Here is a 57,671-nt window from a genome sequence, read left to right on the forward strand (position 1 = left end):
ACAAAGAATCACAGGTATCGTAACTGTTGTTTTTATCGTTTGGCATGTATGGCAAACGAGGGTGCAGGTCGCATTGGGTGATACAGCAAATGCGGATATGATGGTTGAAATTTTTTCTAATCCATTTATGATTGCGTTCTATATGGTAGGTGTACTTTCAGCAATATTTCACTTTGCAAACGGGCTATGGTCATTTGCGTTAAGATGGGGACTTATCGTAACACCAAAATCCCAAAGAATATTTACATATATCACTCTTGGAGTTTTTGTATTCTTAGCTTTTATGGCTATTCGTACACTGCTGGCATTTATCAACATGGCTTAAACAATTGCAATAGCTTAGCAGGTGAGTCTGCTAGTTTAATAAGGAGAGGGTCGGTTTATGAGTAAAGGTAATATAATCGTAGTCGGCGGCGGTCTTGCTGGTTTAATGGCTACCATCAAAATCGCTGAAGTAGGACATAAAGTAGAACTTTTTTCAGTCGTACCCGTTAAAAGATCCCATTCTGTTTGTGCCCAAGGGGGAATTAATGGAGCGGTAAATACAAAGGGTGAAGGTGATTCTCCTTGGGAGCACTTTGATGATACCGTTTATGGCGGTGACTTCCTGGCTAACCAGCCACAGGTAAAAGCAATGTGTGATGCGGCTCCTTCGATCATTCATATGTTTGATCGTATGGGCGTTATGTTTAACCGTACGCCTGAGGGATTGCTCGATTTCAGACGTTTCGGCGGTACACAATATCATAGAACAGCTTTTGCAGGCGCAACTACTGGCCAGCAATTGCTCTATGCATTGGATGAACAGGTTCGTCGTTATGAAGTGGCGGGTCTTGTTCAGAAATATGAGGGCTGGGAATTCCTTGGAGCAGTGCTGGATGATGAGCAGATATGCCGCGGAATTGTAGCACAAAATTTAACCTCAATGGAAATTAAATCATTCCGTGCGGATGCTGTTATTATGGCAACCGGAGGACCTGGAATTATTTTTGGTAAATCTACGAATTCCATCATTAACACTGGCTCAGCAGCTGCGATTGTCTATCAGCAGGGTGCTACCTATGCAAATGGTGAATTTATTCAAATACATCCAACGGCAATCCCTGGAGATGATAAGCTTCGATTAATGAGTGAGTCTGCGCGTGGAGAAGGCGGACGTATTTGGACTTATAAAGACGGCAAGCCTTGGTACTTCCTTGAAGAAAAATATCCTGCTTATGGAAATCTTGTGCCTCGTGATATCGCAACACGTGAAATTTTCGATGTGTGCGTGAATCAAAAGCTGGGAATCAACGGTGAGAACATGGTCTACTTGGATCTATCTCATAAAGATCCTAAAGAGCTTGATATTAAATTGGGCGGTATAATCGAAATCTATGAAAAATTCACTGGTGAAGATCCGCGCAAATTGCCTATGAAAATCTTCCCGGCTGTCCACTATTCTATGGGTGGATTATGGATTGATAACGACCAAATGACTAAAATACCTGGATTATTTGCTGCCGGCGAATGTGATTTTTCCCAGCATGGAGCTAACCGTTTAGGAGCTAACTCCCTGCTATCCGCCATTTATGGAGGAAGTGTTGCAGGACCAAATGCGGTACGCTATGTAAATGGACTTGCTAGAAACGCTGATTCCCTACCAGATTCTTTATATGAACAGCATGAGAAGGCTGAAATGGAAAAATGGAATCGCATTATGTCCATGAACGGAACAGAAAATGCTTATTCCATCCATAAAGAATTGGGTGAATGGATGACCGATAACGTAACGGTAGTTCGTTATAATGACAAGCTTCAAAAAACAGATGAAAAGATTCAGGAACTGCTTGAAAGATGGGAAAACATCAATATTAACGATACAGCAAAATGGAGCAACCAGGGAGCATCATTCACACGTCAGCTATACAATATGCTTCAACTGGCACGCGTTATCACATTGGGTGCCCTGCAGCGTGACGAAAGCCGCGGTGCTCACTACAAACCGGATTTCCCAGAACGAAATGATGAAGAGTTCATGAAAACGACAATGGCTGATTTTGTTGATGGAAAGTCTGCACCAAATATTTATTATGAAGAGATTGATGTCTCACTTATTAAGCCGCGTAAACGTGACTACTCTAAGAGCAAGGGGGCAAATTAATTATGGCTACAGAAAGTAAAGTACTGTTTAAGATCCAACGCCAGGATAACCCGAACTCTGAGCCTTATTTTGAAGAATTTGAGTTGTCCTATCGACCAAATATGAATGTCATCTCTGCACTAATGGAAATTCGCCGTAATCCAGTTACAAAAGAAGGCAAGAAAACAAGTCCGGTTACGTGGGATATGAACTGTCTCGAAGAAGTTTGCGGTGCCTGTTCCATGGTCATTAATGGAAAGCCTCGTCAATCCTGTACGGCACTGGTGGATCAATATGAACAGCCAATCGTACTGGAACCAATGCGAACTTTCCCGGTTATCCGTGACCTTCAGGTAGACCGTAGCAGAATGTTCGATTCACTTAAAAAAGTTAAAGCATGGATTCCTATCGATGGTACGTACGATTTAGGTCCAGGACCTCGTATGGCTGAGAAAAAACGCCAATGGGCATATGAATTATCTAAATGTATGACTTGTGGTGTTTGCCTGGAGGCCTGCCCGAATGTAAATGATAAGTCCAACTTTATTGGACCTGCTCCTGTGTCACAGGTTCGTCTATTTAACGCTCATCCAACAGGTGAAATGCAAAAAGCAGAACGTCTGAATGCGTTAATGGGTGACGGAGGAATTCAGGATTGCGGTAACTCCCAAAACTGTGTTCAAGTTTGTCCGAAAGGTATTCCTTTGACAACATCGATTGCCGCATTAAATCGGGACACGAATGTTCAGGCTTTCAAAAATTTCTTTGGAAGTGACAAAATCTAAGTCTTTTCATTTTGATAGTCTTAGATGGCTGCAAATAACGGGAAATGAATATAGTTAGTATAAAGGCCGTCTGTAATAGTCAGACGGTCTTTTTCGTTTAGTGGATGTGATAGGTTTGTAGACATATTAATGAAAAGACCAGTTACTAAACTGGTTATTATAGAAAAATATCTAATGAGCCTATTTATCTTTATTCACTCGTGTTAAGAATTGCTCTAGTATTTTCGAATATAATTCCGGTTGTTCAGTGTGGACTAAGTGAGAGGCAAAAGGAATAATACAAACGTGAACATCCGCTTTTAAAGAAGGATACAGTGTTGCCCCTTTGGTTTCAGCAGGATTCCCCTCACCAACCATATATAAAACAGGAGAAGTTATACCATTCAGATTTTTTGTTTCTTCAAAAGGATACCAATTTTCGTCCTTAGCAAAATCAAGGAATTGTCTCCAATTTGTTTGGTGTACACTTTCATAGTAATTGACCATACCTTCATTTAATAATAGTTCAGCCTGTGATTTAACATCTTCCTTATGTAAATCCGTCCAGTTGGTGGGTTTTTCAGCCAGGATGCCTGATACCGTCAAACTCTTCACTTTATGGGGAAATCGCTTTGCGAAAAAAAAGCCAACCAAGGCACCTAATGAACATCCCGCAACATGTGCAGCATCAATATTTAAATGATTTAGAGTTTCCATTAAATCTATGGCTGAGTCTTCAAAGAAATGGCTAAAATCATTTTCTAATGAATGACCATGTCCTCGTAAATCTGGAAGAATGATCTTATATGTATCTTTAAAATATTCTCTCTGATACACAAAGTCATTCAAACCGGTTTCTAATCCTGTATGAAGAAATACAATAGGTTCTCCATCCCCAAAAACTTCAGTATGTAATATCAAATTTATTTCCTCCTTTATTTTAGAATGTATTAGTTGAAAGGATGATTCTCAAGATATGTATAATCTGTGTAGGATATTTTTACGGAGTAAATTAAATATCTTTTGTTGTAAAGCAGTGGGAGGAATCAACTTTATATCGTAAGTTTAACATTACAGTGCTAATGTTTTACATTTAATTTCCATTTTAAATTAAAAAAATGGAATAAGAAATTAAAAAACTATTTGAGTACCTTCAAAATGTGTAATTCCAAAAAACACCTATCCACCAGTAAAATAATTACAATTTCGTCGATTTTTCTGTATAATGAATGAATAGTCATTCATATTTATGGAGAGGTGTGTTCCCAATGGGTAAAATTGCATATATTAAAGACATGGAAGAGTGGAAAGAAGAATTTACTTTTTCTTATTCTATTAAAGTTAGATTTTCAGAGACAGATATGTTTGGGCATTTAAACAATACAGTGCCTTTTACGTATTTTGAACAGGCACGGATTGAATATTTTAAAAGTCTTGGCATGATGCAGGATTGGGTGGATACCAAACATGAAACGATTCCTGTAGTAGCTGATCTTCAATGTGATTTTCTCCATCAGGTTTTTTTCGATGAGAAACTCAATATTAAAGTTAAGGCAAATAAAATAGGCAATTCATCGGTTGATATCCATTATCTTGGTCTACGGGAGGATGGGGTTCCCTGCTTCACCGGTCGAGGAACAGTTGTCCAAATTTCCAGATTAAGCGGTAAGCCGGTAGCTTGGACAGAAGAGATGAAGGAATTGTTTAATGACGGATTGAAGAAGCAACCTCAATCATAAAAACACGTTCATTCTTATCTAAATATAGTCACTCCTTATAGACCAGTCACATACACTATCGTGACTAAATATATACCCAATCCTAAGGTTATGGCTGGTAGCAAGGAGGGTTACAATAGTTGAAGGAGAACGATTTCACTCATAAACCTTTACTCACAAAAAGAGAAAGAGAAGTATTTGAGTTATTGGTACAGGACAAAACAACAAAAGATATCGCTAAGGACCTCTTTATTAGTGAGAAAACTGTGAGAAATCACATATCTAATGCGATGCAAAAATTGGGCGTAAAGGGCCGTTCCCAAGCGGTCGTAGAACTACTTCGAATGGGTGAATTGGAATTATAAGATCATTCAATGATCTTTTTAGAAGCTCGCCTAGCAATTGATCTATTTATCATTGTTCTTGACAATTCCTTTATGAGTCCATAAATTAGGAAGAGTAGCGAATATCAAATCACTATACACGTCATTGTAAAATGTAAAGTATGTGGTTTGAATCACTACTCTATTTTTATGCCCAAGTGATGGATTGGAAAAGAAATAAACTAATGATAAAGTGATATACAGTCCGGTTTAAATAATAGAGCAAAATGCTGCAAGCAAAAGATAGATAGAGGCGATCTGATTTGGATAGAGAAAACCCAATAGGACTTATTGATTCGGGAGTTGGCGGATTAACGGTTTTTAAAGAATTTATCAGGCAGCTTCCAAATGAAAATTTAATATATCTTGGTGATACAGCCAGATGTCCATATGGGCCCAGACCAATGGAGGAAGTTCGAAAGTTTACATGGGAAATGGCTCATTTCCTTTTGAAGAAGAATATTAAAATGTTAATTATAGCTTGTAATACCGCGACGGCTGCCGTACTTGAGGAAATGAGGGCAAGCCTGCCAATTCCGGTTTTAGGTGTTATTCAGCCGGGGGCCAGGGCGGCGATTGATGTATCAAAGTCAAGAAACATCGGTATTATTGGTACAGAAGGAACAGTGCGCAGTAAAGCATATAATAAGGCGTTATTGAGCATTCATCCAAAGGTACACATAGAAAGCTTGGCATGTCCCAAATTTGTTCCTCTGGTAGAAAGCGGTGAATGGAACAGTGCAATTGCTAAAAAAATTGTGGCTGAAACATTAAAGCCCTTGAAAAATAGGAGCATGGATACATTGATTTTGGGATGTACACATTACCCATTGCTAACAGAACCTATTTCAAATTATATGGGATCCTATGTGACGGTTATATCATCAGGGGAAGAAACGGCCAGAGAGGCAAGTGTATTATTGGAGCATGCTGGCATGCTAAATAGGGAAACACCTCAGCCAACCTACAATTTCTATACTACCGGCTCCAGAAGAATGTTTAAATCTATTGCTTACGCCTGGCTTGGTGAAGCAGTAGAAACAGTTGAACATGCTACGCTTAATCAGATGGTAGATGGAGAATAGAAAAGCAACTTATAAAAAAACCTTGCACAATTTTAAGTATGAAAATACTTCGCTAAGATTGTGCAAGGTTTTTTTGAATACATAATTTTTTCTGCCTTTAAAGGTATAAAATGAGCCAAGCCCCGTATATATGTAGTACAAACAGTCTTAGGAGGAATGGTGTATGCCTTTACGAAAGAAATCAACATTGGTTGCTTCGGTACTTATATCATCTGTTTTAGTGTCAGGCTGCGGCTTGTTCGATTTACCAAAAAAAGAAGAAATTGATCCGCCTCAGGATGTTACGTATTTGAAGGAGCAGGCAGAGGGTGAAGAAGAAGTTGTCAGCCAGGAGGGTGTTAACACCAATGAAGAGGCAGGAAAGAATGAAGAGGCATTAAAGGTTCAAACGGAATTATACTTAATGGATGCAAATGGATATATTGTGCCACAAACCATTCCATTGCCTAATACAGAAAGTGTAGCCAAGCAGGCGGTGGAATATTTAGTGACGAACGGCCCGGTATCACAAATGCTTCCGAATGGATTCAAAGCAGTTTTACCGGCAGATACTGCTGTTAAAAGTGTAGACATTAAGGATGGAGTAGCCACCGTAGATTTTTCTAAAGAGTTTAAGGAATATAAAAAAGAGGATGAAACGAAAATCCTGGAGTCAGTGACTTGGACGTTAACGCAATTTGATAAAGTGGATAAAGTAAAATTACAAATTGAAGGGCAAGCATTAAAGGAGATGCCTGTTAATAAAACAGCCATACAAAACGGAACATCAAGATTAATGGGAATCAATAACGATCATACAGACACGACCGATATTATGAATACACGCCCTGTAACGGTTTACTATATGTCCGGTGAAACAGATAACTATTATTATGTACCAGTGACAAAAAGAATCAGTAATCAAGAAAAAGATCATGTAGAAGCCGTAGTCAGCAGCCTGATTAAAGGTCCGGGTTATTCCTCACCGCTTGTTACGGAGTTCAGACCTGATGTTGCATTAGTCGAGGAACCTAAAATAGAGGATGGCGTGGTTACGCTTAATTTTAATGAATCTATTTATTCAAGCTTTGATGGGGAGGAGAAAATAGTATCCGGCCATTTATTAAATGAACTGGTGCTTTCTCTGACTGAGCAAAAAGATATAAAGAAAGTGGCGATTCAGGTAAATGGCGAGGGTGAGCTTCTGAAGGAAGATGGCAAGAAGCTATCGGAACCGGTAACACGACCGGAAACCGTTAATACAGGTAAATACTAATAGTGAAAAAGATGGGCAAGTTCCGTATAGGAGCTTGCTTGTTTTAATTTGGACATAAATGGCAATATTGTTTGGACAGGGTGCTTTTTTATTGAATTAGGGTATGCTAAACTAAGCATGATGTATACATTTAGGAGGTACCTATGAGATTTGATGGTCGGAAGAAGAATGAATTAAGACCCGTACATATAGAAACAAATTATATTAAACACCCGGAAGGTTCGGTGTTAATCAGTGTCGGTGATACAAAGGTGATTTGTACAGCCAGTGTAGATGACCGTGTACCGCCATTTATGCGCGGAGAAGGCAAAGGGTGGATTACGGCAGAATATTCAATGCTGCCTCGTGCAACAGAGCAAAGGACGATGCGAGAATCAACTAAAGGGAAAGTTACTGGACGTACGATGGAAATCCAGCGTTTAATTGGGCGCGCATTACGTGCAGTAGTCGATTTGGAAGCGCTTGGAGAAAAAACAATCTGGATTGATTGTGATGTGATTCAGGCAGATGGAGGAACAAGAACAGCTTCGATTACAGGTGCATTTGTTGCAATGGCGATTGCGCTCGATAAGCTTCAGGAGGCAGGAAAAATTAGCTCCTATCCGATTAAAAACTATCTGGCTGCCACGTCCGTTGGGATGGTTGAGGAGCTTGGAGCGGTTCTTGATTTGAATTATCATGAAGACTCTAAGGCTTTGGTTGATATGAATGTCATTATGACAGGCGCAGAAGAATTTGTGGAGCTTCAGGGAACCGGTGAAGAAGCTACTTTCTCCAGACATCAATTAAATGAATTACTTGACCTTGCAAGTGAAGGTTTACAGCAATTATTTACTGTACAGCAAGAGGCATTGGGAGATATAGCAGCTAAAATTCAGTAAAGCGTACCAATTTATACGATTTTTCTCTTGGGAGGAGAAGGTGAATATGAATACCGTTTTAATTGCAACCAAAAATAAAGGTAAAGCAAAAGAATTTGAAGCATTATTTTCCCCGAAAGGGATTAAGGTCATTACCCTATTGGATATTGAGAATGCGATTGATGTTGAAGAGACAGGAAGTACATTTGAAGAAAATGCCCTTTTGAAGGCTAACGCTATTTCCGCGCTTATGAATATGCCTGTTTTGTCTGATGATTCTGGCTTGGTCATTGATGCATTGGATGGACGTCCGGGTATTTTTTCTGCAAGGTATGCAGGTTCCGAAAAAGATGATAGAGCTAATTATGAGAAGGTTCTTAATGAGCTGAAGGGTGTCCCGCAAGAAAAACGAACTGCCCGTTTTTATTGTGCAATAGCACTTGTCGGTCCAAAGATGGATCCTATCACAGTTTCCGGAACATGTGAGGGAATCATCGCTGACGCGCCGGATGGTGAAAATGGCTTCGGATATGATCCTATTTTCTTTGTGCCGGAAAAACAAACAACGATGGCGAACCTCGAAGCAGAGGAGAAAAACAGAATCAGCCATCGAGCGAATGCTTTAAAAGAATTAGAGAAAGTACTAAATGAAAAAGTAGTGGAATACCTATGAAATGTTTAATTGTCAGTGATAGCCATGGCTTACTGGAAGAATTGGACGTTTTGCATGAAAGACATAAAGAAGAGGTCGATCTGTTTATACATTGCGGGGATTCAGAATTATCTCGTGATGATCAAGTAATTCAGTATTATCAAACTGTACGCGGTAATTGTGATTTCGGAGAGGACTTTCCGGAGGATTTAATTGCACATCTTGAAGACTGGTCAATACTTGTGACACATGGGCATTTATACAATATCAAATCTACGTTGATGAATATTAGCTTGAAGGGGAAAGAGGTTGGTGCGAATGTTATCTGTTTTGGCCACTCTCATATAGCAGGTGCAGAAAAAATTGATGACTGCCTGTATATTAATCCCGGCAGTATTCGTCTGCCAAGAGGAAGTCAGTATAAAACCTATGTGATTCTCGAAAAACAAGGTCAGAATGCAATCGTTGATTTTTACACAATGTCGGGGGAAAAATTACCAGGCTGGCAATTGAAAACAACACTTTCCTAAATCGAAAAAAAGTTGTATAGTAAGTGAAGGGAATATACAGATCAGGATTTGTGAGTTCCCTTCCCTTCACTTTTAAAAAGATAAAAAACTTTTTCAAAAAAGTTATTGACTTATAAATAAAGTGATTATATAATAATAAATGTCGTTAAGGACAACTTGAAAAAATAAAAACATGTCCCAGTAGCTCAGCTGGATAGAGCAACGGCCTTCTAAGCCGTCGGTCGGGAGTTCGAATCTCTCCTGGGACGCTATTAAAAAAACCTCTTATTTTCATAAGAGGTTTTTTTGTGCTTTCTAAATCTAATAAATAGGAAGCTAGAATTATAAAACAAATTCGCTTCTAAGCCCGTTAATTAAAGAAAGAGGCAAAACCTTTTAAAGACGTTTTTTTCCTATTTTACATTGAATATTGTATTGTAATCACAAAGATAACCTATTTGGATTACCTTTCCCTCCGTTTCTGACTATATAAGTTAAAGGCTGGATGGGAACCTTTTGTGATGATATCCGTGATGATTTTAGACAAGATAGTGCTATAGACAAGTCCGTTATCTCCATAGGCAAATTGAAAATGGCAGTGTGGAAATTCGTCATATTGACCGATAAGAGGAAGTCCATCATGTGTCCCGCCATAGAAGGCTCCAAGATAATATTCTGGTTCAGCTTTTATATCGGGAAAGAGCTTATTAAATTCTTCAATAAGCTTCGTCTTTTTATGAATAATTTTTGAATCACGATTCTCAGGATAGATTGTGTTTTCGTCAAGTCCTCCAATGATAATCCGATTATCTGCAGTTGTGCGCATATAGATATATGGGCGTGCTGTTTCCCAAATTAATGTTTGTTTATACCATTCAGATTGCTGAAGATTTTCAACCGGTTTAGTGATAACAGCATATGAACTGGTCAGAAGACAATCCTTATCTTTTTTAAATTCGAGCCCTTCATATCCGGCTGCAATGATGACATGCTTCGCTGTGATGGAATGATTGCGATCCGTATAAAATGTAGCAAAATCCTTATTAAATTTTTTGCCAGTTATTTTTGTGTCTTCAAATATGTGTACACCCTCTTGATGGGCTGCTTGAATCAGACCGTGATTATATTTAAATGGATTGATTTCGCCATCACTATGGATGTACAAGGCTGATTGCTTAGAAAATGGGTAACGCTCTTTAATTTGGCTTTCGTTAAGCAGATCGACAGGGAAGTCGTGCTTTATCAAATAATCATATTCATTTTGTAACTTAGTTTCTCCTTGTGGGTCACTGGCATAATAGAGGCTATCCCTTCGTGTAAACTCGGAATCAATATTTAGTTTTTTCGAGGTTTCTTCAATTTCAGAAATGGCTTGCTCGCATAATTTTGTATGGTAAATGGCTGATTCTTCCCCAAAGGAATTGACCAACTCGAACAACATCTTATCTCCTAAGTATTGAAGGAGGGCGGTGTTAGTCATTGTGCTGCCGGTACCAATTCTTCGTTTATCAACTACTGCTACTTTAAGTCCTTTGTCCCTTAAGAGATAAGCACACTGCGCCCCTGAACTTCCTCCGCCAACAATAAGAACGTCACAAAGTATATCTTCCTCCAACGATGGATATACAGGAGGATTTGGATAGGTTGTTTGCCAATAATATTTGCCACTCTGCAGGTTCATAATCCGTGCTCCTTTTATAGAGATGTTTCGCATAGAATTCCCGGTGGAAATGAAAATATTCCCGTATTAACGCGTGGGTTATTATATAGAGTGAAGTGTAAGTAATTGTATTGTGGTCACTTTATAACCTGAATACAAAAAAGAAACAACCCCCTGATAGATAAACATAAGAGGGTTGTTTCTATAATTAGTCAATGTAAACAGATCTCACCAAGGTGCGAATAGATTCTTCGCCGTTAGGGTGCTTAGTTTTGATATCAATCGTCATATTATAGACGCCGGGCTTAGGAACCTTTGGCAGTGTAGCAGAAATATCGGCTCCGTTGGTGGTCTTCGGCAGGATGTTTTGTGTTAGCTCAACCCCATCTTTATCTATGAATTTAATGGTCATGCTGCTTGTATTTGCATTTTTAGGAGTGTGAATGGTGAATCCGGTTTGCTCTGCTTTGCCAGTTCCGGCCATATCGAGCTTATATACATCCTTTTCGTTAAAGGTAGAGGCTAATAGATACGCATCATCTGCTTCCTTTGCCTTCATTTGTACAGTCCATGTACCAGGGGTGAATTCTTTAATGTTAAAGGTATATAAGCTGGCACCGGAAAAAATCATCTGGTCGGCTGTTGGCTTTAAGAAGGCGGGAATAATGGTTCCATCCGGTGAAACTAGTTCAATAACAGTGGATGGGCTCGCCGTATAGATTGAGATTGTACCGGTAGTTTTTTCAGGAATATAGATCTCTTTTTTTATAAGTTGATTTTGGGCTAAGGCATCCCCATGAATATAGTGGGACGATGTGTTTTGGATAGCTGATTCATATTGATTGGGAAGATCGGTTGTGGTTTTAGTTTGTGCGACAGTGGCACTACGCAAGTAAGGTTCAATTCGTGAAAATACCTTAGAGCCCATGCGAATATTATCATGGTCAATTGAGCTGTCCGTAAACAGATGTGTACCATAGGATAGTTTGGAGCTTGATTCAGTGACCAATCCATCATTATCCCCGTAGGAAGATAAATAGGCGCCTCCCAGGGATAGAGCGGAGAAAGCAGGTCCATGATCCGTTCCTGCCACGGTATAGTACTTATTCTTGTTTCTGTTCGTATGGCCGTCTGTGACAGAACGGAATCTCGCCATTTCTCCAACCTGCAGAGAGTAAGTTCCGGCATCATTTTGACCTAACAAATCCCCAAGCCATCCTGCATACCAACTATTTGATAAGTCTGCCAGCTCCGAGCCACGATGGGGTGACCCTAATGTGATGACCCTGCCGACATAGGGGTGGGCCCCATAATGGATGAGCGCTGCCTGAGTATCTGGTCCGCCCTTGCTATGAGCGATGATGTTTACTTTCTGACCGTTGAAGTGACGCGAGATATCGGCCAGCATCGATGCAAGTAATTCTCCGTTCGTATACTGATTTTCCGACCCATTTCCGGCTGCATCATACAGCTGGACAAAGGCAGTTTGGTATCCGGCTTCATATGCCTTTGTATACATATCATTTACGCCATGATACTCCGTTTCACCGTACCAACTGGTTGAACTGCCATTTTTCCCTTGGACAAAAACAATCGGAGGTTTCTTGGGGTCTAAATTCGCTGGTTTATCACCGAGGAACCATTGGCCAGGTGTGAAGGTTTCGCCGGGTGGTTTCAGTTTGCCTGCTGAGGTTTTTTCGGGCAGGTTAAATGACAAGATAAGAAGTGTGGCTGATATAACAACTCCAATTTGTTTCTTGAGACTGTTCTTCATAATTTCCTCCATTCAAATCAATTTTTTATAAAAACTTAATTCAAAGAGGTTGTGTATTTTGAAGCTAATGGCTCAAGTGAAATTGCTAATGTTATGAGTGTGCTGAGTTCTAGGATTTATGAGGGAAGAGTTGTTGTGCATGTCTGTTGGCAGAGATGGATTCCTTGGGTGGATAGTTCATTTAAATGGTTTTAGTTGAGGTTTAATCTTTTTTTAAATATACATTAATTTTGTATTTCTTTACAAACATAAGTTTATCTTTTGAAAATTTTGGGTTAAATTAACTATAATTGACATTTTATTGTAGGTTAATAGTTTGATTCTTTGTCAAATCTATTGATTAACTGGGAAATTTGTCAGAAAATTTTATATCATACAGTAGTGAATATGAACGACCATTTCTCTGATTGATGTAAGGGATGTGATAAAAGATGGAACAGTCTGACTTGCTCAGGCAAAGATCAGAAGCGCAAAGCCGTCTATCTGATAGTAGAAGAAAAATACTGATGTACGAGGATGAGTTAGAGAGATTACAAATAGCTAAAAACAATATGATTGAGGTTATTCAGGAATCGAGTACGTATAAAAGAAACCTCATACAGTTGGATATCAATCCGCGCCTTTGGAAGGGAACAACCCAAAATAAGTACGAAGACCAAATACATACAATCGATCGTTCTCTTCAATCTTATTTACAGGATATAAGAGATATAGAAACAGCGATAGAAATGGAAATTCGAAGAGTCATGAACAAAATTGAAAACTGTCGCAGTGATATTTCTCACTATCAATCACGTATTTCTAATTTATCACATTCTATTTTATCGCTGAGAGAAGGGTGACGGGTCAATGGGCCAAGTATCGATAAATGAACAGGTGTTTGAATCAACAGTTAATCAGGTGATCATGGCTAAGTCTAATTTGTCGGCCTTTAAGCCAATGAGATTTTCCACTGGCCATACAGATCTTAAAAGTATGAAGGAACAGCTTGAGGTGATACAGGAATTATACGAGACCTTACAAGTATACTGTGAGTTATTAGATCATGATTTAATCAAGCTTCAGGCTACTGGCCGGGAAATGGTACAACAAGATAAAAAGATCAGTCAATCCATGAAGATGAATATGCCTTAAGGAGGGTAAGCGAAAGTGAAGGTTGCTAAGGAAGAACTGACGGATCTAAAATCCGAGTTTAATAGCAACATGAAAGACACCCTGAGAAAATTGGAACAAGTGCAAAACAAAATAAATCATATCCAGAAAATGAACTCTTTCCAAGGTAAAACGGCTGATACAGCTAAGGAGTATTTTCGGTCTGTGCATGGAAAAATAGTAACAGAATTACAAAGCACAATTGGTCTTTTGCAAACTAACCTCAATGATATCCACTCAGAATTCACTCAAAATGTAGACCAATCCCAAACAGCGATCCTAACAGAGGATCATTTAAATGAAACTGACAAAAAGGTGCTTAGTATTGAAAAGAATCTGATAACCACACATGATAAGGGAGAGCAAACAGTAAGAGAAGTATCGGATTTGGTATCGGTATATATGCCCTCCATAGCATCTATTGAAACGACCATAAGAAATTCCAGTAAATATATTAAGAACGTAAACGAAGATCTCTACAACTATGACAGGAATGCACTTAAGAAGGTCAATGAAAGTAGAGAAAAAGTAAAAAAGTTAAATACTAAACTGAATAATTACGTAAAAATAAGCCATAAACAAAACAGCATGAAAGATTTAGATTTGAATGATTATGAAGTGAAAGGAACATCGAAACAGCCAAAGAATGGGAATTTCTTCGTGGCGCTAAATGCTGGTTATGGTGTCTATAAAAAATTCTCTAAATACCTTAATAAGGCGAACGATACAACTGAACTTTTAGCTAAATTTTATATCTCTGCTAAGGTAAATCCAAGCGATTATAGTAGGCTGGTTCTTCAAGGAGCAAATGCATTAACGAAAGGACAGCTAATAAAATTTAATAATATTCTTGCTCAAAGTACTATTTATAAATTCAATTACAAAACATTTTTTAATCATGTGAAACGGTATAAATTCTCTTCTTTTACAGGTAATCACTTTAATGAACTTAAGTCAGCCATGCAGGTTTTTACACAAGAGCGTGGTAAGCTGGCAATGTTAAGGGAATTTGAAGATAATATGGGATTTGTAAAGTATAGAGAATTACGAAATCAGATTAAAACAAATCCAATTAAAGTGGTGGCAACTACGTTCAACGATGAATTTATAGGAAAGAAATATACATCAGTAAAAAAAGTTATCACAGATATACCAACCTGGCAGCATCCAAGTCAGGCATATAGAAATATGGTTGATACATTTAATGAGAGTACTAAAGGAATGAATAACCTTGGCAAAGGAATGAAGATTTTAGGGAAGGGACTGGGACCTTTAAGTTTTGGGGTTATGCTCAATGATAACTATAAAAAATATAAAGGAGACACTCAGAAGGTTGTTGTAGGGACAGCTGTTGATACAGCGTTTAGCGCAGGAGCTACGACTGCAGGAGCATTAGCAGGATCTGCATTTTTACCTCCGCTTGGTACTGTATTAGGGGCAGGTGTGGGCTTTGGAGCAAGTTTAATTGTTAATAAAAAGTATGGAAAACCACCAAAAAGTGTGACAGAACACACAAAAGATTTTGTAAATAAGGGCGTTGATTCCATTTCCCAAACAACTAAAGAGATTGGAAAGAGTTTAACTAAGTGGTTTAAATAAACTATCTGGAGTGTTGATATAGTATGGCTGGACTTACTGAAACTAATTTAACGAACATAAAGTATGAGGTGAAAGACGGTAGATTAACATTTGATAATGTTAGAAGGTATCTATTTGGTATCCTTATTTACTCAGTATTTGTTGTAGGTGTAGCTTATTTTGTTGCAAATGAAGAAAGCACTGTTGGATGGGATACCTTATCTCCTGCTATTCATTATATTTTTTACTTAGAAGCAGCTTTATTTATTTTTCACCTATTTCTCCTGTTATTTTGCAGAAAGAAAAATCTTTTTAATCAGAAGGTATTGATGGTCGGCATGGTAATTTTAACTTATAAAGTCGCTGTTGAGCCTTATCTTACTGTGTATTTGTTCTATAAAGATAAAGGGTATGATGATGTTGAATTGATATTTATTCCCTTTTTGATTATTGTTGGGTTGATTATTCATATTATTAGTTTCTTTTATTTTGTAAAAAGAGCGAAATTAATTAAGAGTGGGGATACGGAACCACCTAAGCGTGTATCAGTAACATTGGGACTGCCAGTTCTTTTTGTTCTGATATCATTTTTTACTGTACTTGTACGAAATGGTTTTTTAGGGAACTTTGAACTTACATTCTATGTAATACTTTTTTCTGTATTGTTTATTGGTATGCTAATTGGTGTATGTGAATTTATCCTTGCCGCTTATGGGGTATTTAGATTTCCCTCCTTTTCGGTTTCTCCACCGCGTAAATCAAGAAAATCAAATAAGAAAGTTTATAGATAATATCTAAACATGATAAGGGGTTGGGGGCATGATTGTAAGAGAAGAATCCATGGTGATTCGGAATGTGATAAGTGTGGAGGAAACAATTCCGCATGAGGAATGGTTTGTTCCTGCGTTAAGCCTGAGAAATAATTTGGTTAAAAGTGATATTTATTATACGAGTCCGGTTATTTTTAAGACGGAAGAAGTAGAGAATGAACCTGCGTTTGGGAAATACACGTATTATATTGGTTTGAATGAGATGGTAGAGGTGGAAGAAGGCGCCCCTTTCAAACAAATAGATTTTTTAGAGCTTACTCCAGCTATCTATGTGCGTTGTGCAGAAATAGAAGAGCTTGAGGAAGCATATGGACTTTTGAAGGCATATGCAGAACAAAATGAACTGGAATTAGAAGATTCTTTTTATCATGTGTGCTTTGATGCGTTTGATAGCGTAATGATGGATATATATGCCATAGTGAAAGAAGGGTAAGCATGGTTATCGAAAATGAGACAATTATGCACAAGAATGTGGTTTGGCATACATATGAAATCCATTACAGTCAGCTTAATCAAGCGTTAGAGGACTTTAATGAAAGATTAGTGAATGCCGGTTTGACCGTTAAAGGACCGCTTTTTTATGCTCTATACAATATCCCGTTTGATGAAAGGATTTTGATAGACATTTATATGCCTGTCGAACAATCCTATGTGTCTGCTGAAAAAACAGATTTAATGTTTCAAAGTTATTTCTTTATTGATGATATGTTAATGACCCGAGTGAATAACAATTTTGAAATCAATACAGAACATGCGTTGGATGAGCTCTTACGTTATGCTATTCAGCAGGAATATCAGATTATCTCTCCCATCTTTCATATATTTAGGGGGGATGATGTAAGTAATTGGGTTGAACTAAAGGCAAAAGTGTATAGGGAAGTGGAGAAGGAAGACGCGTTTGATGATTCAGAGTTAAGTGATTCTATTTTAAGTTTATTTGATAAATAATGCTTTTATTTTGTTTCAATCCATCATATATATTTTGTCTTTGAACAAAAAAAGGTTGTCCCTTGTGCTTTAAGCATCTGGACAACCTTTTTCTGTAAATTAATGAGAATGTTTCATGTTCTTTTCAAGTACACTTGCGACCTTTTGGAATTCTTCGTCGCTTTCAATTTCGTGAAGCTCACCGTCTTCGTCAACACGGAAAAAGAATATTTCCATATCATCTTCTGTTTCGAGTTTGATTTCTTCCACGAGTGCGGTAACAGCGTATTCTGCTCCGTCTACATCCAATGTACCTAGTACTTCAATTTCTTCTTCCTGTCCATTTTCGCCTTCTAATACAAGGATTTCTCCCACTTCAATTTTCGCCATTTGATTACTCCTTTAACGATTTACTTGTCCGCTTAGTATATCCATTATTGATAGGAAAAACAACTATTAATACCCAGGTGCGAAGCTTAGAAAAAGGATTGTTCAAGCAAGAATGTTTGTTTATTGTCATTTAATTGTTACTATTAAATGGAAACTTTATGATGGAGGATTTAAACTATATGACAAATAATAATATTAATATAAATATACCTGTTTCTGTACTAAATTTAGCTCCTATTCGCAAAGGCCAGGATGCAAAGGGAGCAATCGACTCAATGGTTGAGCTTGCACAGGCTACGGAGAAGATGGGGTATAAGCGATATTGGGTTGCTGAGCATCACAATACACCTACAATGGTCAGCTCTGCCACTTCTATTTTAATTAAACATATATTGGAGCATACAGATCAAATAGAGGTCGGATCCGGTGGTATCATGCTGCCTAACCACTCTCCATTAGTTGTGGCGGAGCAGTTTGGAACAATGGCAACCATCTATCCAAATCGGTTGAATTTAGGCTTGGGAAGAGCGCCTGGAACAGATATGATGACGGCGAGTGCATTAAGACGTTCACAGAAGGATTCCGTTTACACATTTCCTTCAGACGTACAATCCTTGTTAACCTATTTGGGACCGGAAGAGACGCAGGGCTATGTAAGGTCGTACCCTGGTGTAGACACAAATATACCTATCTATATTTTAGGTTCTTCTACGGAATCAGCTGTTCTTGCTGCTAAATTGGGTCTGCCATATGTATTTGCAGCTCATTTTGCTCCAACTTATTTGGAAGAAGCCATCAATATTTATCGAAGTCGCTTCCAGCCATCTGAATACCTAAGTGCTCCTTATATGATGGTCTGCCTGAATGTTATTGCAGCCGAGAGTGATGAAGAAGCAGAATTGGAATCTACAACAATGCAACAATTTTTCTTAAATGTTGTGCGCGGGACAAAAAATCCATTAAGTCCTCCAGTTGAAAATATGGATGAGTTATGGAGAGGACCTGAAAAGCAAATGGCTCAATCGATGTCTAGTGTCACTTTACTAGGATCGAAGGCTTCCATCCGTGAACAGCTAATCCAATTCCAGGAAAAATATAATGTGGACGAAATCATGGCTGTATCCTATATCTTTGATGAGGACAAACAAAAGCGTTCCTACGAAATATTAAAAGAAGTGGTTGAAGGTCAATAATGTAAGAAAACATCGTATCCGCCGGTTTATTCTCAACCGTGTGGATACGATGTTTTTTTATAGCAAATAGAGCTCTAGCTACCATATTTGTCCGGTAAGAGCTCGGTTGTAATTAGAAACCATTAAATAGTTGAATTAAAAAATCAGCAGTAAGTAAGTGCAGGAAGACTCTTTATTAAGCAAGACAATAAATAGAATGATAGCCCAATTAAATGGGTAATTATGTTAAAATATTTGAAATCATACTGAAATTAGCTCGTTTTCTTTTTCGCAGACTAGATTATCGATTGAATTTGACTGGGCTCATATATCTGGCTATAAGATGTATAATCGGCTGCTTTCATTATATTTTTGTGAGGGAGTGAAGGAAGTGATTAAGCGTTTAACCAAAGAAGATCATGCTGTTTGTTCGACTTTTATTAATAAGCGACCTGCAGAGAATCTATTTTTAATCGGTGATATTGAAGCATATGGGTACGAGGAAGATTTCCAAAAGGTTTGGGGAGAGTTTGATACGGAAGGGAATCTGGTTGCCATTCTTTTAAAATACAAAGAAAACTATATCGCATATGCTGAGAATGATGTATTTGATGCTAAGGGATTTGCTGATATTATGCTTGATGACCCTGATTTCTCCATGATGTCTGGCTTAAAGGAAGTTACTGCGAATATGGAGCCCTATTTACAAGAAAGAGTTCTAAATAAAAGGCAAACATTTTATGCGAAATGCCAAGCTTTAAACTCTGAAGCCAGCTATGTAGATACGGCAAAAGTCCAATATGCTGCACCTGAGGATGCAGAACGAATTGTTGAGTTACTGCAAAGTATTCCGGAATTTAAAAATTCAAGCACACCAGTAGAAGAAAAACGAAAAAGTTTAAAGGATGGGTTCTCGCGTTGTGTTTATATTTCTGACGATGGGAAAATTGTTTCATCCGCTTCAACTACGGCAGAAAATTCCCGTTCAGCTATGGTAGTTGCTGTCGCTACTTTAGAAGATTATAAGAAAAAGGGCTATGCAACGAAATGCATGGTTAAGTTGTGCAGACAGCTTCTAAGTGAGGGTAAGGAAATATGTTTGTTTTATGACAATCCTAATGCGGGTGCTATATATAAACGAATTGGGTTTGCTGATATTGGATATTGGATGATGTATAGATTTAAGAAAGATAGATAGTTAGACTGTAAGTGCGGGGAGAGCATAGATATCCATAAAGAGCACCCTGAAATTTAGGATTAAAACCTACCGTTCAGGGTGCTAAAGAATATTATTGTATTATGATTTATTTTTGTTTTGCTAGATTTGCTACCGTACCACCATCAACACGTAAGTCGATGCCTGTAATATAAGAAGCTGCATCACTTAGTAAAAATTCTACAGCAGTAGCAATCTCTTTGGCTTCTCCTTCACGACGTAAAGGTGTAATCTCAAGCAACTTTTTCATTTCTGCTTGTTTAGCTGCTTCTTGGCGGCCCATTGGGGTATTGATTGTACCAGGAGATAGAGATGTTATACGTGCTCCTTTTTCTCCCCATGTCCATGCCTGTTCTTCCACAATTAATTGTACACCTAATTTAGATAAGCTGTAAGCAGCGCCTGGGTTCCCTTGAGCAAATTGCTCCATTGTTTCCACCACATTTTCAGCTAATGGATGTTTTAGTACATCAATATAAGGACCTTGGCGTGGAGGCATATAACCACTCATGGATGAAATACATACAACAGCCGTTCCTTCTGTAGCGTAAGGTAGGAAAGCTTCTAAAACAATGCCTGTACCTACTAGGTTAACTTCCGTAATACGTCTGGAATCTGCCATTGTAGGAGATAAACCAGCTGTATGTACCAACCCTTTTAATGTCCCAAGTTCAGCAGCTTTTTCTGCTAAAGCTTCAACGTTTTCCCTGGAAGTAATATCAACAGTTTGGATATGTACATCTGTAATTCCTTTTGTTGCTAATTCTTCTTTTGTTTGAATTAAACGTTCATTCGAAACATCTGCCAGAAGGACAATCCCTTTCTTGCCGACTAATTCAGCAGTAGCTTTACCCATTCCACCTGATCCACCTGTGATGACATAAACTTGTTTTTCCATGATTCTAAAACCCCCTGTTTGTTATTTAATTTTATTATAACGGTTTTAGAAGTACGGAGATAATTTAAGTGAAGGAATTTTGCGATTATTGAAAGCGTTATTTTATCATTTCGCCCAAGTCTTATTTAAGACTGTTAACTATTGATTGATCAGCTAATCGGTCGTCGACTGTATAAAATATGTATGATAATCCATAATTTTGGTAGGAGTATGCAACAAAAAGGGACGCATACAGGATAGCAATCTTTTTCTGCTAATTAATATAGTGAGAAAACAAGTAATAGTCATAGAGGGAGAAGAATGATTTGTAATAATTTTTATATTATAGAATAATTTAGGTATTCATCTAATGAATAAAAGAATTTTTGCTATATTAATATCATCAATTCGCCAATATCCTCTTGAATAACTTCTCTCTTTCAGATAACATTTTGAATATGTGAAATGAGGAACTTAATTTGAGAGGATTAATTAAGCCATGTCAAAACATCAAAAGAAAAACATCTATGCAGCGGGAGCTGTTTTAAAGAAAGAGATTGGTTTGAAAGAAGCCTTAACCATTGTAGTTGGGGTTGTAATTGGATCAGGTATATTTTTTAAAGCTACTCCAGTATTGGAAAGCGCCGGTTCTCCAGTGGCGGCTATTATAGCTTGGTTACTTGGGGGATTAATTACTCTTGCAGCTGCTCTGACGTTGGCTGAGATTGGCTCAGCTATACCGGAGACAGGTGGGGTATTCGCTTATTTGAAGGAGCTTTATGGAGAAAAAGTTGCTTTCCTCTTTGGATGGGTACAAGCGTTGATCTATATACCAGGCATTTTAGCGGCGCTATCCATCGTTTTTGCCACACAAGCAACGTATTTTATGCCTATGACAGACCTCCAACAAAAATTCTTAGCTATTGGTATTTTAGTATTTGTGGCCGCACTAAATATCATCTCAACTAAACTAGGAGGCAGGATTCAGTTTATTTCTACGATAGCTAAAATGATTCCGATTATTGCCATTATCGTGTTTGGAATTATTCATGGAATGGGGAAAGAAACAGCATCACTATTCTCGGGAGAATCTGTTCATAGCTTTACCCTAACCAGCTTCGGTGCTGCAATCCTAGGAACTTTGTTTGCCTATGAAGGCTGGGTGAGTGTTGGAAATATGGCTGGAGAAATGAAAAATCCTCAGCGCGACTTACCACGCTCTATTTTGTTTGGAATGACGATTATTATTGCAGCTTATGTCCTAATAAACGTAGCCTTTTTCTCTGTTATGTCTGTTCAGGAGATAGTTTCAACAGAAAAAGTAGCAACGGATGCTGCTCTCATTCTCTTTGGAAGCGGCGGCTCAGCGATTATCTCGATAGGGATTCTAATCTCTATATTCGGTACATTGAACGGATATTTGATGACAGGTGTCCGGGTGCCATTTGCGATGGCGCAAAACAAGATCTTCCCGTTCCATCATGTTATGGGACGCGTTGAAAGCCGTACTAGCACACCGATTAATGTCTTTATTTTTGAAGTGGTCTTATCGATAATTTATATTCTATCTGGATCATTTAATACATTGTCTACTCTGGCCTTATTCGCCACATGGATTTTCTTTGTAATGGCCATTTACGGGGTTTTCATCCTTCGTAAAAAGCGTAAGGACCTAGTTCCGACTTATCGGGTGCCTTTCTATCCAGTTGTTCCGCTTGTCGGAATCATCGGTGGAGTATATATATTGGTATGTACAGTCTTTACTGATACCTTATATTCTCTAATTGGTTTAGCGATTACGGCATTGGGTTATCCGGTATATCTTTATCTTAAGAAATCAAATATGTAAGTAAGAAAACACACGGGATTCCGATTGGAAATTCCGTGTGTTTTTTTATCTATACGTATAAAAAAGCTCCTAAACTATTTTTAAACGAAAAGGTAAATTGGGCTTTTTACTTGTATGATTGAAAAGGTTTTAGCAAAATAAGGATGTAGTCATATGTCGGTAACGAAAAAAGGTGAAGGTATGGGGTATTTACGAAAATATATTAAGAAATATGGAGTTTTATTTACGATTGCGATTTTATTTTTAATGGTGGAAGCTATTTGTGATTTGCTTCTGCCCACGATATTAGCAACGATGATTGATAAAGGTGTAGCAAATAAGGACCTTTCATTTGTATTGGAAATGGGAGGAGTAATGCTAGTTGTTACGGCAATAGGTGCGTTGGGTGCAATAAGCAGGAATATAATCTCCAGTAATATTTCGCAAAAAATGGGAGCCGAACTTCGCTCCGATTTATATAAAAAAATTCAATCTCTAAAACTCGTGCAAATGAACCGGTTTGAAGCGGCAACTCTTGTCACAAGGCTTACAAATGATATAACACAGGTGCAAGTTTTTGTGAACGGCTTGATGAGAATTATGGTGAAGGCACCATTGATTTGTATAGGAAGCATTATCATGGCAGTCCGTTTAAATGCTTCTATATCATGGATTCTATTAATTATCATTCCGATTGTAGCGTGTATCATTATGCTGAATCTGAAACTTAGCTTTCCTTTCTTTATCCGCGTTCAAAAAGTGACAGATCGCTTGAACGGGGTAATGAGAGAATATTTATCCGGCATACGGGTGATCAGGGCATTCAATCGTTCTAAGTTTGAGAAGGAGCGTTTTGAAGAACGGAATGATGATTTGGCAGAAACCTCTATTAAAGCTATGCGAGTAATGTCTGTATTTAGCCCTGGAATCATGCTAACCGTGAATTTTGGAATTGTGCTCGTCCTTTTAGTGGGCGGTTGGAATATAAATGATGGACAGATGCAGGTTGGACAAATTGTTGCCTATGTGAACTATATGACTCAAATCTTAGTATCATTATCGATGATTTCAATGATATTTAATTTCTTTGTCCGGGCAAGGGTATCTGCCGGAAGGATTGGAGAAGTATTTAATACCGAGGATCCTCCTTCAACACTTGATACATCTGCAAAAGCTACTGAAAAAGAAGGTATCTTTTTTAATCAAGTCAGCTTTTCATACTTTGGAACGGAGGATTTTGTAGTAAAAGATGCTACCTTTCATGTAAATATGGGAGAAACGGTTGGAATAATCGGTTCAACCGGATCAGGAAAGAGCAGTCTGGTTAACTTGATTCCTAGATTGTATGAACCTTCTAAAGGGGCCATTTATATGAATGGGGTTAATATTCAAATGATGGATCCAGCACTGTTAAGAGAGTCTGTGGCATATGTACCTCAGAAATCTGTGTTATTTACGGGAACGATTAAAGAAAATATACGTTGGGGAAATGGGAATGCCAGTATGGAAGAGGTGGTACAGGCAGCCAAGGCAGCCTGTGCCCATACATTCATAGAGGCTTTGCCCAATGGATATGATACTCATCTTGGTCAGGGCGGAATCAATCTTTCCGGTGGCCAAAAGCAAAGATTATCGATTGCCAGAGCTCTGTTGAAAAAATCATCTGTTTTAATTCTTGATGATTCAACCAGTGCACTTGATGCGGTCACGGAGAAGCAACTAAAGGAATCATTGGGGGAAAGAACGAAAGGGTCGATTATTTTTTTGATTGCTCAACGAATAACCTCTGTTATGGATGCTGATAAAATTATCATTATGGATAACGGGAAAATAGTAGGCATTGGAAATCATGAAGAGTTAAAAACTCATAATCCGGTTTATCAGGAAATTATACGTTCGCAAATAGGTGAGGAGATGGTTAGCCATGGCAAATAAATCGGAGAATGGAAGCAAGCCCTCACAGCCGCAAATGCCGAAACCAGGTGGAAGAGGCCATGGCCATGGTGCGGGTCGATTTGCTCCTGTAGAAAAACCTAAGGATTTTACGGGAACTCTTAAACGGATTTGGGGATTTTTTGGGTCTGAAAAGAGAAGTCTGTGGATTATTTTTGTTTTTGTAGTTATTAGTTCAGCCATCAGCTTATTTGTTCCCTATTGGATTGGAAGAACAGTCGATACAATTGCGAAGGAATCAGTTGACCTGAATTTATTGCATATGATGATTCTTATTTTGGCTGTGGTTTATGTGACGGATGGAATATCCAGTTTGCTCCAGGGCTGGATGATGGCCCGAGTTTCTCAGCGGGTTGTTCAATCCTTAAGAAGCAAGCTATTTCAAAAGCTGCTTAAATTACCAATCGGTTATTTTGATTCACATGCTCATGGCGATATGATGAGCAGAGTTACCAATGATATCGATAATGTAAGCAGTAGTATTTCTCAATCGACTACACAGCTGATGGGTGGGGTCATCACAATAACGGGATCATTTATTATGATGCTAATATTGAGCCCTATTTTGACAGTGGCTGCATGTATTACAATACCATTTATGTTTTTGCTGACGAAAATGATTGCTAAACGGACACGGGTTTTATTTCGGGAACAGCAAAAGCATTTAGGCAAATTGAACGGACATATAGAGGAAACGATATCCGGAACGATTATTATTAAAGCCTTTAACAGGGAAAATCAAGTGGTCGAGACGTTTGAAGAAATCAATGGTAAATTGTTTGAATCAGGGAGGAAGGCACAAATCTGGTCAGGTTATTTAATGCCATTAATGAATGCAATTAATAATCTGGGACTGGCTGCAATTGCTATTGTAGGCGGTATTTTGGCTGTAAATGAAGCTGTAACGATTGGTGTGATTGCCAGTTTTGTCAGCTATTCAAGGCAGTTTACAAGGCCGTTAAATGATTTGGCCAATATATTCAATCTATTTCAGTCTGCAGTTGCAGGTGCTGAACGAGTATTTCAGGTGATTGATGAGAATGAAGAGACAAAAGATGGTGAGCATGCGGTTCCCCTCCGGCATTCAGTAGGAAATGTAACGTTTAAGAATGTTTCATTTGGATATGAAGCAAATCACCCCATCTTAAAAAATGTCAGTTTTGAAGCAAAGACGGGAAGCCACAATGCGCTGGTGGGGCCAACTGGTGCAGGAAAAACCACTATTACAAATCTCTTAACCAGGTTTTATGAGGTATCTGAAGGGAGCATCTTAATCGATGGAGTAGATATTCGTGATTATACAAGAGAGAGCTTAAGAGATACATTTGGGATTGTGCTGCAGGATACGTATTTATTTACGGGAACCATTAAAGAGAATATTAAATATGGCCGGTTGGATGCTACAGATGAAGAAATGATTGAAGCTGCCAAAACGGCGAATGCTCATTATTTTATTACAAGACTTCCAAATGGTTACGATACGATGCTTCTAGAAAATGGTGCAAATCTCAGCCAAGGGAACAAGCAACTACTGGCTATTGCCCGGGCAATATTAAAGGATCCAGCAATTCTGATTCTGGATGAGGCGACCAGCAGTGTAGATACGAGAACAGAGCTTGCCATACAGAATGCTATGCGTAAAGTGATGAGAGGACGTACCAGCTTTGTGATTGCACACAGGCTTAGTACGATTCGCGAGGCAGATATGATTATGGTCATTGATGATGGCCAAGTCAAAGAGAGTGGAACGCATGAAGAATTATTACGTCATAAAGGTCGATACAGTGAAATGTATGAAAGCCAGTATAAAAATATCCAGACTTCATAATGGGAAATCCTGTGGTAATTGATCCGCAGGATTTTTTATTGAATTATATGTAAATAATGTGGAAATTATATGCTACTATTAAAATAGTATTTATGAAGGAGTTCGATTGCTCTGAAAAAAAAGACGACCCTGATACTATTTATCCTTTCATTCATCTATCTATCATCGGCCCAAGCATTAAGTTGGAATAAATACTTTGTTGTTTGGGATGGTAAGGTATATGAAATCAAGGAAGATGAGGTAATAGATTCTCGGGAAATTGGTAAATACATAGGCAAGGTGGAGTCAGAGGCAGAGGCAGATGACAATACCGGGCATTATAAAGGAAACGGCTCTAACATTTACCCTGTAGGCACTAATTATTATACATTAAAAAATAAATCCTCTGATTCGGCCATTGCTGTTGAAATCGATAACCAACAATGGAAGAAAGCCGAGTTTATCCATGAAGCACCGTTCCGTTTTACCGATCTGTTTGAGAAATACCTGCCGTATACACTTTTATCAGTTATTGTATCTATTATTTTAGTAAAATACATAGCAAGAAGAAGAGCATCGCAATAAATTCCAGAGCTTATAGGCTCTTTTTTTGTGTAAAAAAATAGAGATGAAATTTCATTTATTTCTTTTAATTACAAATGATATTGCGATGATAAAAATTTAAAAATAGGAAAACCGCTTAGTGAAAACAATGAAAGCGCATACAATTATTCAGAATTAATTAAATAGTCTAATAATTTAGAAAAATCAGTTGACTATGTGTCTGGAAGGTCGTATTATAAATTTCAACGAGATAACAAATTAGTAATTATTTGGATCTATAATAGTGGAACTAATAACAAGAATTTAATAAGTAGAAGCGATGATAAGGATAAGTAGTAAGTGGGCTGAACAGTTACAGAGAGCCGGTGGTGCTGAGAATCGGTACTGTTTCCAAGTATGAACTCCCCTTTGAGCGTCTGTATGAAATCTCCAGTAATACAGACCGGGTTTGACCGATCAACCCGTTATCAAAAGTAAAGAGTGCATGATTGATGAAATCAATTATGAATTAGGGTGGTACCATGGAAAGGACAACAAGCCTTTTCATCCCTGCGTTTCAATTGGGAAACGTATGTGATGAAAAGGCTTTTTTATTTTATTTTTAAAAAAGGACCTGGCAAATAAGCCTATCACTAAACAGGAGGTAGATTCCATGTTGGAGAAAACAGCTCTTGCTGAAAAGAAAAGCCTACAAACTGAAATAAAAATCAGCGGAGCCGAGATGTTGGTCAATGCCCTGAAAAAGCAAGGAGTGGAGGTTTTATTTGGATACCCCGGAGGTGCCGTTCTACCCATTTATGATGCACTTTATAAATCGGGATTGAAGCATGTATTGCCAAGACATGAGCAAGGCGCAATCTATGCGGCTGAAGGATATGCAAGGATAAGTGGAAAGCCTGGAGTGGTAATTGCTACCTCTGGTCCCGGAGCAACCAATATTGTCACAGGTCTTGCTGATGCCATGATGGATTCCTTGCCTTTAGTCGTTTTTACCGGTCAGGTTGGTACAGGAGTAATCGGATCAGATGCTTTTCAGGAGGCAGATATTTTAGGAATTACAACTCCTATCACAAAGCATAATTATCAAATTCGAAATACGGCAGATATTCCAAAAATCGTGAAGGAAGCCTTTCATATTGCTTCAACAGGACGGCCAGGACCAGTCCTCATCGATATCCCGAAAGATATGGCTCAGCTTGTAGCAATAGAAGAGGAACCCGAAACAATCCATTTGCCAGGATATCAGCCAAAGTATGAACCGAATTATTTGCAGATTAGAAGACTCGTAGAAGCAGTCAGTTCTTCTAAGAAGCCCGTTTTCTTGGCTGGTGCAGGTATCCTTCATGCGAAAGCCTCAAAGTACTTACTTGAATATGCTGAGCAACAGCAAATCCCAGTCGTTAATACATTATTGGGTCTTGGCAGTTTCCCACCAAGTCATCCGCTTTACATCGGAATGGGAGGGATGCATGGAATATACGCAGCCAATATGGCACTGTCTGAATGTGACCTATTAATCAATATTGGTGCCAGGTTTGATGATCGTTTAACAGGTAATCTATCAAAATTCGCACCACATGCAATGGTTGCCCATATAGATATTGATCCTGCAGAAATCGGTAAAAATGTCCCGACGGCTATCCCGGTTGTTGGAGATGCAAGGCATGCTCTGAAGCATTTAATCAAGCAGAATGGCAAACGGCCAGATAACGAGGACTGGAGGAAGCAAATTCAGAATTGGCTGGAGGATGCACCATTCTATTACGACAAAGGGAACGGTCAGCATCTGAAACCGCAGAGAATTATGGAAATGATTTATGAAATGAGTAATGGGGATGCCATCGTGACAACTGATGTTGGTCAGCATCAAATGTGGGCTGCTCAGTATTATCCTTTTAAGCGTCCGAATGCGTGGGTAACCTCCGGAGGACTTGGCACGATGGGCTTTGGCTTACCGGCTGCGATTGGAGCACAAATTGCTGAACCAGATGATTTGGTGATCTCCGTAAATGGTGATGGAGGTGTCCAAATGTCCATTCAGGAACTTGCTGTTATCGCAGAACTGAACTTACCGGTAAAAATTATCATTATCAATAATGGCTCTCTTGGAATGGTACGCCAATGGCAGGAAATCTTTTATGAATCCCGATATTCAGAAAGTGTATTTCGTTCCCAACCCTCCTTCAGCAAGCTGGCTGAAGCTTATGGAATAAAGGGATTCGATGTCCGGACGGAGGAAGAAGCTGAAAGGGTATTTAACGAAGAATTTAGTAAAGATAGTCCTGTGTTAATCAATATTTTTGTAGAACCTGAAGAAAATGTATACCCAATGGTTGCACCTGGAAAGGGAATTAATGAAATGGTAGGGGTGAAGAAAAATTGAAAAGGATCATCACTTTAACCGTTATAAACAGACCGGGTGTCCTTAACCGGATTACCAATTTATTTACGAAACGAAATTATAACATTGAAAGTATTACGGTAGGGCAATCCGAAATGGAGGAGAGAGCACGAATAACTTGTGTCGTACATGTCGAATCCGTGCAAATTGCTGAACAAATTACCAAACAACTAAATAAACAGATTGATGTCATAAAGGTACAAGACATAACAGATCAATCCGTTGTAGCCAGGGAGCTTGCGCTAGTAAAAGTAACTGCCACTCCCCAATCGAGAAGTGAGATTTACTCACTCATTGAGCCTTTTAGAGCTTCGGTTATTGATATTGGCAAGGAAAGTCTTGTGATTCAAATAACCGGTGAATCAAATAAAATAGAAGCTTTTATCGAATTAATCAAGCCGTACGGAATTAAGGAACTGGCAAGAACAGGCACTACTGCTTTTGCCCGTTCCACTCAAATGGGTAACCAAGGGACAAAGAATTATTCAATTGTCTAAATAAAAATGAAAAGGGAGAGAACAATTATGGCAAAAATGTACTATCAAAATGAAGCGAATGAAGCAGTTTTATCAACTAAAAAGGTAGCAGTTATTGGATATGGATCACAGGGGCATGCCCATGCACAAAACTTACGCGAAAGCGGGTTTGAAGTAGTTATTGGATTACGAGAGGGTAAATCTTGGAGCCAGGCGGTTGAAGATGGATTTGATGTTAAATCTGTTAGGGAAGCTAGCGAGGAAGCGGATGTAATCATGATTCTCTTACCGGATGAACATCAAACAAAAGTATATAAAGCAGAGATTGAACCAGTCTTGCGGGAAGGTCATACACTGATGTTCGCTCATGGTTTTAATGTCCATTATCACCAAATTGTCCCTCCGGCATTTGTAGATGTTTCCCTGGTAGCACCAAAAGGACCGGGACATTTAGTCAGAAGGACATTTGAACAAGGGGCAGGTGTTCCGGCATTATTTGCCATCTATCAGGATGTGTCAGGTGAAGCGAAAGAAGTTGCGTTAGCTTACGCAAAAGGGATAGGAGCACTTAGGGCAGGAGCTCTTGAAACTACATTCAAGGAAGAGACCGAAACGGATTTATTTGGAGAACAGGCAGTACTTTGCGGCGGACTTACCTCCTTGGTAAAGGCAGGTTTTGAAACGCTGACGGAAGCTGGCTATCAGCCTGAGCTTGCTTACTTTGAATGTTTACATGAACTGAAATTAATTGTTGATCTCATGTATGAAGGCGGTATGGAAGGGATGCGCTATTCCATTTCTGATACGGCTCAATGGGGTGATTTTGTTTCAGGTCCACGCGTAGTTGGCCCGGCTGTTAAAGAAGAAATGAAGCAAGTGTTAAAAGAAATTCAGAATGGTACATTTGCAAAAGGATGGCTGCTTGAGAATCAAGTGAACAGACCTGTATTTAACGCGACACAGGCACAGGAAAATGCCCACCCAATTGAACAGGTTGGCAGAGAACTTCGTCAAATGATGCCATTTATTCAACAGCAGAAAAAGAAACAGAAAGAAGTGGTCGGCAGTGCGAAAAATTGAAATTTTTGACACAACCTTACGTGATGGAGAACAATCTGCCGGAGTGACTCTTAATTTGACTGAAAAACTGGAGATAGCCAAACAACTGGAAAAAATGGGTGTCGATATCATTGAGGCTGGTTTTCCAGCAGCCTCTCCAGGAGATTTCGAATCAGTGAAGAAAATTGCTGATTTAGTCAAAAATTCAACGGTAACAGGACTGGCCAGATCTGTGGAAAGTGATATTGATGCGGTGTGGGGAGCTTTAAAGCAAACGGCCGACCCGAGGATACATGTCTTTCTTGCTACATCACCCATACACAGGCAGTATAAGCTGAAAATGACGGAGGATCAGGTGATTGAAGCTGCCGTGGCTTCAATCCGGTATGCTTCGAAGTATTTCCCAGTTATTCAATGGTCAGCTGAAGATGCCTGTCGCACAGAGCTTCCATTCCTGGCTCGGGTTGTGGAAGAAGCCATCAAAGCCGGAGCAAGGATTATCAATATTCCGGATACGGTCGGTTATATCACACCGAAAGAATATAGTGAAGTCTTCCAATATCTAATGAAACACGTTCCATCTATAGATCAGGTTACCTTGTCTGCCCATTGCCATGACGATTTAGGATTGGCAACCGCCAATTCTATGGCAGCGATTTTGGCCGGAGCGACTCAAATAGAAGGTACCATTAATGGAATTGGTGAACGAGCCGGGAATACTGCACTGGAAGAAGTAGCACTTGGTCTATATACAAGAAAAGATTTTTATCAGGCAGAAACCGGCTTGGTGCTTAGTGAAATTAAACGTACAAGTGAATTGGTCAGTAAACTGACAGGTATGGTAATCCCGCCAAATAAAGCTGTAGTAGGTAAAAATGCCTTTGCGCATGAATCCGGCATTCATCAAGACGGTGTGCTTAAGGAGAAAACAACCTACGAGATAATTGAACCTGAATTAGTTGGATTAAGTTCTAACTCCATGGTGCTTGGTAAGCATTCAGGCCGGCATGCATTCCGTACAAAATTAGAAGAGTTAGGCTTCCCTGTATCAGATGAAGAAGTTAATCACCTTTTCAAAGTATTCAAGGACCTGGCAGATCGTAAGAAAGAAATGACTGATGATGATATTGTCGCGTTAGTACTGGAAGAGAAAGTAACAAAAGAGGATAACTATTATGAATTAATTTCCATTCAGGTTCAATACGGAACCAATCAGATTCCAACAGCAACCGTTACATTGTCAGGAGTAAATAACGACAGAATTCAGGAGGCCTCGACTGGAGCAGGGAGTATTGAAGCGTTATACAATACGCTCGAGCGTTGCATACAGAAACCAGTTAAGCTGCAGGATTACCGTATTCAATCAGTTGGCGGCGGCAGAGATGCGTTGGCACAAGTGTTTGTAAGAATTATTTATCAGGGAGTGGAAACAAGCGGACGGGGATTAGCCCAGGATGTCTTGGAAGCGTCGGCTAAAGCTTATCTAAATGCTATTAACCGAGTGATTTTAACAGTAGAGCACCAATCAATGGTGATCACGAATTAATCAATAAGGAGGATTTCGATATGAAAAAAAACATTGCTGTATTGCCGGGTGACGGAATTGGACCGGAAATTATGATAGGAGCCCTCGAAATCCTCAATGCTATTGGTGAACGATTCGGACATGAATTCGTCTTTGAATATGGACATATTGGCGGGGTAGCCATTGACACAGAGGGAACCCCTTTATCTGAAAAAACGATTGACCTTTGTAAACGAAACGATGCCGTTTTACTTGGAGCAGTTGGCGGTCCGAAATGGGATCATAATCCCCCGGAGATGCGACCTGAGCAGGGGCTGTTAAAAATTCGCAAAGAGTTAAATTTATACGCAAATATGCGTCCAATTAGTTATTATGCCAGCATCCAGGATTCATCACCTTTGAAAAAAGAAATCATTGATGGTACGGATTTTTTAATCGTGAGAGAACTAACGGGCGGGTTATATTTCGGTAAACCGAGCAAGCGAAATTATCATGACGGCATGGAATCTGCTGTTGATACTCTGTATTACGAACGCGAAGAAGTAAAGCGGATTATTACACTCGCTTTTGAATTGGCAAAGGAACGAAAAGGAAAGGTAACATCCGTTGATAAGGCAAATGTATTAGAATCAAGCCGAATGTGGAGAGAGGTGGCAGAAGAAGTAGCCAGTGAGTATCCAAAAGTGAAGCTTGAGCATATGCTCGTAGATAATGCAGCGATGCAGCTTATCCGTAATCCAAGGCAATTTGACATACTGGTGACTGAAAATATGTTTGGTGATATTTTGAGCGATGAGGCAAGTGTCTTAACTGGTTCACTTGGAATGCTCCCTTCAGCAAGTCTTTCTGAAAATGGTTTGCATTTATTTGAACCAATTCACGGCTCTGCCCCGGATATCGCAGGCCAGGATAAAGCTAATCCAATTGCGATGATTCTGTCTGTTGCATCGATGCTTCGCCATTCCTTCCAGATGGAAGAAGAGGCAGGTATAGTTGAACAAGCGGTAAAAAATGTATTGGACTCCGGTAAACATACAGTAGATATATCAGGAGATGGAAAAGTGCTGTCAACCACGGAAATGGCCCGGGCTATTAAGGAAGAAATTTTGCAGAAGGACGCTATTTTTCACATTATGGAAGCGTACGCGTAAAAAATACAAAGATATCAATAAAATGAGGAGGGATCTATGTGGGTAAATCGATCGTGGATAAAATCTGGGAAAATCATATAGTGCACAAGGAGGCTGGGAAACCAGATTTATTATACATCGATCTGCATCTCGTTCATGAAGTGACTTCTCCTCAGGCATTTGAGGGTCTTCGCCTAAAGAAAAGAAAGGTACGCAGACCAGATTTGACCTTTGCAACAATGGATCATAATGTCCCCACCATTAATCGTTTTGTCATAACAGATGAGGTGGCGAAAAGGCAATTGACAGCACTTGAACGGAATTGCCAGGAATTTGGAGTACCTTTAGCAGGCCTTGATAGTGAAGACCAGGGAATTGTCCATGTGATTGGGCCAGATTTAGGGTTAACTTGGCCGGGAAAAACCATTGTTTGCGGTGACAGCCATACATCTACGCATGGTGCATTTGGTGCACTGGCCTTTGGAATTGGCACGAGTGAAGTGGAGCATGTATTAGCGACGCAAACCATTTGGCAAAACAAACCGAAAACGATGAAAATTGAAATAAACGGTGCACTCGAGAATGGGGTTACTGCCAAGGATGTCATTTTATATATCATCACTCAAAATGGAACGAACTTTGGTAACGGCTATATTTTGGAATATGCAGGCGATGTAGTACGTAATATGTCGATGGAAGAGCGCATGACTATGTGTAATATGTCTATAGAAGGCGGTGCTCGTGCCGGTCTGGTTAGCCCGGATCAAACTACTTTCTCCTATATGAAGGGTCGTAAATATGCTCCTGTACCGGACGAATTCGAGGAATGTTGTAAGCGGTGGTCAGAATTGGCCAGTGATGCTGATGCAGATTATGACAAAGTAATCTACATGAATGGAGATGATATTTCTCCTATGGTCAGTTGGGGCACCAATCCTGGGATGTGCAGCCCGGTAACCGGGAATATCCCTCATTCAAATTCAATGAAGCCAGCAGCAGCCAAAACATTACAGCGAGCGCTAGAATACATGGGTCTTAAAGAAGGTCAGGCAATTACAGATATACCGGTTCAGCATGTATTTATTGGTTCCTGCACAAATTCCAGGATAGAAGATTTAAGGGAAGCGGCTGAAATTATCGATGGTAATAGGGTTGCTGCAGGAGTGAGCGCAATGGTCGTTCCTGGCTCACAGGCTGTTAAAAAGATGGCAGAGGAAGAGGGGTTGGATACGATTTTCAAAGCAGCTGGATTCGAATGGAGAGAAGCGGGCTGCAGCATGTGTTTAAGCATGAATCCAGATGTGGTGCCGGCAGGTGAACATTGCGCATCCACATCAAACCGAAATTTTGAAGGAAGACAGGGCACTGGAGCAAGAACGCATTTAGTATCTCCGCGCATGGCAGCAGCGGCAGCGATTTACGGGAAGTTTGTGGATATCAGAGAAGCAGTGAATCCTATGATTTCTGGAAAAGGAGGTCACTAAAATGGAAAAAATGACAGTTTATACAGGTAAACCCGTCATTCTTGATCGCGATCATGTCGATACAGATCAGATTATACCGAAACAGTTTCTAAAGCGCATTGAGCGTACCGGGTTTGGTAGGTATGTATTTTTTGATTGGCGTTTTCATGCAGATGGAACCGAGCGAGATGATTTTGAACTAAATCAGCCTGAAGCTAAAGGTGCGACCATTTTGCTGGCAGGTGTAAATTTTGGCTGTGGATCTTCTCGTGAACATGCCCCATGGGCACTGGGGGATTATGGGTTTAAAATAATTTTGGCTTCCTCCTTTGCAGATATTTTTCATCAAAACTGTTTGCAAAATGGAATACTGCCCATTACGTTAGAAAAAGAGAGCCTTGCTTCGATCAAGGAATTTATACGTAAAACACCGATGGATTTAACGGTTGATCTACCTAATCAAGAATTGAGAGCACAAGAAAACGTACTTGCTCAATTTGATATCCACCCATATTGGAAGAACATGCTGATTAATGGCTGGGATGAAATTGAACTAACGCTTCAGTATAATGAAGAAATCAATCAATACGAACAAAGAATACTGGCATAGACTACAAGATATATAGTCTATGTTTTTTTTGTTTCAGTGCTTATTGCATGAATAACAGAAAGATTTTTTGTTTTTCATGTAAAGGCATGCTAAACTAACGACAATTAATTCAAAAAGATCAAGGCGGTTTGTTATGAAGAACACAAAAAGTGAACGAAAGGATGAAAAGGTAATTCCTTTTCCTAATCTGGCACAATTGCTCCTCAAAAAAGGGATGCAAGCCATGGAGGAGAAAAAATTCAAAAATGCCCGTGAATTATTTAGCCAGGCATATGAATTGGAACCGGAAGATGAAGATATCAATATCGGATTAGCTCTGTCACTTGTAGAGCTCGGGAATTACCAAGATGCAAAAGCTATAGTGAATAAGATGATGGGAAATGGAATTGGAGAGTATTTTCATGTCATCAATATTTATTTAATGATCCTTCTACAATTAAATGAACATCGCGAGATTATATCAGTAGTTGAAGCGTTATTGGAAGAAAATCAGGTGCCTGAAGGCAGAGTTGAATCATTAGAACATTTATTGGCTATGAGTAAACGAATTGTGGTACAGGGCAGCGAGCAGGAATATTCAGACGATTTTCCTGAATTTAAAGCCGAAACACCTCAAATTCAGGAGGAAGAAATAAAAGATATTTTGGAAACCGGAACGATGCAAGAGCAATTTTTTATGCTATCTTCACTTGCAGGACAAAATATTAGACCGTGGGTAGGACTGCTTTGCCAATATTTAATAGAAGAAAAACATCCATTTTTAAAAACCTTTACTATATCCATATTAAAAGAGCAGGAAGTGGATAAGATTGTAGAGGTGGATAAGTTCGGTCAAACTATTACAGTGAATATAGTAGACTTACCAAATGTTGAAGAAACGCAATTTTTATCTGACATACATAAAACATTACGTGACAGGTTGGAAAATAATAACCCTATCATGTTCGAGCAGGCTATGGAAATGGTCAAAAGGCATAATATCCTGCTTTATCCAATGAATATACCGAATCTCGACGGATGGGCAGAAGGCTATTACCGAATAGTGTCGGAAGCCTATGGAATCGATTTAAAGGAGCCTGATGAAAGGATAAATGTAATTATAGAGGAAATCAGGAATCTAGAGGGGATGACTTTCCCTGTTATTTGAGGGTCCAAGTCTTGAAACGTAGGAAACCTATGTTATAATATAGTGGTTGCAATATGCATTGGTACAGTAAGGCTGTACTGCCTAAGATCAATAAATCTAGTTGCACATAATATCGTGTTAAGAGAAAACGATTATTAGGAAATATATATAGTGGAGGGAAAACCATGTCTGCAAAATGGGAAAAGCTTGAAGGGAACAGCGGAGTATTAACTGTTGAAGTACCGGTTGAAAAAGTAAACGAAGGCTTAGATTCAGCATTCAAAAAAGTGGTTAAACAAGTACAAGTGCCAGGATTCCGTAAAGGAAAAATGCCTCGTGCATTATTTGAAAAGAAATTTGGCGTTGAGTCTCTTTACCAAGACGCATTAGATTTTATTCTTCCAGAAGCATACGCTAATGCAATTGAAGAAACTAAAATCGAGCCAGTTGATCGTCCAGAAATCGATATCGAAAAAATGGAAAAAGGCGAAGCTCTTATTTTCAAAGCAACTGTTACTGTAAAGCCAGAAGTTAAACTTGGCGAATACAAAGGTATTGAAGTAACACAACTTGATACTGAAGTAACTGATGAAGATATCGAAAAAGAAATCAAAACTTTACAAGAGCGTAACGCTGAGCTTGTAATCAAAGAAGAAGGACAAGCTGAGAATGGTGATACTGTAGTTTTAGACTTTGAAGGATTCGTTGATGGCGAAGCATTCGAAGGCGGACAAGCAGATAATTACTCCTTAGAACTTGGTTCAAACTCTTTCATCCCAGGATTTGAAGAGCAATTGGTTGGTCTTGAAGTTGGCGGAGAAAAAGATGTTGAAGTTACTTTCCCAGAAGAATATCATGCTGCAGAACTAGCAGGAAAACCAGCTGTATTCAAAGTGAAAATTCATGAAATCAAAACAAAACAATTACCTGAGTTAGATGATGAATTTGCTAAAGATGTTGATGAAGAAGTAGAAACATTGGAAGCACTTAAAGAAAAAATCAAAACTCGTTTAGTTGAGTCTAAAAAACATCAAGCAGAACACCATGTAAAAGACACTGTTATCGAAAAAGCGGCAGAAACTGCAGAAATCGAAATTCCAGAAGCAATGATCGACACTGAAACAGATCGTATGGTTCAAGAATTCGAACAACGTCTTCAAGCTCAAGGTATGACTCTTGACATGTACTTCCAATTCTCTGGCCAAGACAAAGATGCTCTTAAAGGTCAAATGAAAGAGGAAGCTGAAAAGCGTGTACGCATCAACTTAACTCTTGAAGCAATCGCTAAAGCAGAGAACCTTGAAGTTACTGAAGAAGAAATCAACACTGAAGTACAAGCAATGTCTGAGCAATATGGTTTGACTGCTGAACAAATCATCCAAGCACTTGGCGGAACTGAAAGTGTTAAAGGTGACTTATTAGTAAGAAAAGCAATCGACGTATTAGTTGATAACAGCAAAACAGTAGAAGCTTAATAAACATATTAAATAACAAAACAAGGTGCGATTTTATCGTACCTTGTTTTATACATACTATACATACTATTTGCAGTGTCCAATTTTCGAGAAGATTCGACTTTTTGAATCGAAATATTTTAACACATACATAATTGCTTTTTTCATGAATTAAGTGTAGATTAATTCTAAATAAATAGGATTAAAACTCTTCCATTTTTGATTTCCAGGATTGAAAGGAGTCAAGAATGGATATTATGTACATATACATAAGGAACAACTAATTTGGCAAATGAGTACAGCCTTTTTCTTACCTTAAACGGGGCAATGTATGTTACAATTCTTACATACCCTTCATTTGTTAATCTGATCGTAAAGAATTGCAGATTTCATGATAGAGTTCATAATACCAAGGGGTGAAACTATGTTTAAATTTAATGATGAGAAAGGGCAATTGAAGTGTTCTTTCTGTGGGAAAACTCAAGAACAAGTCCGAAAACTCGTAGCGGGTCCAGGTGTTTATATATGTGATGAGTGTATAGAGTTATGCACTGAAATTGTAGAAGAAGAACTGGGTACTGAAGAAGAAGTTGAGTTAAAAGATATACCAAAACCAATGGAGATCTTAGAAATCCTTGATGAATATGTTATTGGTCAAAAAGGTGCTAAAAAATCCTTGGCAGTAGCCGTTTATAATCACTATAAACGTGTAAATTCTAATAGCAAAATTGAAGATGTAGAATTATCTAAATCCAATATTTGCTTGATTGGGCCTACTGGAAGCGGGAAAACGCTTCTTGCTCAAACTTTAGCTAGATTATTAAATGTACCATTTGCCATTGCTGATGCTACGTCATTAACTGAAGCTGGTTACGTGGGTGAAGATGTTGAAAATATCTTACTCAAGCTAATTCAGGCTGCTGATTACGATGTAGAGAAAGCTGAAAAAGGCATTATATACATTGATGAAATCGATAAAATTGCACGTAAATCTGAAAATCCATCCATTACAAGAGATGTTTCAGGTGAAGGTGTACAGCAGGCATTGCTGAAAATTCTTGAAGGTACTGTGGCAAGTGTACCGCCACAAGGAGGAAGAAAGCATCCTCATCAAGAATTCATCCAAATTGATACAACGAATATTCTATTCATCTGCGGTGGTGCATTTGATGGAATTGAACCGATTATTAAACGCCGTCTTGGCCAAAAAGTTATCGGGTTTGGATCAGTTAAAGAAGAAGTTGAAGATAAAAACTTGTTAACTAAAGTTCTTCCTGAAGACATGCTTCGTTTTGGATTAATTCCAGAATTTATCGGCCGTTTGCCGGTAATTGCAACACTTGAGCAATTGGATGAGGATACATTAATCCAAATCCTTACTAAGCCTAAAAATGCGCTTGTTAAGCAATTCCAAAAAATGCTCCAGCTTGATGACGTAGAACTCGAATTTGAGGACGGAGCGTTGTTAGAAATTGCGAAAAAAGCAATTGAGCGTAAAACAGGTGCACGTGGACTTCGTTCCATTATTGAGGGAATTATGCTGGATGTCATGTTTGAACTTCCTTCCCGTAATGATATTAAAAAATGTATCATTACAGCTGAAGTGATCTCTAAAGGCGAATCTCCAAAAATAATTCTTGTTGATGGAACAACCGAAACAGTTGAAAAGAAAACATCTGCTTGATAAAGATATAAGTTGTAGAAAAGGCCAATCAAAATCTGATTGGCCTTTTTTGTATTGTTCAATGAAGCGATTAACAGGTGATATATTCTTAAATGAATATATGTTTAGAGAGTTAGAAGAAAACAATAGCGATTATAGGAAGAGCAAAGCTAAGTTTAGTAAGAAATTGACCCGAGTTGAGTAGGAATCCAGCCGATTCAGGGCAAATTCCAGCCAATCGTTAAAGTAAGTGGCCTAACAGGGTTTGATGTATACACATAGAGCTTGAGTCATAAGGATAATAGCCACTATGGGAGGAAAGAACACACTATGCGCGTCCTCTTATGCTTGTCGAAGGCCAACAGGATGTTGGTCATGAAGACATTGCCACACGGTGTGGCGCATTTAGTCTTCGTTCCTTAACGTAAGGCCCTTCAGCTTTTTGATGTGATCCAGCTTCGCCTCCTAGCTCCTCGAGACATAAGTGTAGCCTCTACGGGGGAGAACATCCCCTCCGAGCATCTGTCTTGTGCTCCTCGCTCCTGCCCAAGGCCCTTCAGCTTTTTAGTATAATCTAGCTTCTACTCCTAGGCCCTCGAGTTATAAGGATAGCCACTGCGGGAGGAAAGAACACCTCCCTGCGTGGCTCTCTCTTATGCTTTTCGGAGGCCAACAGGATGTTGGTCACAAAGACGTTGCCACAGGACGTGGCGTATTTAGTCTTTGTTCCTTAGTTCAGTCGTTTCAGCTTTTTAGTTAATCCAGCTTCAACGGCTAGAAGCTCAGGACATAAGCATGATCTCTTCAGGAGGGAAGAACGCCTCCTTTCGAGCCCCTGTCTTATGCTCCTGGCTTCTGGGCGAGCCGTTTCAGCTTTTTAGTGTTTATTCCTTCCTTTCTAGGGAGATACTAGCTTGTATCTCAACGATGTGATTTCAGGAGGGTGCTTATATGAGTTGGACTGGTGTGGTTATTGTTATCCAGCTGTTTTTTGGAATAGTGATTGGGTTGTATTTTTTAAATTTATTAAAGGGTCAAAGGGTACAAAAGGTTTCAATTGATCGAGAGGCTAAGAAAGAGATGGATCAGCTTCATCGAATGAAGTCTATCTCATTAACTGAGCCGCTTTCCGAAAAGGTGAGGCCAGCACGGTTTGATGATATTATTGGACAGAAAGATGGAATCAAAGCACTAAAGGCAGCACTTTGTGGGCCAAATCCACAGCATGTACTAATTTATGGACCGCCTGGAATTGGGAAAACGGCCGCTGCGAGACTTGTGCTGGAAGAGGCTAAAGCAAATATGAAATCTCCATTTAGGCAAACTGCAACATTTGTAGAATTGGATGCCACAACAGCCAGATTTGATGAGAGAGGAATTGCTGATCCACTTATAGGCTCTGTTCATGACCCAATCTATCAGGGTGCCGGAGCAATGGGCCAGGCAGGTATACCTCAGCCAAAACAGGGGGCAGTTTCAAATGCTCATGGTGGTGTCTTATTTATTGATGAAATTGGGGAATTGCATAATATACAAATGAACAAATTATTGAAGGTATTGGAAGATCGGAAAGTACATTTTGAGAGTGCCTACTATAATGAAGAGAATCCGAATATACCAAAACATATACATGAAATTTTTCAAAATGGATTGCCTGCTGATTTTAGGCTTGTTGGCGCTACAACGCGTACACCTTCTGAAATCCCGCCTGCGATTCGTTCCAGATGCATGGAGATTTTTTTTCGTGAATTAAATCAGGAGGAACTGAAGAAGGTGGCCAAAAATGCAGTTGAACGGGTGTCCTTAGAAATTAGTGATGAGGCGCTCAATGTCATTGGTAATTTTGCCAGCAATGGACGAGAAGCTGTAAATATGGTTCAAAGTGCCGCAGGTTTAGCCATTACAGAAAATAGAGATTACATTAAAGATGAAGATATTGAATGGATTGTTCAATCCAGCCAAATGTCTCCTAGATATCAAAGCTTTATTGCGAAAGAATCTGCCGTTGGTGTTGTAAATGGTCTGGCTGTAACCGGACCAAGTTCAGGGGCGTTACTTGAGATTGAAGTGACGGTTATTGATGCGGTTGATAAGGGATCAGTTAATATAACTGGAATCGTAGAAGAAGAAAGTATTAATAGTGCTGGAAAATCCATCAGAAGAAAAAGCATGGCTAAGGGATCGATTGAAAATGTGGTGACTGTCCTGAGAACGATTGGCGTTCCAGCTGACAAATTTGATATCCATGTTAATTTTCCGGGCGGTATACCGATTGATGGTCCTTCGGCAGGCGTTGCTATGGCCGTTGGGATTTACTCAGCTATCTATCAAATACCGGTAAAAAATAATGTTGCAATGACAGGAGAAATCAGCATTCATGGGAAGGTTAAGCCGGTTGGCGGTGTGTTTACGAAAGTGACAGCAGCTAAGTTAGCAGGAGCCGATGTAGTTCTGATTCCGGAAGAAAATATTCAAGCCTTGTTAAACCAAGTCGAAAATATTGAAATTAAACCTGTCAGGAACTTAAAGGAAGTATTTCAACTAGTATTCGATCGTACAGCTGCCATTGATACTATTATCGAAAATATGCCACTTTCTGAACGGGAAAGCGGCTGAGGGAACAAAATTAAAAGGCTTGCATAAGAGCGAGCCTTTTTTTTTGTCTTACTAATAATGAGAGTGGGAAATTTTGTTACCTTAAAAATTGATTGAAAGGTGTTACATCCACTTAATTTTAGGGAAAACAAGTAACATGGTTTCGTTTATCGTCCCAAATAGACACAAACCAGTAAATACGATAAAATTGGTAAAAGGCCAATGAATAATACATATATTAGCATGTTTTGGAGGTGCAACAAATGGCAAACACTATGGACAAAAACGTTCCCCTCCTGCCGCTTCGCGGATTGCTTGTTTTCCCAACGATGGTTCTCCATCTGGATGTTGGAAGGGAAAAATCTGTTCAGGCGCTAGAGAAAGCGATGGTAGATGACCATTTGATATTTTTAACTACTCAGAAGGAAGCTTCTACAGATGAGCCCAGTGAAGAAGATTTGTATGAAATGGGTACACTCACTAAAGTAAAACAGATGCTTAAACTCCCAAATGGGACAATTCGAGTGTTGGTAGAAGGTTTATCGAGAGCGCAAATGGTTTCCTATGAGGATGATAGTGATTTTCTTACAGCGAAGCTCGAAATTATTGAAGATCCAGTAGAGAAGGATCCTGAAACAGAAGCTTTGATGAGAACTTTATTAAATTACTTTGAACAGTACATAAAAATCTCAAAAAAGGTTACAACAGAAACATATAATTCAACTGTTGATATAGAAGAACCCGGCAGACTGGCTGATATTGTTACATCACATTTGCCGCTTAAGCTGAAGGACAAGCAGGAAATACTTGAGACCATTGATATCAAGGAAAGATTAAACAAAGTAATCAGTTTAATCAATAACGAGAAAGAAGTATTGAATCTCGAAAAGAAAATCGGTCTGCGTGTCAAAAAATCAATGGAACGAACACAAAAGGAATATTATCTTCGCGAACAAATGAAAGCAATTCAAAAAGAGCTCGGTGACAAAGAAGGCAAAGCTGCTGAGATTGCTGAATTTGCTGAGAAGATTAAAGACGCAGGTATGCCGGCTCATGTCATGGAGACTGCACTTAAAGAGCTGGACCGCTATGAAAAGATTCCGGCAACATCTGCAGAGAGTGCGGTCATTCGTAATTATATTGAGTGGCTGATTGCAATTCCATGGTCTAAAGCAACGAAGGACGATCTGAATATTAGAAAAGCTGAGAACATCTTAAACAAAGATCATTATGGTCTTGAAAAGGTGAAGGAGCGCGTACTTGAATATTTGGCTGTTCAGAAGCTTACGAATTCACTAAAAGGACCAATACTATGCCTTGCAGGACCTCCAGGGGTAGGTAAGACTAGTTTGGCGAAATCCATAGCCAAGTCTTTGAACCGTAATTTCATCCGGGTTTCACTTGGTGGAGTACGAGATGAATCTGAAATACGCGGACATCGCCGTACGTATGTGGGGGCTATGCCTGGCCGTATTATTCAAGGAATGAAAAAAGCAGGAACCATTAATCCGGTTTTCTTATTGGATGAGATTGATAAAATGTCCAATGATTTTCGTGGGGACCCATCTTCAGCTATGCTTGAAGTTCTTGACCCGGAGCAAAACAATAGTTTCAGCGATCATTATATTGAGGAAACCTACGATCTGTCCAATGTAATGTTTATTGCTACAGCCAATGATTTAGCAACAATTCCGGCACCTCTTCGTGATCGGATGGAAATTATTAATCTTTCCGGCTATACGGAAATTGAAAAGCTCCATATTGCTAAAGATCATCTGATGCTAAAACAAATCAAAGCTCACGGATTGACAAGAAGCCAGCTTCAAATGAAGGATGATGCGATTATTAAAATCATCAGGCAATATACAAGAGAAGCTGGAGTTCGTACATTGGAAAGGCAACTGGCAGCTATCTGCCGTAAAGTAGCTAAAATCATTGTCTCGGGCGAAAAGAAAAAAGTCATTGTCAACGAAAAAGTAGTAGCAGAATTTCTGGGTAAACCGTATTTCCGTCATGGTGAAGCAGAGCGTGAAGACCAGGTTGGAGTAGCAACAGGACTTGCTTATACTACATTTGGCGGTGATACCCTTCAAATTGAAGTTTCTTTATCACCAGGTAAGGGCAAACTTGTGTTGACGGGTAAACTTGGGGATGTCATGAAAGAATCTGCGCAGGCTGCTTTCAGCTATGTTCGTTCCAAGGTTGAAGATTTTGGGATTGACAAGGATTTCTATGAGAAATATGATATTCATATTCATGTTCCTGAAGGAGCCGTTCCAAAAGATGGTCCTTCCGCAGGTATTACTATAGCGACTGCCTTAATTTCAGCGCTTACGGGTAAAGCAATCCGTAAGGAAGTAGGGATGACTGGTGAAATAACTTTGCGTGGTCGTGTATTGCCGATTGGGGGATTAAAGGAAAAATCATTGAGTGCTCATCGGGCAGGACTGAAGAAAATTATATGTCCGATTGATAATGAGAGAGATATTGATGATATTCCTGAAAGTGTTCGTGAAGAATTAGAATTCGTATTTGTATCACAACTTGATGAAGTGCTGCAACATGCATTGGTAGGTGGAGAAAGTTGAAAATTACTCAAGCAGAGATTGTGATGAGTGCTGTTAAACCGGAACAATATCCAACAGATGGTTTTCCGGAGTTCGCTCTTGCTGGACGTTCAAATGTAGGAAAATCTTCTTTTATTAATAAAATGATCAATCGGAAAGGTTTGGCCCGTACTTCATCTAAACCGGGTAAAACACAAACATTGAACTTTTATAAGCTTAATGAGCAATTATTTTTCGTGGATGTACCGGGATATGGATATGCGAAAGTATCCAAGTCCGAACGTGAAGCATGGGGTAAGATGATTGAGACATACATTACAACGCGTGAGCCTTTACGTGCTATGCTCTTAATCATTGATTTGCGCCATAAACCGTCTGTGGACGATGTAATGATGTATGATTTTCTTAAGCATTATGAGATACCTTGTATCATTATTGCAACAAAAGCAGATAAAATTCCAAAAGGTAAATGGCAAAAGCATCTAAAAGTCGTGAAAGACACATTGAATATTATTGAAAGTGACGAAGTGATTTTGTTCTCTTCAGAAACTGGACTTGGAAAAGATACGGCCTGGAACGCTATACAGGCGCGAATATAAAATCAATGTGAAAAGAGCTGCATATTAGTTATGCAGCTCTTTTGATTATGTATAGATAGCCTTTTGAATTCTAATTCAGAAGCTCTGATGAGTATTTTTGGGTAAAGCTCCTAATTCATAAAGGATAGTAGCATCACTATTTTCCCACCAAAGATCAGTAATTTTTCCTTCTCTAAATTTAAATATCATGATACCTGTTTCTTTAATTCATTGGTTATCCGAAGGAATGTTAAACCAACCACCCATGTGAATTTGTAAGCTGATCTAAGACTTCAAGATTACCCTTCGTAAAGTATTCATCGAACCATATTCTGGCGACTTCTCTTTTTTGACCAGTAATCACTTTATCTCCCCACACTTGTATAAAATGGTTCGACCCCTTTCTTTTTATTATTCTTCATCCCAAAAGTAATCATTAATGACATGTCAAAGCAATAACGTAATTTTAATAATAAGCTAAGAAGATGATTTATAAAAAGCAAAAGAATTGAGTGGTCTGAAGATGAGAATTGAAGTATAAACAAATGAAGTAGAGTCATAAAATTCAAGAATTTTTTTAAGGATGGATCGTATGCGTAAATCTGTCAAACATCTGTTATGTGGATTGCTTGGATTTAATTCTCCATACGAGGGATGCAATTAAAATAAGTAAACCGGCGGTTATTCCTATTATTTGGTCGATTAAAAGCTCACCTGTCCTAAAATAACGGATTGTAAATGTTCCTCCGAAAATAAGAAGTATGCTGATGGAAAATCGAATGAAAAATGTGTTTGTGCTCATTCTCTAACACCTCCTCTGTAAATAAAGATAATTCATATGTAATTAATTGTAAATAACCTTTGTTGATAGATTGAGAATCTCTATGAAAAGAAAGGCAGATAGCCTAGTGCAGCAACCCCGACCATTATGATTAGGGTTGCCCATGCTATCTGCTTTTATTTTTTCTTAAATAGAATGAATCCGCCAATGAGCATTAAAAGAACAGGCCAGTAGTGATTAAAGAAATCAACAAAATGAACCAAGCCCAGTATGGTTAAGATTCTCTCATGGAATATAAAGATGATAGAAACAACGAGGAATAAAATCCCCGGGCCTTTACCAACTCCCTTTTTTAGGTGAAGCAATAAAAGACCCAAACTAATAAATAGAAATATAGCTGTATGCTCAGCTGGCCAGTTTTCCAAATGGACCGCTATGTATTGGTGTAAACCAAATCCAGTGAGCAGGATTCCAGGAAGTATAAAATCGGAATGACTGCCAAATCTGCTTTCAGCAAGAAAGGCTATTCCGATAATAATACATAGAGATCCCCATGAATAATAAGGTGACAATAGGGAAAAGTTAATCGATTTTAAAAAATAAAAAAGGCCAAAGCCAATCAAAATAGTGCTTGAAAAATAACGATATTCTTTCATATGTAGTCTCCCGGTTTATTATTATTGATAATTATTCTAATCTTTGATAATGTACAATTAGTGATTTAATTTACACATAATACTGTCAGAGAAACATTTTGGCAATTGAGATTCAACCTATTATACATTCATTATATCAGGTTTTTATTTCATGAGAATTTCTCATTTACATGTTTAATTGATATAGAGTTACGATAATGTTCACAATTTGTGGAAAAATTTTCATATACACCAATGATATACTTGCAAAAGAATATGCTCAGATGGGGGTGTGACAGGGGAAATGCATATAATTGTTGTCGGTCTTAATTACAAAACTGCTCCTGTTGAAATCCGTGAAAAAGTCAGTTTTGAATTGGGACAGCTACCGGAAGCGATGAAATCTTTAAGTAAGAAAAAAAGTATCCTTGAAAATATCATTATTTCCACCTGTAATCGGACAGAGGTTTATGCGGTCGTGGATCAGCTGCACACGGGCAGATATTATATTAAAGAATTTTTAGCAGAGTGGTTCGCGGTTGACCAAAATGAACTTTCCTCCTATTTATATGTTTATGAGCAGGACGGAGCAGTTAATCATTTATTCCAGGTTGCCTGTGGATTGAACTCCATGGTATTGGGAGAAACTCAAATACTTGGACAGGTGAAGAAAAGCTTCCAGCAGGCACAGGAAGAAAATACAATCGGAGTATTGTTTAATAATCTGTTTAAACGGGTGATTACGCTTGCCAAAAAAGCTCACTCTGAAACGGAAATCAATAAAAATGCGGTATCAATCAGCTATGCAGCAGTTGAGCTTGGTAAAAAAATCTTTGGCTCGCTTCAGGATAAGAAAATCCTCGTAGTCGGTGCCGGGAAAATGGGCCAGCTTGCCATAGAAAATTTATATAGCAATGGTGCCAATCAAGTAACTGTAATTAACAGAACCTTAGAAAAAGCCGAAATATTGGCATCTAAATTCTCCGGACAGGCAAAAATGCTTCAGGAATTGCAATGTGCCCTGCTTGATGCAGATATATTAATCAGTTCGACCGGATCAAAGGAATATGTCATTACTAAAGAAATGATGGAAAATATCAATATTTTGAGAAAAGGCCGGCCGATTTTCATGGTTGATATTGCCGTACCGCGTGATTTAGATCCTAAACTAATGGAACTGGACAGCGTCTTTCTTTATGATATAGACGATTTAGAAGGTATCGTTCAGGCGAACCTGGCTGAGAGAAAAGAAGCAGCAGAACAAATTATGATCATGATTGAAAGTGAACTGGTTGAATTCAATCAATGGATCAAAATGCTTGGCGTTGTTCCTGTCATTTCTGCATTACGCGAGAAAGCATTAGATATTCAGTCAGAAACAATGGAAAGTATGCAGCGTAAATTACCAGGCCTAAGTGAAAGAGAATGGAAGGTTATTAATAAGCATACGAAGAGCATTATCAATCAGATGCTTAAAGATCCAATTCTTTATGCAAAAGATATGGCAGAAATGAAAAATCCAGAGGCTGCTTTACAGGCATTTGTCTCAATCTTCAATATTGAGGAACTAGTAGAAGAACAGGAATTTAAGGCGGCAGTGCCATTCCAATCTAAAACATCGGTCCAACAAAATAGACCTGTCTTGAAAGTGGTGTCACAACCATAATAAGCAAGGATGGGATATATGATTGATATCAATTTAAATAGATTGCAAGAAATTACAATTATATTATATGGACTTAGTGTCTTATTCTATTTCATAGATTTTTTACAAAATAATCGGAAGGCTCATAAGGCAGCCTTCTGGTTTCTTTCGATTGTTTGGTTGATGCAAACAATTTTTTTATGTCTATATATGTTTGAAGTGGGAAGATTCCCGGTTCTAACCTTATTTGAAGGATTATATTTTTATGTGTGGATATTGATTACCTTTTCACTCATCCTAAACCGTATAATACGGACAGATTTTTTTATGTTTTTTACAAATGTAATAGGGTTTGGGTTGATGGTCATTCATATATTCTCAACATTAGAATCCTATTCTACGGCAGAAGCGCAAACTAAGGTGTTATCTGAGCTGTCCATGATTCATATTACAGTTGCCATTCTATCTTATGCAGCGTTTGCTCTTTCCTTTGTCTTCTCTATTTTGTATCTAATACAGTACGATTTATTAAAGCGAAAGAAATGGGGGAAAAGGCTGAACAGGCTGGGAGATTTGGCGAAACTGGAACAGCTGTCTTATATACTGGTAGCAATCGGTGTTCCTCTGTTATTATTATCATTAATACTAGGTCTTGAATGGGCCTATATAATCGTTTCGGATATTAATTGGTATGATAGTAAAATTCTTGGCTCATTTGCCTGCCTAATTATATATGGAATCTATTTATATCTTAAAGTTAACAACCGGATATACGGGAAATCACTTGCTTATTGGAATATTGGTTCATTCTTGTTAGTGCTAGTGAATTTCTTCTTTTTCGGCAGCATATCAGCATTTCATGTCTATTAATGGAGGGTAAATCATGAGAAAAATTATTATCGGTTCACGTAGAAGTAAATTAGCATTGACACAATCTAATTGGGTTATTGACCAGCTGAAAAATCTTGGATTACCGTTTGAATTCGAATTGAAAGAGATTGTGACAAAGGGTGACAGGATTTTAGACGTAACTCTCTCCAAGGTTGGAGGAAAAGGTCTTTTTGTAAAAGAGATTGAACAAGCCATGCTTGATGGAGAAATAGATATGGCCATTCATAGCATGAAAGATATGCCGGCAGAGCTTCCAGAAGGACTAACGATTGGCTGTATTCCAGAGCGTGAGGATCATCGTGATGTGTTAATTTCAAAGAATAATCTTACGCTTGCAGAACTTCCGGAAGGTGCGATTGTCGGTACAAGCAGCTTAAGAAGAAGTGCTCAATTATTGGCAAAACGTCCGGATTTAACAATCAAATGGATTAGAGGAAATGTGGATACACGCATTCAAAAATTAAAAGATGAAGAATATGATGCAATCGTATTGGCGGCAGCAGGTCTTTCGAGATTAGGCTGGAAAAAGGATGTTGTGAGTGATTTCCTTGATGAAGATACTTGTATTCCTGCAGTTGGCCAAGGGGCGCTGGCGATTGAATGCAGAGCAGATGATCATGAATTATTGCAGGAATTAGCTAAATTAACTTGTCAGGATACAAAAGAAGCTGTCACAGCAGAGCGCGTCTTCCTGAATAAAATGGAGGGTGGCTGTCAGGTTCCAATTGCAGGTTTTGCATATAAAGACGAGAAAGGGACCTTACAATTCCAGGCACTCGTCGGAACGCCTGATGGGCGTACCATTTATCGTGAACAAATTTCAGGAGATGATCCTGAAAGCTTAGGTATAACAGCTGCCAATCGCCTAATCGAACGTGGAGCAAAGACTTTAATTGAAAAGGTTAAAGAGGAGATGGAAAGCTAAATGAAGCATTCCTTGTTTCTTTTGGGTAAAGGCGTATTGGTAACAAGAGAAGAATCGCAGGCCGAACAATTGTGTGCCATGATTGCTGAGCATGGAGGGGTACCAATTAAGGTGCCTCTTCTTTCGTTTCAAAAGGTTGTTGCAGATAGGCTTGAATCAGTAAAAGAAAAGCTGAGCAGGCTGGAATCCTTTGACTGGATCGTTTTCACAAGCAAGCCGGGTGTTGACCTGTTTTGTGAGATGATGAACGAAATGAAATTTGAAGGAATCTATCCTAAAATAGCAGCCATTGGTAAAAAAACGAAAGCAGCCTTGCAGGAACATGGTTTGCGGCCTACTTTTATCCCACCGAAATATGTAGCTGAATCTTTTTTGCCTGCGTTTCTGGAAGTAGTGGATACAAGTGAATCTGTGCTCATTATAAAGGGCGACTTGGCGAGAGATTATCTATTTAATGGACTGATAGCTGCAGGTATACATACAGAAGAGTCCGTTATTTACAGCAACCGTATGCCAGAAGATAGTGAACAAGCCTTAGTGGATGTACTTACAAATAAAAAGATAGATATTCTATTATTTACGAGTCCTTCGACAGTAAATCATTTTATGAAGACCGTGAAAAAACATCATCTATTTGACTGTTTGATAGATAAAGTGACAGTTGCAATCGGACCGGTCACGAGGAAAAGAGCCGAAGAGCTGGGCGTGGCTGTCACATTATGTCCAGAGCAATATACCGTTGATGAAATGATGAAAGAATTAAGGCAGTATTATTCGTAATGGGGGAGGACCTTAAAATGGCCAATATTGAATTTAATCGACACAGAAGATTAAGAAGAAATGAATCTATGAGAGCGCTTGTGCGTGAAACACATTTACATGTAGAAGACTTTATTTATCCGATTTTTATTACGGAAGGTACAAATGAAAAGAACCCGGTTACTTCTATGCCAGGAATCTATCAATTTTCCATGGATCGTTTGAAAGAGGAAATGGATGAAGTAGCTTCACTTGGTATCAAATCTGTCATTCTCTTTGGAGTACCGGATGAGGAAAATAAGGATGAATGCGGGACAGGCGCTTTTCATACCCACGGGATTGTCCAAAAAGGGATTCGTTTTGTAAAAGAAAACTATCCTGAAATTCTTGTTGTAGCTGATACATGTTTATGTGAATATACAAGCCACGGTCACTGCGGTATGGTTAAAAATGATGAAATCTTAAACGATGAAAGTCTGGAGCTTTTGGTTAAAACAGCTGTCAGCCAGGCGGAAGCAGGAGCGGATATTATTGCTCCTTCCAATATGATGGATGGATTTGTAGCTGCGATACGCCAGGGTCTTGATGAGTCAGGCTATCAGCACATTCCAATCATGTCCTATGCCGTTAAATATGCATCCGCATTTTATGGTCCATTCCGTGAAGCAGCAAACGGAGCGCCTCAATTTGGTGATAGAAAATCCTATCAAATGGATTATGCCAATCGTATTGAAGCCCTGCGTGAAGCTGAATCAGACGTTCAGGAGGGAGCGGATTTTATCATTGTGAAGCCAGCTCTTGCTTACCTCGATATTATTCGCGATGTGAAGAATACGGTAAATCTGCCTCTTGTAGCTTATAATGTAAGTGGAGAGTATTCCATGGTTAAAGCAGCAGGTACAAATGGCTGGATCGACGAAAAAGCCATTGTGTTGGAAATGCTGACTGGTATGAAACGTGCCGGTGTAGATTTAATTATTACTTACTTTGCAAAAGATGCAGCAAAATGGTTAAAAGAATCAAATTAATTCCATATATAAAGGAGATTGCAGCTTATGCGTTCATATGAAAATTCTAAGAAAGCATTCCAGGAATCCATCTATTTATTGCCGGGCGGCGTAAACAGCCCTGTCCGTGCTTTTAAATCCGTAAATATGGATCCGATTTTTATGGAAAGAGGAAAGGGTTCAAAAATCTATGATATTGATGGCAATGAATATATTGATTATGTTCTTTCCTGGGGACCGCTGATTCTTGGCCATGCAAATGACCGGGTAGTAGAGGCGATTAAAAAGGTTGCTGAAACTGGTACAAGCTTTGGTGCTCCAACTTTAATGGAAAATAAATTGGCACAGCTTGTAATTGACCGTGTCCCATCAATTGAAATGATACGGATGGTTTCCTCCGGTACAGAAGCAACCATGAGCGCACTTCGTCTGGCACGAGGATATACAGGACGGGATAAGATTCTTAAATTTGAAGGATGTTATCACGGACATGGAGATTCATTGCTTATCAAAGCTGGCTCAGGCGTTGCTACACTTGGTTTGCCGGATAGCCCTGGTGTTCCAGAGGGTGTTGCGCGAAATACCATCACAGTTCCATACAATGATCTTGAGAGTGTAAAACTTGCTTTTGACCAATATGGCGAAGATATCGCAGCTGTCATTGTAGAGCCGGTTGCGGGAAATATGGGGGTAGTCCCTCCACAGCCAGGCTTCTTGCAGGGATTAAGAGAAATTACTGAGAATCACGGTTCTTTATTAGTCTTTGACGAAGTTATGACTGGTTTCCGTGTTGATTATCAATGTGCGCAAGGTCATTTCGATGTTACTCCAGATTTAACTTGTCTAGGAAAAGTAATTGGCGGAGGACTTCCTGTAGGAGCATTCGGCGGTAAAAAAGAGATTATGAGCCAAATTGCGCCAAGCGGTCCTATCTATCAAGCCGGAACATTATCAGGAAATCCGATTGCGATGACAGCCGGTTATGAAACGTTAATCCAGCTAAATGAGGATACGTATAAAGAGTTTGCTAAAAAAGCAGATCTCTTAGAGGCAGGGTTTAAAGAAGCAGCTGAAACCTACAAAGTACCTTTAACATGTAATCGAGCAGGCTCTATGATTGGCTTCTTCTTTACTAATGAACCGGTTAAAGATTACGAGTCTGCGAAACAATCAGATCTTCAATTTTTTGCGGATTATTATAAAGAAATGGCGGAAAATGGTGTATTCTTGCCACCATCTCAATTTGAAGGAATCTTCCTTTCGGTTGAACATAGTAATGAAGATATTCAAAAGACTATACAGGCTGCCCAAAAAGCGTTTAAAGCGATTAAACGATAAAGTGAAACAATGTCCGGTGAGGAATTACTTTCATTCCACACGGAGTATTAGTTGAACTAATAGACTTCTTACTGTTGCTTATTTTTCTCATAACTGTTCCTGCTTCTACCTATGTTTGAGGCGAGAGTCTGTGCTCCAGTTTGAATGAGATAAAGTGATTAGTAGATTCCCCCGAGAGCATACTTGGGGGAATTTTTTTATTCTCCAAACATACGTTTAACAAAGCACATATTTTCTGTATCTGAAGCATAGGCTGATAATGGCATTTAGATGAAAAGGGCTGAAGGGAGGAAATTGGGTGTCTGAGGATCATACATCGTCATTACGATTTTCATTAGAAGAGAGTGTGTGGTTTCAAAGGGGACAGGAAGTTGAGGAACTGTATTCCATTTCGCTTGAACCAAATGTTTCAGCTCATCAAGTTGAACAGTATGTCATTCTTAAAGGGACTCTGGATTTAATGGGGGAATATAAAGCCACTGAGGCAACAGGACAGGAAGAAGGAGCAGAAGATCCGTTTCGGCGCTATGTTTCTGTAATTGAACAAAGGGAGCATCAGTTATTTGAATTCCATCAGCAATTTCCTGTGGATATAACAATTCCTGCAGAAAGAGTTCGGGAAATGGATGAGCTTAATATAGGTGTGCATACCTTTGATTATAAGCTGCCAGAAAAGGGATATCTGCAAATTAGAGCAGATTTATGGATTGGTGGAGTTTACGAGAGCTTGCCTGAAGAGCAGTCCCAAGTGACAGAGACAGAGGAACGAGAAGAGACTTCAAACTATCAAAATGATACTTCCGAGCGATTTCAGCAAGAGCATCATACTCATCCATGGAATAAAACCAACGAGGATTTTGAGGAGTCAGCAGAGGAGATTACTATTCAGGCGCAAGTCCATAATGAGCACGAGGAAGAACAGATAGAGGTGCATTTATATCGGGAAAATTCTGAGGATGAGGATCAGGAGCCGGATGACTTGGCAGATTCGCCTGAAATTTATCTCAAGAACCCAACTTCTTATATAGAGAGTAATCATAACCAGGATGACCATTTTTATGTTGAAACTAAATTATCACCCCGGCAGCATCAACCAGCGGATGATGAAGAAACGCAGCCGAATGATGAGTCAGATTATACAGACAAGGACTACAGCCCTTTTGCTTTTGAACAGGATCAATTAGTTGACAGAGAAAAGCAAAAGGATGAAAACCACTCTTTTTCCATTCCATATGATAATAGGTATGATGAGGGTCCTCCAGAATTAATGGAAGTCGTACCTTATACTGTCGAATATGAAAAAGAGGATAGTTCTGAATATGAAAAAGAGGATAGTTCTGAATATGAAAAAGAGGAAAGTCCTGAATATGACAGAGTACAGCCGCATCAATTTCAACCGAATGTAGCACCAGATCCGAATAAAGCTGCGGTAGAACGGGAAACAAATGTTTCTCATGGACGTCAACAGAAAATGGAACAAGCATCCAATCAGTATGTAGAGAAAAAGTACCAATCGTCTAATTCTAAAAGAGAGAATGAGAACGAAGGTCAAATTGAGGGTAAATCCAAATCTTTGTTATATGATCTTTTTACAGAGGAGGAAGAATCACAACAATCAAAAGTCAGAGTCTGTATTGTACAAAATGGAGAAAATATTGATGTTCTGGCAGATCGATATAAAACAAGCGTTCAGCATATCGCGAGAATAAACGGGCTGGAATTAACATCCGATCTTAAAGCTGGTCAGGTAATTTATATTCCTGAAGCTGCTGCTTCTTATAAATAATAGGTTTAGTTAACAGCAGAGCACAGCATTATATGCTCTGCTTTTTTAATAGGAATACTACAATGCGGTTTTGGCTGTGAGAAGCATGGTTGCATAGCTCACAAAAATTAATGACGTATAAGGACAACTGAAATAGATTTCATTGGTTTCCAAAAAGGGCACATACAGAAAGGGTGCCATAGGAATGTTAAGAAAAGATCAGGAGTGGATATCTGAGTTACTAAGAAACTATCAATTGGAACTTGAATTTTACGAGGATTTTGGAAAAGTAAAAAAAGTATATACGAACAATGGTGTATTCGCGATTAAAACCATCCTGGCAACCAAAGGCATTGATTTTATCAAAAATGTGCAGAACCTATATCAAAATGGATATAACCGAATTGTTCCGATCTTTCCAACAGTTGATGGCAGATATGGAGTACTAACTCATGATAAAATCAGTTACCTTATGCCTTGGCTGCCGGATGAACATATCGAGGAACGGGCAGAACGACACCAGCAGATGTTCAGGGAACTGGCAAGAATGCATACGCTATCTGGCAAGGAAATCAACATTACTAAAGAGGAACGGGAAGAGCATTATGAAAAAACAGTCAAGGAGTGGGAGGAGCAAAAGGAATTTATTCGTGAAATGGTAACAACCATCGAAAAGAAGTGGTATATGTCTCCGTTTGAGCAATTGTTTAGTATGTGCTTTTATGACTTGTCTCAGGCTCTAACGTATTCCTTAAATAAACTGAAGGAGTGGTTTGACCTAACAAAGGAAGAAGAAAAAGTACGCAGTGTGGTGACGCATGGAAATATTTCAATTCATCATTTCTTATATAGTGAAAATGGTTATGGACATTTTATCAATTTTGAACAGAGTAAAACCGCACCTGCCTATTTCGACTTATTGCCTTTTGTCGTTAAGCAGTTAAAAACTTATCCAATCCAGGGTGAAGAAATAGTTGAGTGGATCTATCTTTATCTGAAGTATTTTCCCTTCAAGGAGGGTGAGCTGCGTTTATTCTTATCCTATTTAGCCTATCCGGCTAATTGTATCAAGGTAGTAGAACAATACTCCAGAAAAAAAGGCAAACAGGATGAAATTCAATTTTGCCGAAGATTCCAAAGGCAGTATTGGTTATTAAAAAACATTGAATATATCATCATGAGGATGGAACAAATAGAAGAAAGCAAAAAGGCGAAGGAAGAGAAATAAAAGATACGGCATCAACATAATTGTATCAAACAAAAACCAGGCAAACTTACCTGGTCTAAATGAATAGCTATAAAAGATTACAGAATATCAAAGTGGAAGGCTAAAGCAAGGCCAATCAGTAAAAATAGCAGAAATAAATCAAAAGTGGTCGGAAAAAAGAATGTCCGGATTCCTTGAAAAACGGCAAAGGGAATGGAGAATTGCTGTAAGACATTTCTTGTATTTCGAATCCACGGAGGCATATTGTATTGAGTTACCTTTTTTCGCATGTAAATTCCCCCTTTATGATAGAATATAAAAATACCCCTGAATGGGTGTCTGTACAGCATTATTTAAGGCGCCTAAGATTGAGATTTGACGATGACACCTTGGATATAGGCTTGAATAAAATAAAGAAAAATGGGAAACAATGATTGACGAGTAGATGCATACTTATGTATGATAACAGTATTAAAAAATGATTTCCGATTATGAGAAACCAAAATAACAATGAAAAGCTTTGAATGGGAAGAGTATGTGATTAAGACTGTAAGAGAGAGGAATCCATCGGCTGTAAGATTCCTTCAGTAACCGTAATCGCAGAAGGTCGCCCAGGAGCTGTTTCCGTGAACGTCAGGTAGTAGCGGATAACCGGTGAAGAGCCGTTAACGAAATGAAGTGCCGATACAATAGTTATTTGTATTGGAACAAAGGTGGTACCGCGAGACATACCGTTTCGTCCTTTTTATATAGAGGATGAAGCGGTTTTTTTATTGCGTTTTTCACCAATTATGAAAGTAAAGGAGAATGAAAAATGGAGCAACAAACGGATATTGGTATGCCAACCAAATACGATCCTCAATCAATCGAAAAAGGGCGCTATGATTGGTGGTTAAAGGGTAAATTCTTTGAAGCGGGACAGGATAAACAAAAAGAACCTTATACGATTGTAATTCCTCCCCCAAACGTAACGGGAAAACTGCATTTAGGCCATG

The 57,671-nt window shown here is 38.9% G+C and carries 52 protein-coding genes, 1 tRNA gene and 2 other annotated features (2 of these 55 running past the window's edge); of the genes, 45 read left to right on the forward strand and 8 right to left on the reverse strand.

Annotation, left to right across the window (positions count from 1 at the left end; all coding sequences use genetic code 11):
• The 3 genes in view from AC4D4B_RS11395 to sdhB are tightly spaced (at most 57 nt apart) and all read left to right on the forward strand, a layout consistent with a single transcriptional unit that may run on beyond the window.
• A protein-coding gene (locus tag AC4D4B_RS11395) for a succinate dehydrogenase cytochrome b558 subunit (protein WP_490996482.1) crosses the window boundary here: on the forward strand, nucleotides 1–325 show its 3' portion. It extends 293 nt beyond the left edge of the window; the window shows 325 of its 618 coding nt (coding positions 294–618); the start codon falls outside the window, past its left edge; it ends in the stop codon at nucleotides 323–325.
• A 57-nt stretch (nucleotides 326–382) separates the two neighbouring features.
• Entirely contained in the window at nucleotides 383–2,143 is a 1,761-nt protein-coding gene (gene sdhA / locus AC4D4B_RS11400) for a succinate dehydrogenase flavoprotein subunit (RefSeq protein WP_066108728.1), read from the forward strand.
• Nucleotides 2,144–2,145: 2 nt separating this feature from the next.
• Nucleotides 2,146–2,907 carry a succinate dehydrogenase iron-sulfur subunit gene (gene sdhB, locus AC4D4B_RS11405; RefSeq protein WP_066108725.1) on the forward strand — a complete coding sequence of 254 codons (762 nt, stop codon included), beginning with the start codon at nucleotides 2,146–2,148 and terminating at the stop codon, nucleotides 2,905–2,907.
• Between the two features lie 180 nt (nucleotides 2,908–3,087).
• Here sdhB and AC4D4B_RS11410 read toward each other — a convergent pair whose 3' ends face one another.
• Nucleotides 3,088–3,807, reverse strand: coding sequence for an alpha/beta fold hydrolase (locus AC4D4B_RS11410; RefSeq protein ID WP_490999934.1), 720 nt, complete (start codon nucleotides 3,805–3,807; stop codon nucleotides 3,088–3,090).
• 347 nt (nucleotides 3,808–4,154) lie between these two features.
• On the opposite strand from AC4D4B_RS11410, the gene AC4D4B_RS11415 reads away from it, so the two are divergent.
• From AC4D4B_RS11415 to AC4D4B_RS11450, 8 genes are all read left to right on the forward strand, one after another.
• Nucleotides 4,155–4,625 carry an acyl-CoA thioesterase gene (locus AC4D4B_RS11415; RefSeq protein ID WP_066108722.1) on the forward strand — a complete coding sequence of 157 codons (471 nt, stop codon included), beginning with the start codon at nucleotides 4,155–4,157 and terminating at the stop codon, nucleotides 4,623–4,625.
• Between the two features lie 119 nt (nucleotides 4,626–4,744).
• A complete protein-coding gene (locus AC4D4B_RS11420; RefSeq protein ID WP_066108719.1) occupies nucleotides 4,745–4,969 on the forward strand; it encodes a helix-turn-helix domain-containing protein in 225 nt (74 codons plus the stop codon).
• A gap of 281 nt (nucleotides 4,970–5,250) precedes the next feature.
• Nucleotides 5,251–6,072, forward strand: coding sequence for a glutamate racemase (gene racE, locus AC4D4B_RS11425; protein WP_490999935.1), 822 nt, complete (start codon nucleotides 5,251–5,253; stop codon nucleotides 6,070–6,072).
• Between the two features lie 163 nt (nucleotides 6,073–6,235).
• Entirely contained in the window at nucleotides 6,236–7,327 is a 1,092-nt protein-coding gene (locus AC4D4B_RS11430) for a GerMN domain-containing protein (protein ID WP_490999936.1), read from the forward strand.
• Nucleotides 7,328–7,470: 143 nt separating this feature from the next.
• Entirely contained in the window at nucleotides 7,471–8,208 is a 738-nt protein-coding gene (gene rph, locus AC4D4B_RS11435) for a ribonuclease PH (RefSeq protein WP_490996487.1), read from the forward strand.
• A 46-nt stretch (nucleotides 8,209–8,254) separates the two neighbouring features.
• The gene (locus AC4D4B_RS11440) at nucleotides 8,255–8,860 is read left to right on the forward strand and encodes an XTP/dITP diphosphatase (RefSeq protein WP_490999937.1); all 606 of its coding nucleotides are present in this window, start codon (nucleotides 8,255–8,257) and stop codon (nucleotides 8,858–8,860) included.
• Nucleotides 8,857–9,369 carry a metallophosphoesterase family protein gene (locus AC4D4B_RS11445; RefSeq protein ID WP_490996489.1) on the forward strand — a complete coding sequence of 171 codons (513 nt, stop codon included), beginning with the start codon at nucleotides 8,857–8,859 and terminating at the stop codon, nucleotides 9,367–9,369. The genes AC4D4B_RS11440 and AC4D4B_RS11445 overlap by 4 nt, the downstream gene beginning before the upstream one ends.
• A 174-nt stretch (nucleotides 9,370–9,543) precedes the next feature.
• Nucleotides 9,544–9,617 (forward strand) — tRNA-Arg (locus AC4D4B_RS11450).
• 194 nt (nucleotides 9,618–9,811) lie between these two features.
• Here AC4D4B_RS11450 and AC4D4B_RS11455 read toward each other — a convergent pair.
• Together AC4D4B_RS11455 and AC4D4B_RS11460 are read right to left on the reverse strand one after the other, a co-directional pair.
• Complete coding sequence (locus AC4D4B_RS11455; RefSeq protein WP_490999938.1) at nucleotides 9,812–11,029, reverse strand: NAD(P)/FAD-dependent oxidoreductase; 1,218 nt, start codon at nucleotides 11,027–11,029, stop codon at nucleotides 9,812–9,814.
• A gap of 187 nt (nucleotides 11,030–11,216) precedes the next feature.
• The gene (locus AC4D4B_RS11460) at nucleotides 11,217–12,782 is read right to left on the reverse strand and encodes an esterase/lipase family protein (RefSeq protein ID WP_490996491.1); all 1,566 of its coding nucleotides are present in this window, start codon (nucleotides 12,780–12,782) and stop codon (nucleotides 11,217–11,219) included.
• 431 nt (nucleotides 12,783–13,213) lie between these two features.
• Between AC4D4B_RS11460 and AC4D4B_RS11465 the strand changes: the two genes are divergently transcribed.
• Genes AC4D4B_RS11465 through AC4D4B_RS11490 form a run of 6 tightly spaced genes read left to right on the forward strand, consistent with a single transcriptional unit; the run spans nucleotide 13,214 to nucleotide 17,290 of the window.
• Nucleotides 13,214–13,624 carry a YwqH-like family protein gene (locus AC4D4B_RS11465; protein WP_490996492.1) on the forward strand — a complete coding sequence of 137 codons (411 nt, stop codon included), beginning with the start codon at nucleotides 13,214–13,216 and terminating at the stop codon, nucleotides 13,622–13,624.
• 7 nt (nucleotides 13,625–13,631) lie between these two features.
• Complete coding sequence (locus AC4D4B_RS11470; protein WP_490996493.1) at nucleotides 13,632–13,916, forward strand: TIGR04197 family type VII secretion effector; 285 nt, start codon at nucleotides 13,632–13,634, stop codon at nucleotides 13,914–13,916.
• 15 nt (nucleotides 13,917–13,931) lie between these two features.
• On the forward strand, nucleotides 13,932–15,533 hold the full coding sequence (locus AC4D4B_RS11475) for a T7SS effector LXG polymorphic toxin (RefSeq protein ID WP_490999939.1): 1,602 nt from the start codon (nucleotides 13,932–13,934) through the stop codon (nucleotides 15,531–15,533).
• A gap of 23 nt (nucleotides 15,534–15,556) precedes the next feature.
• Nucleotides 15,557–16,303 (forward strand): hypothetical protein, encoded by a 747-nt coding sequence (locus AC4D4B_RS11480; protein ID WP_490996495.1) that lies wholly within the window; start codon nucleotides 15,557–15,559, stop codon nucleotides 16,301–16,303.
• Between the two features lie 28 nt (nucleotides 16,304–16,331).
• Complete coding sequence (locus AC4D4B_RS11485; RefSeq protein WP_490999940.1) at nucleotides 16,332–16,775, forward strand: DUF5085 family protein; 444 nt, start codon at nucleotides 16,332–16,334, stop codon at nucleotides 16,773–16,775.
• A gap of 2 nt (nucleotides 16,776–16,777) precedes the next feature.
• Entirely contained in the window at nucleotides 16,778–17,290 is a 513-nt protein-coding gene (locus AC4D4B_RS11490) for a DUF5085 family protein (RefSeq protein ID WP_490996497.1), read from the forward strand.
• Nucleotides 17,291–17,389: 99 nt separating this feature from the next.
• On the opposite strand, the gene AC4D4B_RS11495 is transcribed toward AC4D4B_RS11490, so the two are convergent.
• Nucleotides 17,390–17,659: a DUF1292 domain-containing protein gene (locus AC4D4B_RS11495; protein ID WP_490999941.1), complete on the reverse strand. Its 270-nt coding sequence runs from the start codon at nucleotides 17,657–17,659 to the stop codon at nucleotides 17,390–17,392.
• Between the two features lie 179 nt (nucleotides 17,660–17,838).
• On the opposite strand from AC4D4B_RS11495, the gene AC4D4B_RS11500 reads away from it, so the two are divergent.
• Together AC4D4B_RS11500 and AC4D4B_RS11505 are read left to right on the forward strand one after the other, a co-directional pair.
• Entirely contained in the window at nucleotides 17,839–18,852 is a 1,014-nt protein-coding gene (locus tag AC4D4B_RS11500; RefSeq protein WP_490999942.1) for an LLM class flavin-dependent oxidoreductase, read from the forward strand.
• A 370-nt stretch (nucleotides 18,853–19,222) separates the two neighbouring features.
• Nucleotides 19,223–20,029, forward strand: coding sequence for a GNAT family N-acetyltransferase (locus AC4D4B_RS11505; protein WP_490999943.1), 807 nt, complete (start codon nucleotides 19,223–19,225; stop codon nucleotides 20,027–20,029).
• 106 nt (nucleotides 20,030–20,135) lie between these two features.
• Here the strand turns inward: AC4D4B_RS11505 and AC4D4B_RS11510 are convergent, their stop codons facing one another.
• Nucleotides 20,136–20,945: an SDR family oxidoreductase gene (locus AC4D4B_RS11510; RefSeq protein WP_490999944.1), complete on the reverse strand. Its 810-nt coding sequence runs from the start codon at nucleotides 20,943–20,945 to the stop codon at nucleotides 20,136–20,138.
• A 478-nt stretch (nucleotides 20,946–21,423) separates the two neighbouring features.
• Between AC4D4B_RS11510 and AC4D4B_RS11515 the strand changes: the two genes are divergently transcribed.
• From AC4D4B_RS11515 to yihA, 17 genes are all read left to right on the forward strand, one after another.
• The gene (locus AC4D4B_RS11515) at nucleotides 21,424–22,773 is read left to right on the forward strand and encodes an APC family permease (protein ID WP_490996502.1); all 1,350 of its coding nucleotides are present in this window, start codon (nucleotides 21,424–21,426) and stop codon (nucleotides 22,771–22,773) included.
• A gap of 180 nt (nucleotides 22,774–22,953) precedes the next feature.
• Nucleotides 22,954–24,687 (forward strand): ABC transporter ATP-binding protein, encoded by a 1,734-nt coding sequence (locus tag AC4D4B_RS11520; RefSeq protein WP_490999968.1) that lies wholly within the window; start codon nucleotides 22,954–22,956, stop codon nucleotides 24,685–24,687.
• The gene (locus AC4D4B_RS11525; protein WP_490996503.1) at nucleotides 24,677–26,533 is read left to right on the forward strand and encodes an ABC transporter ATP-binding protein; all 1,857 of its coding nucleotides are present in this window, start codon (nucleotides 24,677–24,679) and stop codon (nucleotides 26,531–26,533) included. The genes AC4D4B_RS11520 and AC4D4B_RS11525 overlap by 11 nt, the downstream gene beginning before the upstream one ends.
• A gap of 279 nt (nucleotides 26,534–26,812) precedes the next feature.
• Nucleotides 26,813–27,097: a hypothetical protein gene (locus tag AC4D4B_RS11530; RefSeq protein ID WP_490999945.1), complete on the forward strand. Its 285-nt coding sequence runs from the start codon at nucleotides 26,813–26,815 to the stop codon at nucleotides 27,095–27,097.
• Between the two features lie 289 nt (nucleotides 27,098–27,386).
• Nucleotides 27,387–27,630 (forward strand) — a binding site (T-box leader).
• Between the two features lie 98 nt (nucleotides 27,631–27,728).
• Nucleotides 27,729–29,459 carry an acetolactate synthase large subunit gene (gene ilvB / locus AC4D4B_RS11535; protein WP_490999946.1) on the forward strand — a complete coding sequence of 577 codons (1,731 nt, stop codon included), beginning with the start codon at nucleotides 27,729–27,731 and terminating at the stop codon, nucleotides 29,457–29,459.
• Nucleotides 29,456–29,974, forward strand: coding sequence for an acetolactate synthase small subunit (gene ilvN / locus AC4D4B_RS11540; RefSeq protein WP_490996506.1), 519 nt, complete (start codon nucleotides 29,456–29,458; stop codon nucleotides 29,972–29,974). Before ilvB ends, ilvN begins: the two co-directional genes overlap by 4 nt.
• A gap of 27 nt (nucleotides 29,975–30,001) precedes the next feature.
• Nucleotides 30,002–31,033: a ketol-acid reductoisomerase gene (gene ilvC, locus AC4D4B_RS11545; RefSeq protein ID WP_490996507.1), complete on the forward strand. Its 1,032-nt coding sequence runs from the start codon at nucleotides 30,002–30,004 to the stop codon at nucleotides 31,031–31,033.
• Complete coding sequence (locus AC4D4B_RS11550) at nucleotides 31,020–32,558, forward strand: 2-isopropylmalate synthase (RefSeq protein ID WP_490999947.1); 1,539 nt, start codon at nucleotides 31,020–31,022, stop codon at nucleotides 32,556–32,558. Before ilvC ends, AC4D4B_RS11550 begins: the two co-directional genes overlap by 14 nt.
• A gap of 20 nt (nucleotides 32,559–32,578) precedes the next feature.
• Nucleotides 32,579–33,688, forward strand: coding sequence for a 3-isopropylmalate dehydrogenase (gene leuB, locus AC4D4B_RS11555; RefSeq protein ID WP_490999948.1), 1,110 nt, complete (start codon nucleotides 32,579–32,581; stop codon nucleotides 33,686–33,688).
• A gap of 38 nt (nucleotides 33,689–33,726) precedes the next feature.
• The gene (gene leuC / locus AC4D4B_RS11560; protein ID WP_490999949.1) at nucleotides 33,727–35,151 is read left to right on the forward strand and encodes a 3-isopropylmalate dehydratase large subunit; all 1,425 of its coding nucleotides are present in this window, start codon (nucleotides 33,727–33,729) and stop codon (nucleotides 35,149–35,151) included.
• Between the two features lies 1 nt (nucleotide 35,152).
• Nucleotides 35,153–35,740 carry a 3-isopropylmalate dehydratase small subunit gene (gene leuD, locus AC4D4B_RS11565; protein ID WP_490999950.1) on the forward strand — a complete coding sequence of 196 codons (588 nt, stop codon included), beginning with the start codon at nucleotides 35,153–35,155 and terminating at the stop codon, nucleotides 35,738–35,740.
• A gap of 133 nt (nucleotides 35,741–35,873) precedes the next feature.
• Nucleotides 35,874–36,887: a tetratricopeptide repeat protein gene (locus tag AC4D4B_RS11570; protein WP_490999951.1), complete on the forward strand. Its 1,014-nt coding sequence runs from the start codon at nucleotides 35,874–35,876 to the stop codon at nucleotides 36,885–36,887.
• Nucleotides 36,888–37,051: 164 nt separating this feature from the next.
• The gene (gene tig / locus AC4D4B_RS11575; RefSeq protein WP_490996513.1) at nucleotides 37,052–38,341 is read left to right on the forward strand and encodes a trigger factor; all 1,290 of its coding nucleotides are present in this window, start codon (nucleotides 37,052–37,054) and stop codon (nucleotides 38,339–38,341) included.
• Nucleotides 38,342–38,744: 403 nt separating this feature from the next.
• Complete coding sequence (gene clpX / locus AC4D4B_RS11580) at nucleotides 38,745–40,004, forward strand: ATP-dependent protease ATP-binding subunit ClpX (RefSeq protein WP_066108651.1); 1,260 nt, start codon at nucleotides 38,745–38,747, stop codon at nucleotides 40,002–40,004.
• A gap of 930 nt (nucleotides 40,005–40,934) precedes the next feature.
• Nucleotides 40,935–42,599, forward strand: a complete 1,665-nt coding sequence (gene lonB / locus AC4D4B_RS11585) for an ATP-dependent protease LonB (protein WP_490999952.1) — start codon at nucleotides 40,935–40,937, stop codon at nucleotides 42,597–42,599.
• Nucleotides 42,600–42,841: 242 nt separating this feature from the next.
• On the forward strand, nucleotides 42,842–45,166 hold the full coding sequence (lon, locus tag AC4D4B_RS11590; RefSeq protein WP_490999953.1) for an endopeptidase La: 2,325 nt from the start codon (nucleotides 42,842–42,844) through the stop codon (nucleotides 45,164–45,166).
• Nucleotides 45,163–45,744, forward strand: coding sequence for a ribosome biogenesis GTP-binding protein YihA/YsxC (gene yihA / locus AC4D4B_RS11595; protein WP_066108642.1), 582 nt, complete (start codon nucleotides 45,163–45,165; stop codon nucleotides 45,742–45,744). The genes lon and yihA overlap by 4 nt, the downstream gene beginning before the upstream one ends.
• A 595-nt stretch (nucleotides 45,745–46,339) precedes the next feature.
• On the opposite strand, the gene AC4D4B_RS11600 is transcribed toward yihA, so the two are convergent.
• Complete coding sequence (locus AC4D4B_RS11600; protein ID WP_490999954.1) at nucleotides 46,340–46,525, reverse strand: hypothetical protein; 186 nt, start codon at nucleotides 46,523–46,525, stop codon at nucleotides 46,340–46,342.
• A 155-nt stretch (nucleotides 46,526–46,680) separates the two neighbouring features.
• Nucleotides 46,681–47,160: a hypothetical protein gene (locus AC4D4B_RS11605; RefSeq protein ID WP_490999955.1), complete on the reverse strand. Its 480-nt coding sequence runs from the start codon at nucleotides 47,158–47,160 to the stop codon at nucleotides 46,681–46,683.
• A 283-nt stretch (nucleotides 47,161–47,443) separates the two neighbouring features.
• Here AC4D4B_RS11605 and hemA point away from each other — a divergent pair, with 283 nt between their 5' ends.
• From hemA to ysxE, 8 genes are all read left to right on the forward strand, one after another.
• Nucleotides 47,444–48,805 (forward strand): glutamyl-tRNA reductase, encoded by a 1,362-nt coding sequence (gene hemA, locus AC4D4B_RS11610; protein WP_490996518.1) that lies wholly within the window; start codon nucleotides 47,444–47,446, stop codon nucleotides 48,803–48,805.
• Nucleotides 48,806–48,823: 18 nt separating this feature from the next.
• Nucleotides 48,824–49,654: a cytochrome C assembly family protein gene (locus tag AC4D4B_RS11615; protein ID WP_066105591.1), complete on the forward strand. Its 831-nt coding sequence runs from the start codon at nucleotides 48,824–48,826 to the stop codon at nucleotides 49,652–49,654.
• A 13-nt stretch (nucleotides 49,655–49,667) separates the two neighbouring features.
• Nucleotides 49,668–50,600 (forward strand): hydroxymethylbilane synthase, encoded by a 933-nt coding sequence (gene hemC, locus AC4D4B_RS11620; RefSeq protein ID WP_066105588.1) that lies wholly within the window; start codon nucleotides 49,668–49,670, stop codon nucleotides 50,598–50,600.
• Nucleotides 50,601–51,380 carry a uroporphyrinogen-III synthase gene (locus AC4D4B_RS11625; protein ID WP_490996519.1) on the forward strand — a complete coding sequence of 260 codons (780 nt, stop codon included), beginning with the start codon at nucleotides 50,601–50,603 and terminating at the stop codon, nucleotides 51,378–51,380.
• A 17-nt stretch (nucleotides 51,381–51,397) separates the two neighbouring features.
• Entirely contained in the window at nucleotides 51,398–52,387 is a 990-nt protein-coding gene (hemB, locus tag AC4D4B_RS11630) for a porphobilinogen synthase (protein WP_490999956.1), read from the forward strand.
• A 27-nt stretch (nucleotides 52,388–52,414) separates the two neighbouring features.
• Nucleotides 52,415–53,704 carry a glutamate-1-semialdehyde 2,1-aminomutase gene (gene hemL, locus AC4D4B_RS11635; protein WP_490999957.1) on the forward strand — a complete coding sequence of 430 codons (1,290 nt, stop codon included), beginning with the start codon at nucleotides 52,415–52,417 and terminating at the stop codon, nucleotides 53,702–53,704.
• A gap of 298 nt (nucleotides 53,705–54,002) precedes the next feature.
• Nucleotides 54,003–55,490, forward strand: coding sequence for a LysM peptidoglycan-binding domain-containing protein (locus AC4D4B_RS11640; RefSeq protein WP_490999958.1), 1,488 nt, complete (start codon nucleotides 54,003–54,005; stop codon nucleotides 55,488–55,490).
• A gap of 184 nt (nucleotides 55,491–55,674) precedes the next feature.
• Entirely contained in the window at nucleotides 55,675–56,697 is a 1,023-nt protein-coding gene (gene ysxE, locus AC4D4B_RS11645; protein ID WP_490996523.1) for a spore coat protein YsxE, read from the forward strand.
• 77 nt (nucleotides 56,698–56,774) lie between these two features.
• Here the strand turns inward: ysxE and AC4D4B_RS11650 are convergent, their stop codons facing one another.
• Nucleotides 56,775–56,966 (reverse strand): YszA family small membrane protein, encoded by a 192-nt coding sequence (locus AC4D4B_RS11650; protein ID WP_490996524.1) that lies wholly within the window; start codon nucleotides 56,964–56,966, stop codon nucleotides 56,775–56,777.
• Nucleotides 56,967–57,187: 221 nt separating this feature from the next.
• Nucleotides 57,188–57,423, forward strand: a binding site (T-box leader).
• A 67-nt stretch (nucleotides 57,424–57,490) separates the two neighbouring features.
• On the opposite strand from AC4D4B_RS11650, the gene AC4D4B_RS11655 reads away from it, so the two are divergent.
• On the forward strand, nucleotides 57,491–57,671 hold the start of the coding sequence (locus AC4D4B_RS11655; RefSeq protein ID WP_490996525.1) for a valine--tRNA ligase. It continues 2,471 nt past the right edge of the window; 181 of the gene's 2,652 nt are visible here — the first part of the coding sequence; the start codon lies at nucleotides 57,491–57,493; the stop codon falls past the right edge of the window.

This window comes from Pradoshia sp. Z6_59, from assembly GCF_058267515.1.

Bases quoted from the DNA above. Each gene is read 5' to 3' on its own strand.
- sdhA (WP_066108728.1), top strand. From the start codon at position 383: ATGAGTAAAGGTAATATAATCGTAGTCGGCGGCGGTCTTGCTGGTTTA.
- sdhB (WP_066108725.1), top strand. From the start codon at position 2,146: ATGGCTACAGAAAGTAAAGTACTGTTTAAGATCCAACGCCAGGATAAC.
- AC4D4B_RS11415 (WP_066108722.1), top strand. From the start codon at position 4,155: ATGGGTAAAATTGCATATATTAAAGACATGGAAGAGTGGAAAGAAGAA.
- AC4D4B_RS11430 (WP_490999936.1), top strand. From the start codon at position 6,236: ATGCCTTTACGAAAGAAATCAACATTGGTTGCTTCGGTACTTATATCA.
- rph (WP_490996487.1), top strand. From the start codon at position 7,471: ATGAGATTTGATGGTCGGAAGAAGAATGAATTAAGACCCGTACATATA.
- AC4D4B_RS11440 (WP_490999937.1), top strand. From the start codon at position 8,255: ATGAATACCGTTTTAATTGCAACCAAAAATAAAGGTAAAGCAAAAGAA.
- AC4D4B_RS11445 (WP_490996489.1), top strand. From the start codon at position 8,857: ATGAAATGTTTAATTGTCAGTGATAGCCATGGCTTACTGGAAGAATTG.
- AC4D4B_RS11455 (WP_490999938.1), bottom strand. From the start codon at position 11,029: ATGAACCTGCAGAGTGGCAAATATTATTGGCAAACAACCTATCCAAAT.
- AC4D4B_RS11460 (WP_490996491.1), bottom strand. From the start codon at position 12,782: ATGAAGAACAGTCTCAAGAAACAAATTGGAGTTGTTATATCAGCCACA.
- AC4D4B_RS11465 (WP_490996492.1), top strand. From the start codon at position 13,214: ATGGAACAGTCTGACTTGCTCAGGCAAAGATCAGAAGCGCAAAGCCGT.
- AC4D4B_RS11470 (WP_490996493.1), top strand. From the start codon at position 13,632: ATGGGCCAAGTATCGATAAATGAACAGGTGTTTGAATCAACAGTTAAT.
- AC4D4B_RS11480 (WP_490996495.1), top strand. From the start codon at position 15,557: ATGGCTGGACTTACTGAAACTAATTTAACGAACATAAAGTATGAGGTG.
- AC4D4B_RS11485 (WP_490999940.1), top strand. From the start codon at position 16,332: ATGATTGTAAGAGAAGAATCCATGGTGATTCGGAATGTGATAAGTGTG.
- AC4D4B_RS11490 (WP_490996497.1), top strand. From the start codon at position 16,778: ATGGTTATCGAAAATGAGACAATTATGCACAAGAATGTGGTTTGGCAT.
- AC4D4B_RS11495 (WP_490999941.1), bottom strand. From the start codon at position 17,659: ATGGCGAAAATTGAAGTGGGAGAAATCCTTGTATTAGAAGGCGAAAAT.
- AC4D4B_RS11500 (WP_490999942.1), top strand. From the start codon at position 17,839: ATGACAAATAATAATATTAATATAAATATACCTGTTTCTGTACTAAAT.
- AC4D4B_RS11510 (WP_490999944.1), bottom strand. From the start codon at position 20,945: ATGGAAAAACAAGTTTATGTCATCACAGGTGGATCAGGTGGAATGGGT.
- AC4D4B_RS11515 (WP_490996502.1), top strand. From the start codon at position 21,424: ATGTCAAAACATCAAAAGAAAAACATCTATGCAGCGGGAGCTGTTTTA.
- AC4D4B_RS11520 (WP_490999968.1), top strand. From the start codon at position 22,954: ATGGGGTATTTACGAAAATATATTAAGAAATATGGAGTTTTATTTACG.
- AC4D4B_RS11525 (WP_490996503.1), top strand. From the start codon at position 24,677: ATGGCAAATAAATCGGAGAATGGAAGCAAGCCCTCACAGCCGCAAATG.
- ilvB (WP_490999946.1), top strand. From the start codon at position 27,729: ATGTTGGAGAAAACAGCTCTTGCTGAAAAGAAAAGCCTACAAACTGAA.
- ilvC (WP_490996507.1), top strand. From the start codon at position 30,002: ATGGCAAAAATGTACTATCAAAATGAAGCGAATGAAGCAGTTTTATCA.
- leuB (WP_490999948.1), top strand. From the start codon at position 32,579: ATGAAAAAAAACATTGCTGTATTGCCGGGTGACGGAATTGGACCGGAA.
- leuD (WP_490999950.1), top strand. From the start codon at position 35,153: ATGGAAAAAATGACAGTTTATACAGGTAAACCCGTCATTCTTGATCGC.
- AC4D4B_RS11570 (WP_490999951.1), top strand. From the start codon at position 35,874: ATGAAGAACACAAAAAGTGAACGAAAGGATGAAAAGGTAATTCCTTTT.
- tig (WP_490996513.1), top strand. From the start codon at position 37,052: ATGTCTGCAAAATGGGAAAAGCTTGAAGGGAACAGCGGAGTATTAACT.
- clpX (WP_066108651.1), top strand. From the start codon at position 38,745: ATGTTTAAATTTAATGATGAGAAAGGGCAATTGAAGTGTTCTTTCTGT.
- lonB (WP_490999952.1), top strand. From the start codon at position 40,935: ATGAGTTGGACTGGTGTGGTTATTGTTATCCAGCTGTTTTTTGGAATA.
- lon (WP_490999953.1), top strand. From the start codon at position 42,842: ATGGCAAACACTATGGACAAAAACGTTCCCCTCCTGCCGCTTCGCGGA.
- AC4D4B_RS11600 (WP_490999954.1), bottom strand. From the start codon at position 46,525: ATGAGCACAAACACATTTTTCATTCGATTTTCCATCAGCATACTTCTT.
- AC4D4B_RS11605 (WP_490999955.1), bottom strand. From the start codon at position 47,160: ATGAAAGAATATCGTTATTTTTCAAGCACTATTTTGATTGGCTTTGGC.
- hemA (WP_490996518.1), top strand. From the start codon at position 47,444: ATGCATATAATTGTTGTCGGTCTTAATTACAAAACTGCTCCTGTTGAA.
- AC4D4B_RS11615 (WP_066105591.1), top strand. From the start codon at position 48,824: ATGATTGATATCAATTTAAATAGATTGCAAGAAATTACAATTATATTA.
- hemC (WP_066105588.1), top strand. From the start codon at position 49,668: ATGAGAAAAATTATTATCGGTTCACGTAGAAGTAAATTAGCATTGACA.
- AC4D4B_RS11625 (WP_490996519.1), top strand. From the start codon at position 50,601: ATGAAGCATTCCTTGTTTCTTTTGGGTAAAGGCGTATTGGTAACAAGA.
- hemB (WP_490999956.1), top strand. From the start codon at position 51,398: ATGGCCAATATTGAATTTAATCGACACAGAAGATTAAGAAGAAATGAA.
- hemL (WP_490999957.1), top strand. From the start codon at position 52,415: ATGCGTTCATATGAAAATTCTAAGAAAGCATTCCAGGAATCCATCTAT.
- ysxE (WP_490996523.1), top strand. From the start codon at position 55,675: ATGTTAAGAAAAGATCAGGAGTGGATATCTGAGTTACTAAGAAACTAT.
- AC4D4B_RS11650 (WP_490996524.1), bottom strand. From the start codon at position 56,966: ATGCGAAAAAAGGTAACTCAATACAATATGCCTCCGTGGATTCGAAAT.